This is a genomic window from Streptomyces tyrfis (genome assembly GCF_037034285.1).
GTDB lineage: Bacteria > Actinomycetota > Actinomycetes > Streptomycetales > Streptomycetaceae > Streptomyces.
The window spans coordinates 1-57,671 of record NZ_JBAGJZ010000039.1 but is presented as its reverse complement, the minus strand read 5'-3'; the positions used below and the strand labels follow the sequence as shown (position 1 = coordinate 57,671).

Below are 57,671 nucleotides of genomic sequence, written 5' to 3'. Positions count from 1 at the left end.
CGGTGTCGCTGCTGGCGGCCCGGGCCGTCACCGGGCTGCGGCCCGCCGCCGCGCTGGCCGCGGCCGGGGCCCCCGAACCGGGCGAGCCGGGGCGGGTGCGCACGGTCGCCGGGCTGCTGCTGGCCGTCGCGGGAGTCGGCTCGGCCGGGGCGGCGACGGCGCAGAGCGGGCAGGCGGCGGCCGTGGCCGCGTCGGGCGCCGCGACCTCGTTGATCGTCGCGGTGGCGCTGCTGGGTCCGTGGATCGCCCGGGTGGCGCTGCGGGTGCTCGGCGGGCCGGTGCGCCGGCTGGGCGGGGTCTCCGGGTTCCTGGCCGCCCGGTCCGCGGCCGCGCACCACCGGCGGCTGGGCGCGGCGATCACCCCGATCGTGCTGCTCGTCGCCTTCGTCTGCGTGCAGCTCTCGGCGGGCGCGACGCTGGAGCGGGCCGCCGGCCGGCAGGCCGCCGACGCGCTCCGGGCGGACCTGGTGGTGACGGGCCCGGACGCCGGGCTTCCGGCCGATGCGGCCCGGGTCGTGCGCGAGGCGCCCGGGGTGACGGCGGCGACCGGGGTGCTGCGTTCCTCCGTGGTCCTCGCCCGCCGTGAGCTGGGCGACCCGGTGCTGGACCGGCTCCCGGTCCTCGGGGTGACGGCCGATCAGCTGTCCGGCACGCTCGATCCGCGCGTCACGGCCGGTGACCTCGCGGACCTGACCGGCCGGGGCACGGTCGCGGTCGGCCGGGACCGGGCGGACGGCCTGGGCGTCGGCGTCGGTGATCAGGTGCAGCTCCGTCTCGGCGACGGCACGAAGGTGCGGCTCCGGGTGGTGGCGCTCTACGAACGGGCCCTGGGTCTGGGCGAGTTCATGCTGCCGCACGCGACTCTGGCCGCCCACGTCGGAACGCCGCGCGACCAGCGGATCCTGGTGCGCACGGCGGACGGCGGAGCCTCCTCGGCCGCCGAGGTGCGGCGCGCGCTGGCCCCGTACGCGGGCGTACGCCTCCGTGCCGCGACGGCGGACGACGTACGGATCGCCCCGGCCACGTCACACCAGGGCGACGCGCTGATGGTCATCGGGGTCGGTGTGATCGGCGGTTTCGCACTGCTCGCGGTGGTCAGCACCCTGTCCCTGATCACGCTGGGCCGCGGCCCGGAGTTCCGCCTGCTGCGCATGGTCGGCGCGGGCCGTCGTCAGGTCCGCCGGATGCTGATCGCGGAGACCGGCCTGGTGGCGGTGGCCGGCCTGGTGATCGGCACCCTGGTCGCGGCGGTGCCCCTGCTGGCGTTCGCGCTGTCGACGACCGGTTCGCTGCCGTACCTCTCCCCCGCCCGGTACGGGGCGCTGGCCCTGGCCGTGGCGGTGGCGGCCGGACTCGGCACGATCCGGCCGGGCGCGGCCGGCGAACGCCGCGTCCTCGGGAAGCGGGGCGGCTGAGACCGTACGCCGGCTCGCCGGAACGAACGGCGCCCGGCCCCGAACGACGTACGGACGCGGTCGGTTTATTCGGGGCCGTGCGTGACGTCGGCCTTCGAGACCTGGTTGTGGTCTTGAAGGCCGACGACGTTGTCGTATGGGGTGGGTGCGGATGTCGATGCAGCCGAAGGGATCTGGGAGATCCCGGCGGAGACGGCGCGGGTGGCGCGGGCCGCGTTCCCGAAGGGAAGCCTGGCGATCCGGGTGCGGGACGGACTGGGGCCGTTGTTCGGAGACGAGGAGTTCGCGGACCTGTTCCCGGTGCGGGGCAGGCCGGCCTGGTCACCGGGCGGGCTGGCACTGGTGTCGGTGTTGCAGTTCGTGGAGGGGCTGACCGACCGGCAGGCCGCGGAGGCGGTGCGGGCCCGTATCGACTGGAAGTACGCGCTCGGGCTGGAACTGGATGATCCGGCTTCGACTTCTCGGTGCTGTCGGAGTTCCGTGACCGGCTGGCCGGGGCGGACGTGGGGCGCCGGGTGCTGGACGGCATCCTGGTCGCGGCCCGTGAGAAGCGGCTGCTCAAGAGCGCGGGGCGAGCTCGGACGGACTCCTCGCATGTGCTGTCGGCGGCGCGTGAACTGTGCTGGCTGGAGATGGTCGCCGAGACGCTGCGCGCGGCGCTCAACGCGCTCGCCCAGGCTGCCCCTGCCTGGTTGTCGGAGGTGGCCGAGCCGGAGTGGTTCAGGAACGAACGTCGCCACGACGGTGGCCACCGTCCAGGACCGGTCGATGGCCGAGACCATCCACCACCAGCTCGCGGCCCGTGGCCACTTGCCCCGGCGGCGGCACCAGCACCGCCTGGAGTGAACGGCTCTCCCAACGCGGCCATCCGGTGCTGCGGGTGGTGTTCTCGGTCAGTGACTGCCGCCCCTGCACGATGCGGCAGGCATGCATCAACGCACCCAACGTCAACGGCCCCGCGAACTGCGGCTACGTCGCCACGACGAGCATCACGCACGCCAAGCGGCCAGGGCCGAGCAACAGACCGATGCCTGAAAGGAACGCTCAAGGTCCGAGCGGGGGTCGAGGGCACCATCTCCCAGGCCGCCCAACGCTGCGGCCTGCGTAGATCCCGCTACCGCGGGCCGGCCAAGACCAGCCTCCAGCACCAGCTCACCGGCGCCGCGATCAACCTCGCCCGCATCGACGCCCACATCCTCCAGACGCCCCGGGCCCGCACCCGCACCAGCCACTTCGCAGCACTCCGCCCCGCCGAGCTCATCCTCGGCGGGGCGAAGTAACCCCAAGCCCCGAATAAAACAACAGCGTCCGACGTACGTTCGGGGCCGGGCATCCGGGCGGTCGGAGCTCCGGGCGGGGCCGGGCGGCTCCATCGGGCCCGCTGCGTCAGTCGGGTCGGACCCGGGCCGACGCAGGCCGGCTCAGATCAGATGACGCTGCCGGTCCAGTGCTTGACCGGTGCCTTGATGCCGGTACCGGTGCTGGTGAAGGAGAAGAGCGAGTCGATGCGCCGGCCGTCGGGGGAGGTTCCGCTGCGGTAGAGCACTCCGATGTCAGTCTTCCCGTCCTTGTCGTAGTCGCCGGACGTCAGCCCACTCACTTCCCAGTTGAAGGAACCCGTGTTGGTCCACACCTCGCGGGGAGCGGCGAGGTCGGTGCCGTTGCTGGTGAAGGTGAACAGCGCGCTGTTGGCCTTGCCGTCATCTCCCCTGCCGCGGTTGTAGAGGACCGCGACGTCGTCCTTGCCGTCGCCGTTGAAGTCACCGGAGGTGACCTTCGACGCATCCCAGTTGAAGGACCCCGTGCTCTCCCAGGTCTTGCGCGCGTTGTCGAAGCCGGTGCCGTTGCTCGCGAAGGTGAACAGCGCGGTGACGAACTTGCCGTCGGCCGACTTCCCGGAGTTGTAGAGGACCGCGACGTCGTCCTTGCCGTCCCCGTTGAAGTCGCCCGAGGTCACCTTCGACGCGTTCCAGTCGAAGGAACCCGGACTCGTCCAGGTTTTGCGCGGGTTGTCGAAACCGGTGCCGTTGCTGGTGAAGGTGTAGACGGAGGTGATGAACTTGCCGTCGGCCGACTTCCCGGAGTTGTAGAGGACGGCGATGTCGTCCTTGCCGTCCCCGTTGTAGTCGCCCGAGGTCACCTTCGAGGCGTCCCAGTTGAAGGAGCCGGTGCTGGTCCACGTCTTGCGCGGGCTACTGAAGCCGCTACCGGTGCTGGTGAACGTGTACAGCGAGGAGACCCGGCCGGCGTCGGAGGAACCTCCGTCGTAGAGGACCGCGACGTCGTCCTTGCCGTCGCCGTTGAAGTCTCCGGCGACCAGCTTGCTGGCGGCGTAGGTGAAGCCGCCGAGGGCGCTCCACACCTTCTTGGGCTCACCGAATCCCGTGCCGGTGCTGTAGAACGCGAAGAGCGATGCCCGGTTCTTGCCCTCCGGCGACGTGCCGTTGTCGTAGAAGGCGGCGATGTCCTCCTTGCCGTCCCCGTTGAAGTCCCCCGACACGACCTGGCTCTCCTGCGGCAGGGCACGGATCTGCCGGATCCACTCCCCGAGATCGTCCAGCCGGGTCTCCACGGCGCCGCTGCGGGTCTCCTCGGTGCCCAGGCAACCGGCCTGCCAGGACGCGCTGTGCACGGCGACGAGTTCGACCCCGCCGTCCTTCTCCCGCAGCGCCGGACCGCCCGCATCGCCCTTGCAGATGCTGCCTCCGTCCCGGTCCATCGCGACAGTGGTTGCATCGACCCGGGTCACGACGAAGGAACCCGCGTGCAGTCGGTCCGGAACCCAGGTGTCCTTGGTCCGGCCGTACCCCACGGCCTGGACCGTCTCGTCCACCACCGGCGCCGAGCCCGCCACGACCACGGGCGCCACATCGGTCACCGGCTGGGCCAGCTTCGCCATCACCAGGTCCCGGTCCGCCCGCGGCACCAACTCGGTGACCTCGACCACCTTCCCGCCCGTTCCGGAAAGGTCGGTACGGCCGATCGTCGCCATGGTCTTCTCGGCGGGCGCCCCGGCGGGCACCGGGAACGCGGGCTGACCTTCGGCCGCGAAACAACTGCTCGCCGTCAGGATCCACTGCGCGTCCACGAGCGACCCGGTGCAGGCACGCTCCCCGCCGATGTCGAGCTTCGCGGTGAACGTGTACGTGTTGTCGGCGACCGCGTCACCGATCACGGCCTGCGCCGGGGCGGTCAGTGTGAGCGCACCCGCCGCGCCGGCGGCGGCGATCAGTGCGACGGCCCGCGCACGGCGGGATGGACTGAACTCCACGTGTGTATTCCTTACTCAGGGACGTCTGTTTGATGGCATGAGAGCGGCCGGTCGGAGGCGGGCCCGGCCGGAAACGGGCCAGGCAACCTTCCGCAGCGTGCCCGCCGCCGGCAGCCGCCCTCTGGGAACTGGCAAGGGATGTGCGTGGGCCTCGACCCGACCTGGCAGCGGCACGCACCGGTCCCGACACGGCTCGGGGCATGACTCACTCTGCCAACGGCTTTCGGCGAGCGAACGGACGGCGTGACGATCGCCTACCGAACATGAGACGAACGCACGTCTGCCGAAGGGCCGGGAAACAACAGAGGGCAGACTGGTGCCGACCCGCCGGATCATCGACGGAAGCGCAAAGCACTACTTGGAGGTACGGATCTCCACGAGTGCGAAATTACGCTGCTCCGGGTCAGTGCTCTCGCCCACTGATGTCCAAATGTTCTTTTCGATGTCGAAAGTCTTTCGTTCGTCATCGACGACCATGTCGACCTGTGTCGAGTAGTCATTTCCCTTGATCGTGAAGACTGCGGGAATCTCCAGCTCCAGATACCCACTATCCCCGGTGACCTTGAAACAGAAGGTCTGCTTGAACGAGCGGGACCAGACCTCCAGCAGCCCCGGATCCCCCGAACAATCCACGAGCATGATATGGCCGTCACCGCGCTTGAGGACGATTTTCCGCTCAGCCAGCACCTTATCGGCTCCTGGGTAACTGAAATCCTCCACCGCATACCCGGGAGACTCCTCGGCGACGGCAGCCATTGCGGGCGCCGCCTGATGCAGACCACTCAGAGACCACGCAGCAGCCGCAACGGCACATCCCACCACGAGCGCGCGAGTGATTATCTTCATCCATATTCCCTTGATAACTCGGAGCCGCCGTTTCCGGCCGTCCGTCACCACGGTCGAGGCGCGCGGCCACATACGCATGGCGCGCGCGGCGTGACCCGATGCCAGGCAGGGTGACGAACGCCCCGGTGAGCCGCTTCCTCCGACGATCGAGGCGTCAAAGAGAGCGAGGGCGCGCACACGGGGAAGTCACTCTTCGTTCACCAACCTTGCACGACGTGATCATTGAAATCACCAACGCACCCACATGTCCACCACCACAAATCGGACACCATGTCGATACCAGACATAATCTCCACCGGGAAACGCCCAGCTCATAAAGGTTGCATGCGTCAACATAACGAAACGATAAATAATCGGAATTAAATATTCCGATTTCGCCGTAGTGGCTCCAGAAATCCATATCCCCCTTACGAACCTCAATATTTTGTGTGAAGATCCCTCTGGTTCGCGCATGAAGCGCCAGGGGGGCGGCATCAAATGTCTTCGAAGCACCTGGGCAGATTTTCCAGACGGGGCTTCCTGTGTGTCGGGGGCTCCGGCTCCTTTTCGCCGCACCGACGGCCACATGAAGGTGTTTGCCCGGACTTCCGGGTAGGCGGTTTCCCCGTTCGCATCGCCGGCATCGGGCGCTAGGGGACCGGTTTCCGTCCGCCCCGCGTCTCGTCCGGGGGCCGTCGCCCCACGCCGCGGCCCTGGCGAGGCATGTCCACACGGCCCGTACGGAGAAGCGCACGACGGACACCTCATCGTGCGGGTCGGTGTGCCGCCCGAAAGCCCCCCGCCAGGCACTGATCACGAAGGGAATATCTTGGACACCATCTTCTGGAGCAGGCGGCGGGTTCTCGGCACCCTCGCGGCCGCCACGGCCGTAGCCGCCACCTCGAGCCTGGTCCTCAATCCGGCGGCGGCGTTCGCGGACACCCCACCGGCCGGCGGGGACGACGACGGCGATCCGTTCAACCTGCCCGACACCGACCGGGCGAAGGTCGTCAAGGCGTGGCTCCTGGGCGGCAGTGCGGTCCGCGCCGCGGCGGAAGCGGCCCTGACCGGCTCCGACGCCGATGTCCAGACCTTCCTGAACGACCAACTGCCGAGCGCCGCCGCGGAGGACAACCGTACTGCGGTCATGACCTCTCTGGCGGGAGGCGGCAAGGGGACACGACGTGAGGCCTCTGCCGCGATCGATGGCGGCGACGCCGCCATCGCCGAATACCTGGCCGATGGCTTCAAGTCCGCCTTCATGGAAGATCTCCGCGTTGCCACCGCGACCGTGATGGCCACCGGTGGCAAGGGCGTACGCCGGGACGGCAGCTCCGCGCTGGATGCGAACACGGAGGATTCCCTGGCGGAGTTCCTCATCGAAGGCCAGTACAGCGCCCGTCTGGAAGACATGCGCGTCGAAGTGGCCAAGGCCATGGTGGAGGCGGGCCCGGAGGTTAAGAAGTACGCCTCTCGCGCCCTGTCCGGCAGCGCCGCCGATGTCGAGTGGTTCCTCGAAATCGGCCAGCACATCGCCCGCGCCCGCGACCAGGAATCAGCGACGATCGAGGAACTCGTCGCGGTCGTCGAGCGGGAGGGCCTGAAGGCCGACGCGAAGACGAAGCAGGCCGAGGAGGCTGCCGCCCGCGCCGTGGAGGCCGCCGGAAAGGCCAAGGAAGCGGCGGAGAAGGCTGCGGCCGAAGCGACGGCGGCGCAGAACGACGTGGTCAAGTCCGGCAAGGCCGCCCGCAAGGCGTCCAAGGCCGCGCAGGGGGCGGCCGACTCCGCACGGGTCGCCATCTCCGCCTCTCACGCGGCTGTTCAGGCCTCGCGTCGTGCCGCCTACGCAGCCACCGCGGCCAGCCAGGCCGCGGCCTCCGCCGGCTCCGCCGCGGCACGGGCGTACGGCGCGGCCATCGCCGCCTCGAAGGACGCGTCCAAGGCGTCCGCCGCGAAAAACGCCGCCGTCGCCGCCCGCAATGCCGCGGCCAAGGCCCGTAGCGCGGCGAAGGCCGCCGACTATGCGGCCGGCGCCTCGGTCCAGGCCGCGAGCGCCGGCTCCGCCGCCGCCTCCGCGGCCCGTAACGCAGCCGCCGCCGCAAACGCCTCCGCAGCGGCCGCCACCGCCGCGGGCAAGGCCCAGGCCGAGGCAGCGGAGGCCAGGCGGCAGGCGCAGATCGCGAGCACCAACGCCCAGATAGCCACCAACGCCGCCGGAACCGCGCAGGCGCTCGCGAACACGGCGGCGGCGGCCGCCCGCACCGCACGCGATGCGGCCAACAGCGCCGCCGGACATGCTGAGAAGTCCGCGGAAGCCGCCGATTGGGCGGTCAAATATGCGGGCCAGGCGATCGATTACGCGAAGAAGTCGACCGAATTCGCCGATGAGGCCACCAAAGCGGCGAACAACGCGACCGACGCCGTCAACCAAGCCATCGAGGTGGAGAAGCAGGCGCGGGAAGCCGAGTGGCAACGCCTGGACGAGGAAACGAAGCAGGCCATGGAGGAGGCCCGCCTGCTCGCTCAGATCGAGGAACAGGAGAGGGCCGAGCTCAACGAGAAGCGTACCCAGGCGGAGCTGACGGAACAGGCCACGCAGGACCTCATCGCCCAGGCGGAGGCGGCGCTCAGGGCCGGTGACACCGACCTCGCCTCCACCGTCGGACGCAAGGCCGCCATCGCCATGATGAACTCCCGCGGCACCTGGTCACGTGAAGCCTCACGATTCGCCCTCTGCGGCACGGATGCCGACGTCCACGCCTGGATCGACGCCGACCGGCAGCTCGCTCAGAAGCAGGACGACAGAGAGACTGTTCTCTATCTGGCGCAGACCTCCGCTCCGGACGTCGCCGAAGCCGCGGTCGCTGCGCTGGCGAGCGACGATCCGGACACCGGTGAGAAATTCCTCACGACGGGCCTCATCGAGGCCGCGGCGACGGACAACCGGGTATCCGTCGCCCGCGTCCTGGCGGACAGCCCTGGCAAGGCCGTCAAGCAGGCTGCGAACGAGGCGCTGAACGCCGGCACCGCCGAGGCCCTCAACAAGTTCTTCACGACCCTGTACGCGGACGCTCAGCAGGAGGACGACGCCGTCGCCACGGCCACCCTCCTCGGGTCGGCGGGCCCGTACACGAAAGCCCATGCCCAGGCCGCGCTGGAAGGCCCCGCATGGATGCGTCGCAACTTCATCGCCTCCGTGCAGCACAAGACGGCGCAGCTCGACCATGACTCCGCCGCGCATATCGCCGCCGTGCAGGGTGCGATCGCGGCCGCCGCGAAGGTCGCGAACAAGGCGCAGGAAGACGCGGCTCGCGCGCAGGAGACCGCCGCGAACGCCCGTAACGCCGCCGCCGATGCGGCGAAGTGGGCCGAAAAGGCGCAGGAGGCGTTCAAGCGGGCCGCCACTTACGCACAGCAGGCCACGACCAACGCGGACGCCGCCGAGCAGTCGGCCAAGAACGCGCAGGCCTCTGCGGACAAGGCGAAGCAGGCCGCCGCCGTCGCTCAAAAGGCCTCGCGGTCGGCGAACTACTCCGCCAACCGTGCCATGGCCTCCGCCCGCAACGCGGTGGCGTCGGCCAACTCGGCCCAGGCATCCGCCGCTTCGGCCCGTGCCTCGGCCATCCAGGCCGGCAAGGACGCGCAGACGGCGGCCGCGGCCGCGAGCCAGGCACACCAGATCGCCGTGGTCAAGCGCAAGGAGGAGATTGCGGCGGCGGCCAGAAAGGCAGCCGAGGCGGCGCGCAAGGCCAGGGAGTCCGGGGTCGCCCCGGCCGACACACCCGACAACGACACCGTCCAGAGCGATCCCGCCTGGTGGCAGGATCCGAAGTGGTGGGCGAAAGCCACCGACGTCGCCAGTATCGTGACGGGGTTCTGTGCTGCCGGCACAGGCCTCGCCGGACTCTTCTTCCCCCTCGCCGCACCGGTCCTGGAGCCGCTGGCCGCAGGCTTCGCCTACACCTCCATGGCCCTCTCGGGGATCAGCGCCGCGTTCACGGGCATCGCCTACGGCTGGACGAGCAGTGAGTTCAAGAAGTCTCTCGGAACAGCCGCGCTGGGTCTGATCACCTTCGGCCAGTCGACCTGGATCGGTTCACTCGGCAAGCTGGGAGGGCGCGCCGTCTCGCCCGTGGCCACCAAGCTCACGGAGTTCGGTCACGACATCCTGTCACCGATCATCGGTGTACTGGGATCCCTCTGATTCCGGGGGCCTCTGATACGGGGATACGTCCGATCCGGGGCCCCTCCGATCCGAGTGTCGGATTCCTGAAGCACTCCGAGGGCCGGTGGCGCCATGCCGTCGGCCCTCGGGCGCCGCCTCCCGCGTGTCACGGCGACGCGGGAGGCAGCGGGGCCGCCTCGCGGCGGGCCGCGGCGGCCAGGGCGGCGAGCACGGGGGCGATCAGCGGGTGGCCCTCCGCCCCGTGGCGTACCGCGGCGAAGACGCGGCGGGTGGGCGCGCTGCCCCGCACGGGTCGTACCACCACGCCCGTCAGTTCCATGCCGCGCAGCGCCGAGCGCGGCACCAGCGCCACCCCGGCGCCCGCCCCGGCGAGGGAGACGACGGCGCGGAAGTCGTCCGAGGAGTGCTCCATCCTCGGCTGGAACCCGGCGAACTCGCAGGACAGGACCACCACGTCGTGGCACGGGTTGCCGGGGTACGGACCGATCCACGGGTCCTTCTCCAGTTCGGCGATCGCCACCGCGTCCTGTCCGGCCAGCCGGTGGCCCACCGGCAGCACCGCGTCGAACGGCTCCGAGTACAGCGGGACCCGGGTCAGCCGCCGGTCGTCCTCCCCGGGCGCGCCCCGGTATTCGACGGCGACCGCCACGTCCACCTGCCGGTCCAGCACCATCGGCACGCTCGCGTCGCCCTCGGCGTCCTGGACGCGGACCCGGATGCCGGGCGCGGTGCGGGCCAGCTCCGCGATGGCGGGGGCGAGGACCAGGCCGATGCCGGTGGCGAACGCGGCGACGGTGACCGTGCCGGCCTGCCCGGCGTTGTACGCGGCGAGTTCCGCCTCGGCGCGTTCCAGCTGGGCCAGCACCGCGTTGGCGTGGGTCAGCAGGATCTCCCCCGCGGGGGTGAGCCGGGCGCCGCGCGCGTTGCGCTCGACGAGGCGGTGCCCGGTCTCCTGCTCCAGCGCGGCCAGTTGCTGCGAGACCGCGGAGGGGGTGAGGTACAGCGCGGCGGCCGCGGCGGTCACCGTGCGGTGGTCCGCCACCGCACGGAGAACGCGCAGCCGCCGTGCATCGATCATGTTCCTCATTGTCCCAGGTCACGAAGAAGGTCCTGACCCGGGCGGAGCGGGGACTACTCCCCCAGCGCGGCCCGCGCGTCGACGAACGCGTCCACGGCCCGGTTCACGTCCTCGGTGGAGTGCGCGGCGGAGAGCTGGACCCGGATGCGGGCGGCGCCCTGCGGGACGACCGGGTACGAGAACCCGATCACGTACACGCCGCGCTCCAGGAGCAGTTCCGCCATCCGGCCCGCCTTCGCCGCGTCCCCGATCATGACTGGGGCGATGGCGTGGTCGCCGGGCAGGATGTCGAAGCCCTCCTCGGCCATCCGGGTGCGGAAGAGCTTGGTGTTGGCGTCGAGGCGCTCGCGCAGGTCGCCGGCGCCCTCCAGCAGGTCGAGGACCTTGAGCGAGGCCGCCGCGATGACCGGGGCGAGGGAGTTGGAGAAGAGGTACGGGCGCGAGCGCTGGCGCAGCAGGGCGACGATCTCGGCGCGGGCCGCGACGTAGCCGCCGGACGCGCCGCCCAGCGCCTTGCCCAGGGTGCCGGTGATGATGTCGACGCGGTCCATCACGTCGTGCAGCTCGGGCGTGCCCCGGCCGCCGGGGCCGACGAAGCCGACGGCGTGCGAGTCGTCGACCATGACCATGGCGTCGTGGCGTTCGGCCAGGTCGCAGATCTCGCGCAGCGGGGCGACGTACCCGTCCATGGAGAAGACGCCGTCGGTGACGATGAGCCGGCGCCGGGCCCCGGAGGCCTCCTTGAGCTGCTTCTCCAGGTCGGCCATGTCGCGGTTGGCGTAGCGGAACCGGCGGGCCTTGGACAGCCGGATGCCGTCGATGATGGAGGCGTGGTTGAGGGCGTCGGAGATGACCGCGTCCTCCGGGCCGAGGAGGGTCTCGAAGACGCCTCCGTTGGCGTCGAAGCAGGAGGAGTAGAGAATCGTGTCCTCCTGGCCGAGGAACGCGGAGAGCCGTCGCTCCAGTTCCTTGTGCACCTCCTGGGTGCCGCAGATGAAGCGGACCGAGGCCATGCCGTAGCCCCAGCGGTCCAGGGCCTCGTGGGCGGCGGCGATCACCTCGGGGTGATCCGCGAGGCCGAGGTAGTTGTTGGCGCAGAAGTTGAGGACCTCGCCGGGGCGGCCGCCCGCGGTGACGGCGACGCTCGCGGACTGCGGGGTGCCGATCACGCGCTCGGGCTTGTGCAGTCCGGCGGCCTGGATCTCGTCGAGGGTGGTGCGGACGTCGTCGCGTACGGAGTCGAACATGAGGGGTGTCTCCCAGCTGGTTGCGAGGGCTCGCGGGGTGCGGGTGCGGGGTGTCGGGCGTCGGGGGGACAGGGTCGGCGGCGGGGCCGGATCAGGAGGTCCAGTCGAGGATGATCTTGCCGCCGCGGCCGCTCGCCGCGTCGTCGAAGGCCGCCTCGAAGTCCCGGTAGCCGTATCGGCCGGTGATCACGGGGGCGAGGTCGAGGCCGCCCTCCAGCAGCACGGACATGGCGTACCAGGTCTCGTACATCTCGCGGCCGTAGATGCCCTTGATGGTGATCATCGAGGTGACGACCCGGGACCAGTCGACGGGGAACTCCTCGGACGGCAGTCCGAGCATGGCGATCCGGCCGCCGTGGGTCATGTTGGCGATCATGTCGCGCATGGCCTCGGGACGGCCGGACATCTCCAGGCCGATGTCGAAGCCCTCGCGCAGTCCGAGCCGCCGCTGCCCGTCCGCGATGGTCTCCTCCGCCACGTTCAGGGCGAGGCTGACGCCCACCTTGCGGGCCAGCTCCAGCCGGGCCTCGCTGACGTCGGTGATGACGACGTTGCGGGCGCCGGCGTGCCGGGCGACCGCGGCGGCCATGATGCCGATCGGTCCGGCGCCGGTGATCAGCACGTCCTCGCCGACCAGCGGGAAGGAGAGCGCGGTGTGCACGGCGTTGCCGAACGGGTCGAAGATGGCGGCCACGTCCAGGTCGACGGGGACCCGGTGCACCCAGACGTTGGACGCGGGCAGGGCGACGTACTCCGCGAACGCCCCGTCCCGGCCGACGCCGAGCCCGAGCGTGGAACGGCACAGATGGCGGCGCCCGGCCAGACAGTTGCGGCACTTCCCGCAGACCAGATGGCCCTCGCCGCTGACCAGGTCGCCGACCTTGATGTCGACGACGTCGGCGCCGGTCTCCGCGACCTCGCCGACGAACTCGTGACCGAGGACGAGCGGGGTGCGGACGGCCTGCTGGGCCCAGCCGTCGTAGTTGCGGATGTGCAGGTCGGTACCGCAGATGCCGGTGCGGAGCACCTTGATCAGTACGTCCGAGGGGCCGATCTCCGGCTCCGGCACGTCCATCAGCCAGAGTCCGGGCTCGGCCTTCTGCTTCACGAGTGCCTTCACGGCGGTGGCTCCCTGCGCTCTACGGCGTTGAATGCCCCGGGCCGGGGCGTCGTGGGGAGGACGCCCACGGCCCGGGGACGATCGAATCGAATGGAGAGGTACGGGCGCGGCAGTGCGTCGGCCGGCCGCCACGCACCATCCTCCGCCGTCATCGGGAGAATCTGCCGCACCCCGCGCCCGAGGTCCATCGAGGATTTCTTAAGCGCGCCCGCAGCTCCGCTTCACGCCCCGCCGGGCCGAGTCGGCGTACGGCCCGACGACGGGGCGGGGCGCTGCGTGGTGACGGGGCGGGGCGGGGCGTGGTGTTCGGGCGGCGAGGCGGCGTGGTGTTCGGGCAGGGCGCTGCGTGGTGACGGAGCGGCGCACGGCGTGGTGTTCGGGGAGCGCGCGGCAATGGTGGCGACGCGTCGGCGCGCGGGACGGCGGACGCGGGGCCATCTCGTGTGACGTCGTGCGCCCGCGCCACCTGCCCCGCCGGTTCCCGCCTCGTCGGGGGCGGACAGGACGTCCGACCGGGCGCCAGCGGTCCGGGGCGCGTCGGCCGGGACGCGTCCGGCCGAAGGCCCGGCACGGCCGGCGGTTCCGGATCGCCTGACGACCGCGGAGTCACGCCGGACGGTTCACGGTCCCGCCCCTTCCACCGGCTCCTCGGCCCCGCCGCGGGTCTCGCGCCGTTCCGCCCCCGCCGCGACCCGTCATGGACTCGGACATCTCGACGAAGGCCCGTACGAGAGGCCGTTCGTCTCCTCGGCGCGTGGCCATGAGGACCCGGCTCACCGTCGGAGGCCCGTCGAGTTCGAGCCGGCGGGCGCCGGCGGGGAGCAACGTCGTGACGCTGCGGGGGGCGAGGGTGATGCCGAGCCCCGCCGCGACGAGCAGGATGATGGTGTGCCAGTCCGAGCACTCCTGCGCCACCCTGACGTCGGCGCCGGTGTCCCGCAGCGGCCGCGTGTTCACGTCGAAGGCGTGTGACCCCGCCGAACGGGGGAACAGGATCAACGGCTCGGCGGCCAGCGCCGCCGCCGCCACGCGGTCGCGCCTCGCGGCGGGATGCTCGGCGGGGACGACGGCGACGAACGGTTCCACCGCCAGCGGGAGCAGGTCGACGTCGTCGCGCTCCTCGGCGTCCCGCACGATCCCGATGTCGGCCGTGCCTCGGTCGAGGGCCGCCAGGACGTCGACGGTGAAGCCGTCCTGAAGCCTGACCTGCACGTCCGGGCGGCGGCGGGAGAACTCTCGGAGCCGTTCGCTGACGATCGTGGCCGCGGAGGTGATGAAGGCGATGTCCAGGCGCCCGGCCTCGCCGCGGCCGACCCGGCCGGCCTCGTCGAGGTCGGCGGCCAGGCGGACCAGCAGTTCCCTGGCCCGTGGCTGGAACGCCGTTCCGGCGTCCGTGAGGCGGACGCTTCGGGAGGTCCGCCGGAGAAGCTCGACGCCGACGAGCTTCTCGAGCTGTCTGATCTGCTGGGACAGGGCCGGCTGGGCGATGTGCAGCCGCCGGGCGGCACGCCCGAAGTGGAGTTCCTCGGCCACGGTCAGGAAGTACCGCAGATGGCGGAGCTCGATGCGCTGATCCATAGCTCCAGGTTATTGATCGGCCCCATGCCAGGTATTGGACATATGGGTGACCGAGGCCGGAGGCTGGCCGCGAACCGTACCGGAGCCACATCAGAAGGAAGCCCGCCCATGTCCCCTGCCTCTGCCCCGGTGACGGTCTCCTCGATCGCCTCACAGAGCGACGCCGACGCGTTCCGCGCGCTGAACGAGGAATGGATCTCGCAGCTGTTCACCCTGGAGGAGGAGGACCGGGCCGTTCTCGCCGATCCGTTCGGCCGCGTCGTGGGGCCGGGTGGTGACGTGCTCCTGGCGAAGGAGCCGGACAGCGGCACGGTCGTCGGGTGCGTCGCGCTGCTGGCTCATCCGGACGCCGTGTTCGAGCTCGCGAAGATGACCGTGGCCTCCGCCGCGCGGGGCCGCGGCATCGGCCGCCGACTCGTCGCGGCGGCCGTCGGCCGTTACCGCGCGCTCGGCGGGTCCCGCCTCTTTCTCGGCACGAACAGCGCACTCGCCCCCGCCCTCCGCCTCTACGAGGAGACCGGGTTCGTCCGGATCCCCCGCGACCGCCTCCCGGTGACCGACTACTACGCCCGCGCCGACGTCCTCATGGAGCTCGGCTGACGTCTCGGCGACGCGCTTCAGCGTCCCCGTACAGGCGACCGCTCGCGTCAGCGCGCTCCGTAGCGCGTTCCGACGCGGCGTACCTCCTGCACCGCCCCGGGCTGCTCCAGCAGCATCATCCCGACCTCACGGCCTTCGTGATGGACGCGCAACCGGGCCGTCGACGATCAGCCGAAGTTCCTTCCACGGGTACCGCCACAGCAGTGCGGACCGTTCCCGCATCTGCAATCCGCTGGTGGTGACCCGCAGTTCGTACTGCGGCCCCTCGTGGAGCGAGGGCGGTGCGTGCTCCGCGTACGGGGGCCGGATGGTATAGGTGGCGACCGCCTTCTCCTCGGGTTCCAGGACCTCGTCGCGGACGCCGGTCCGACGGGCGATCCGCGCCCCGGCCCACCAGCCGAGCCCCGCCACCACCAGGGCAGCCCCCGTCACGGCCCACCACGGCAGCTCTCCGCGACTCTGTAGCCGACGACCGCCGCCACCGCGGAGAACGCCGTCGTCCCGGCGCCGATCAGCTCCGCGCGTCGGATCCGACTGTTCCGCCCCTCGCCCAACCCCCGCTCCCCTCACTCGCGCTGCACGCACGACAACCCGCCGGACCAGTGCGGGCGTCACAGGCGTCGCGGGCACCACAGCCCCGGACCCCCGTCGCACCGACAGCGTTCCTCCACACTACAGCGCACCATGCACGCCCGTTCGAGACACTTCCGCAGCGGGACGCCTTCGCCGGGCCGACGCCGAACCGGCCCCCGAACAGCAGGAATTGGACGACTGTTAACCGCGCCGCGACCTGCTGATCGCCGCACGACACGGGCACGGGCGGTCGAATAGGTCTGGACCACTCGGGAGACTCCCCGACCAGGCGGCTCAATTAACACGCTCTTGATGAATGGTCTACACCTTTGACGGTAGGGTGAGCGCCCCCGGCGGTCATCTGATGCCGCCACATGCACAGCCATGGGGGATTTATGACGACCCATCACTTACCTCAGCCTCCCTCCGACCGCGAGTTGCACTGGTACTTCGGCCCGCAGCGGCGCTGGGTGCTGATCGCCACCTCGCTCGCCTTCGTCCTCACCGCGGCGACCATGCTGACGTTCTCCCTGCGCACCCCGGCCCTGTGGGCGTTTCTCGCGGTGCTCGCCCTGAACGTCGTCGCTCTCGCGCTCTCCTCGGTCAACAGCCTGCGGATGCGCAGGCTGACCCGGCATTCGCACGACGTGCTCGTCCGCGCCTGGGACCCTCCCCGGCTGCCCACCGTCGACCTCTACCTGCCGACCTGCGGGGAGCCCCTCGACGTCCTGGACAACGCCTACCGCGCGGTCGCCGCCGTCGACTGGCCGGGCGCGCTGACCGTGTGGGTGCTGGACGACGCGGACCGCGCGGAGGTGGCCGGACTGGCCGCCGTGTACGGCTACCGCTATGTCGTACGGCCCGACCGCGGGCATCTCAAGAAGGCCGGGAACCTCAACCACGCGCTCACCCTCAGCAGCGCGGAGTACATCGCCATCCTGGACGCCGACTTCGCGCCCCGGCCGGACTTCCTGCGCCATCTGGCGCCGTATCTGGCCGATCCGGGCGTGGGCATCGTGCAGAGCCCCCAGTGCTTCGACACCGATGAGTCGATGAGCTGGATCCAGCGCGCCGCCGGGTCGGCCCAGGAGTGGTTCTTCCGATGGATCCAGCCGTCCCGGGACGCCAGTGACGCGGCGATCTGCTGCGGCAGCAACGCGGTCTACCGGCGCGACGCCATCGACCTGGCCGGCGGCTTCGCCAGGCTCGACCACAGCGAGGACCTGTACACCGGGCTCGCGCTGCACGAGCACGGCTTCCGCACCGTGTACGTGCCGGTGCTGGTGGCGAAGGGCACCTCGCCGGACAATCTCGCCTCGTTCGTCAATCAGCAGTACCGCTGGGCCATGGGCAACCTGCATCTGCTGGGCACCCCCGTGCTGGGACGGATGCGGGCGCCGTGGCGGATGCGGCTGTGCTTCTACGAGGGCGTCGTCGGCTATCTGACGACGGCGGTGAACACCTTCGCGGCCCCGCTCCCGCCGCTGGTGATGCTGTTCTGCTACCCGGACGACGTCCGGCCCTGGCATGTGCTGCCGCTGCTGGCGCCCCTCTGGCTCTGGCACGTGCTGCTGCCGCGCGTCAGCCGGACCCGGTGGCGGGTGGAGGTGATCCGGGCCAACGTGCTGACGAGCGTCGCCGCCGGGGCCGCCTTCCTGCACACGCTGCGCGGTCGCAGCGCGGCATGGGTGCCCACCGGGGCGTCGGGCGGTTCCAAGGGGGCGATGGCCCGCCGGGTCGTGCTCGTCTCGCTGGCCTGGCTCTGCTGCACCACGGGGGCGGCGGCCGTCGGACTGGCCGCGGCGGTGGCGCGCAACGGCTGGGCGCCCAACTGGGGCCTGGGCCTCTATCTGCTGGCCCAATGCCAGATCAACGTGCCCCTGATCAGGGATCTGTTCGCCGAACTGCGCCCCGTGGGCGGGGAGAAGCGCGAGGCCGCCGGAACACGACGGCCGGCGCCCGGAGGCCCTGGTGGAGTCGGGGACCCCGAAGGTCCTGGGACCTCCGTACAGCCCACGCGGCCCACGCGGCCCATGCAGCCCATGCAGCCCGTACGGCCCGTGCGGCCCATGGCTCCCCGGCGCTGGCCCGAGGCGCTGGCCGCGACCAGCACCCTCCTGCTGGTCGCCCTGCTGGCGTCCGGCTGGGTCGATCCCATGCTCCCCTGGTCGAGTTGAAAGGCGCATCGCACCGATGTCCATCCTCGTGTCTCCCGGCGTCCGCCGCGGGAGCACCGCACCTCCCGCAACACCTCCTGTCCCTCCCGTTCCTCCCGCGCCACCGTCCGACGGCCCGGCGCCCGGGGCCGAACCCGCCGCCGGACCGGATCCGCGCCGTTCCGCGTTCCGCCCCGACATCGAGGGGCTGCGCGCGGTCGCGGTGCTCGGCGTCCTCGCCTTCCACGCTGCCGTCCCCGGACTGGCCGGCGGTTTCGTCGGGGTCGACGTCTTCTTCGTCGTCTCCGGGTACCTGATCACCGGGCTCCTGGTGCGCGAGGCGGTCACCACCGGGCGCATCCGGCTCGGCGAGTTCTTCTCCCGCCGGGCGCGGCGGCTGCTGCCCTCCGCCGCCGTGGTGCTGGGCGCGGTGGCGCTGGCCGGAGCCTGGCTCACCGTCCCGCTGCGCCGCACCGATCTGGAGCACGACGTCGTGGCGGCGGCGCTGTCCCTCGCCAACTGGCGGTTCGTCCAGCAGCGCACCGACTATCTCGCGGCCGGGCAGGACCAGAGCCCGCTGCTGCACTTCTGGTCGCTGGCGGTGGAGGAGCAGTTCTACGTCGCCTGGGCGCCGCTGTTCGCCCTCTGCGGGTACGCCGCCGCGCGGGCGGTACGCAGGGGCCGGGCGGTACGGGCCGCGGCGACGGCCGTCACCGTCCTGCTCACGCTCGCCTCCTTCGCCCTGTCGTCGTACTGGACGAGCGGCTCCGCGCCGATGGCGTACCTCGGAACCCCGTCCCGGGTCTGGCAGTTCGGCGTCGGGGCGCTGCTGGCCCTGCTGCCCTGGCACCTGCTGCGCGGCCCCCGGCCGCTGCGCCTGCTGTGCGGGTGGGGCGGCGCGGCGGCGCTGGTGTGGTGCATGACCCGGTACGACGCGTCGACGCCGTACCCGGGAACCGCGGCGCTGGTCCCGACGCTCGCGACGGCGGCGGTCATCCTGGCCGGCACCCCGGGCCGACGGCCCCGAGGGGCGGGGGCGGACGCCCCGGGCCGACGGCCCCGGAAAACACGGTCCCGCGTCCCGGGCCGGCCGTCCGGGGAGACGCCGGACGCGTACGGAGTCGGCCGGTTGCTGTCGGCTCGGGCGCCCCGGGCGCTCGGGCGGCTCTCGTACACCCTCTATCTGTGGCACTGGCCCGTGCTGGTGCTGGCGGAGGCCCGGTTCGGGGTGCTCGGCTGGCCGGCCAGAACGGCCCTGGTCCTGGGGTCGGCGCTGCCCGCGCTGGCCACCGCGCGCTGGGTCGAACGCCCGCTGCGCCGCAACAGGACGGTGGTCGAACTCCCCCGGCGCGGTCTGTCGGTGGGCGTCGCGGCCGTCGTCGTGCCGGTCGTCCTGGCCCTGGTGACAGGGACGACGGCGCTGCGCCTGCTGGGCCCGGCCGCGCCGGTGGACGTGAAGGGCCTGCCGCCGGGCGCGGCCGAGGGCCCGCATCTGCTGGCGCGGAACGGTACGCCGTTCCGGGACGGCCCGGTGGTGCCCAGCCCCGTGCAGGCGCGGAAGGACTTCCCGCCGGACGGGGCCTGCGAGGTCGCGCCGGAGGTGACGCGCAGCCCCCGCTGCCTCTTCGGCACGACGGACGGCGCGACGGACGGGACGGCCGACGGCACGACGGACGAGACGGCCGACGGCTCCGTCGACGGCGCGGCCGACGGCTCCGTCGACGGCGCGGACCGGATCGTGCTGCTCGGCGACTCGCACGCGGGCCAGTGGTTCTCCCCCGTGCTCGCGCTGGCGGCCGAACGCGGGTGGGCGTTGCAGGAGTTGGTGAAGCAGGGCTGCCCGTTGCCGGAGATCTCCGTGGTGAGCCCGCAGTTGGGGCGGGCCTACCGGGAGTGCGACACCTGGCGGGCGGACGCCCTGGACCGGCTGCGGCAGGGGCCGAAGCCCCGGCTGATCGTGATCGCCTCGCTCAACCACTACACCGATGACGAACGGCTCCTCGCCCAGGGCTGGGAGAAGACGCTGAAGCCGTTGCGCGCGCTCGGCGCCCCGATCGTGTATCTGGAGGACCCTCCCGTTCCCGGCACGGACATTCCCGCGTGCGTGTCCGGCCACCCCGACGACCCGGCGGCCTGCTCCTTCGACCGGAACGCCGCCCTGCGGCCCGACCCGCTGGCGCGGCGGATCGCGGCCGGGCGGCTTCCCGGGGTGCGGGCGGTCTCGGTGAATCCGGTCCTGTGCCCGGCGAAGGACGGGAAGGACGAGAAGGACACGGTCTGCCCCGCGGTGCTGGACCGGATCCTGCTGTACCGGGACGACGCGCATCTGACCAATGTCGCCGCGGTGGTCCTGACGTCTCGGCTGGAACGCCTCCTCATGGACGCCGGAGCCCTGCCCGCCCGGCCCATGCTCCCCACCGGAACCGGCGCGGAGACCGGCACCGGCGCCCCCACCGGCGCCGCCGACGCCGGCCCGGACCCCGGCGCCGCGGGGTGGCGGCGGGTCCTGCACGACGACTTCGACGGACCCGCGGGCAGCCGTCCGTCCGCCGAGCGCTGGACGTACGACGTCGGCACCTGCTACCCGGGCTGTCCGGCCCCGCAGTGGGGCACCGGGGAGGTCGAGACCATGACCGACTCGACCGACAACGTCCGTCTGGACGGGCGGGGTTCACTGGAGATCGTCCCGACGCTGCGCGACGGCCGATGGTATTCCGGCCGGATCGAGTCGCGGCGGGCGGACTTCGTCGCGCCGCCCGGCGGGGCGCTGCGGATCGAGGCGTCGATCGCGCTGCCGGACGTCGGGGGCCACGCTGCGGCCGGGTACTGGCCGGCGTTCTGGACCCTGGGGGCGAAGCTCCGCGACGGGTACACCGGATGGCCGGCCGTCGGCGAACTCGACATCATGGAGTCCGTCAACGGGCGCGACACCGTCTCCGGCACCATGCACTGCGGCATGCTCGACAGCGGCCCGTGCGAGGAGCCCGGGGGGCTCACCTCGGGGCCGCAACCGTGCCCCGGCTGCCGTACGGCGTTCCATGCGTACGCGGTCGAGGTCGACCGGCGGCCCGGCGCCGAGGAGGTGCGCTGGTCGCTGGACGGACGGGTGTTCCACCGGGTGGCGAAGTCCCGGATGGACGCGGCGACATGGGACCGGGCCGTCAACCGGGGGATGTTCCTGGTGCTGAACGTCGCCATGGGCGGGATGCTGCCGACCGTCGACGGCGCGACGGTCGGCCCGGACACCGAGCCCGGGCATCCCATGCGCGTCCGGCACGTCACCGTCTCGGTCCGCGAGGCACCGGCCCGGCCCTGACCGCCGCCCGGGGCACCGCCCGCCCTCCCCCGCTCCCCGGGGGCGCCGCCCGCACCGTCTCCCGTGCGGCGCCCCCGGGCCCCGGTCCCGGCCCCCCGTTCCGCCCGCTACTGCCGTGTCCCGCAGCCCGGACAGAACGCCGATCCCTGGGGCACGCTGGCGTGGCACGAGGCGCACTGCGGGCTCTGGGCGAGGCGGTGTCCGCATCCGGGACAGAACGCGCCGCCCCGGGTCTCCGTGTGGCACTGCGGGCAGACCAGCTGGCGCGGCGCGTTCACGTCGTAGCCCTGCCCGGCCGTCTGACCGGCCGCGTACGCCCGGTCGGAGACGAAGTCGTTGAGCCCGCGCCGACGGGCCGCCTCCGCCTCGGCGGCGGTGTCGGGGGCGCACTGCAGGCAGAGCCCCTGCTCGGCGTTCCAGCAGCGGGAACAGTCGTAGGAGGTGCAGCGCGGGCAGCGGTTGAAGTGCCCCCGGGCGTTGTCGATGGCGCGCTGGAACGCGGCGTCGCGCGCCCCGCCCCACGTCGCCCCGGCGAGCCCGTCCGCCGCGTTGTTGATGGTGTTGGCGCTGCCGCCCAGCAGACCCCAGGCCACGCTGACCCCCTTGCCGATCCAGCCTGCCGCCTGCCCCGATCTGAAGGGCTCGAACGGCGAGCGCCAGGTGTCGGAGCAGCGCTGGCACCTGAACTCGAACTGGAAGCCGGCCCCGGTGCCGTGCTGCTGGGACAGGTCGTTGTAGTTGCTGCTGAAGTAGATCTCGTCGGTCACGTCCGCGCCCCCTGGGTCGTGGGTCATCTCATTCGATCAGTTGTGCTCGGTGGTAATGATGGCAACGAACCATCACGCCGGTACGCATAGTGCGCCATGGTTCGGCAATACCCTCCCGGATCTTCCACCCCGGCCCGCGCCGGCGGCACCTCGGGTCCCCCCTCCGGGGCCCGGAGCCCTCCGCCCACGGCGACCGGGGCGCCGCGTCGGCCCGATCCGTCTCCTGGCTGCGGGAGCCCGGCGCGGAGGGGCTGCGGCGGCTGCCGGCCGCCGGGCACACCGCCGACCGGATCGGGGCGCGGCTCCGCGCGGCGTCGGACTCCCCTCTTCCGCAGGCGCTGACCACGTTGGTCGCGGACGTGGCCCGCCGCCGCGGCCGGGTCCGCCCGGCGTCGGCGGTCCCCGACCTGATCAGCGAGGGCCCGGATCAGGGCCGCCCGGCCCTCCTCGCCGTCCTCGGAGTCGGCGACCTCGATGGCGTACGTGCGCAGCAGGCGTGCCGGCCGAACCGGCCGGGCGTCTGCTCCTGGAGGAGATGGGCGGCGCGGAGCCGGTCCAGGGCCCGACGCGCCCGTGCCGGAGGAAGACCCGTCAGTCCGGCGGCCGCGGGCCGGGCGATGTCCGGGCGCCGGGGGCCTGGGCGAGTTGGCGGAACACCCGGGCGGTGTCCGGGTCGAGGGCGCGGTAGGAGGAAGCGAGGACGGTGCGTACGTCGGTGGTGCTCTCGCCGGTGCCCAGGGCGTCGAGGGCGGCGGGCACCCGCCCCGGGTCGACGCCCAGGGTGTCGAGGAACACGCGGATCAGCACATGGGGGTCCGTCGGTTCACCCGAGGGCGTGAAGCCGCGCAGGTCGGCGAAGAGCTGTCCATCGGGGAACTGATGCGCCGGCCGTGGGCCCGACGCAGCGCGAGCCAGGTCTTGCCGACGCCGGCGGTACCGCAGATCACCGACAGCGGCATGGCGGTGCGCGGCCCGGTCCGGGCCGCGAGCATCTTGTCCAGGACGGCGATCTCCTCGTACCGACCGACGAAGTGTGCCGGCGGCGCCGGGAGTTGCCGGGGCACCGGCGCCGAAGCGGCCACACCTGCCGGTGTGCCTGCCGGGGCGCTCGGTGATGCGCCTGCCGGTGCGCCCGGCGGGGAAGTCTCGGGTGAGGAGGTCTCCGATGGGAACAGCGCCGGGTCGTCGGCCAGGATCCGCTGGTGGAGACCGCGCAGCCGCGGTCCCGGGTCGGCCCCCAGTTCGCGGGCCAGGCGCTGCCGTACGTCCTGGTAGTGGGCGAGGGCGTCGGCGGCGCGGCCGGTTCGGTACAGGGCGAGCATGAGCCGACCGGCCAGCCGTTCGCCCATCGGGTGTTCGCCCGCGCGCAGGGTGGGTTCGGGCAGCAGTTCGCCGTGCCGCCCGGTGCGCAGGCGGATGTCGACGTGGTCCAGTTCCGCCGAGAACCGTTCACGCTCCAGCGCCTGGCGCAGGTCGGAGAACCACGGGACGTCCACGGTGGCGAACGGTTCGCCGCGCCACAACCCGAACGCCCGTCGCATCAGCGCCGCCGCCCGCTCGTCCTCGGCCGCCCGGGCGCGCGCGATCAGGTCCCGGAACAGGTGGAGGTCCACCGAGAGCGGATCGGCCTCCAGCACATACCCTCCGGGACGCCGCGAGATGGCCGCCACCGCCCCCGGCGCCCGGCGCAACCGGGACAGGTACCCGTACAGCGTTCCCCTGACCCGCTGCGGCGCCCGGTCGCCCCACACCCGTTCGACGAGCGCGTCCACCGGAACCGTCCGGTCGACGTCCACCAGGAGGGCGGCCAGCACACACCGCTGCCGCTGGTGCCCCACGTCCGCCGAACGGCCCCAGCCGCACCTCGATCGGGCCGAGCAGGCCGAACTCCACCGCCATCCCGCCACCCCCTCCGCGTGCACGTCGGCCACGCGGCGACGAGGCCCACCAGGCGCTTCACGGTCGTCCCAGGGATACGTCCCCGGTCACACACACCCGGGGACGGGACGAGAAGTGGACCACGGGACGAGCGGGGAGCAGGAGACGGGCCACGGGATACGGGAGGCTGCGCGCCGGAGGGTGAGGGGCACGCCCGGGACCCCGGGCGCGCCCCTCACCGACCCCCGTCGGCCCGCCTCCCCGCGGTCAGTCGGCGAGGACCTGCCCGCCCCACAGGCCGCCGGACAAGACGCACCGGTAGTCGTACACGTTGGACGCCTTCATGAAGAACGCCCTGCGTGCCTCGCACGCGGACTTCGTGGAGTAGTGCTCACCGGTCGACTGCCAGGTCGCGGTCGCACGGCTCTCGGCGACGGGGGCCGGGGCCGCCTGGGCGGCGGCGGGAACGGCGATGGCGGCGGCGGTGCCCAGCATGATCGACGTCGCGGCGAGGGTCAGCTTGCGGTACATGGTCGGTCCTTCCGTCGTAGGTTTCACCGAGCGGTGTGCCTCGTTCTGCGCACCACTGTGTACGGCCGGGTTGCGACGAACCTTGGGCAAACCTTGAATCGGCTGGTGGGACCGCGTTTCAGTACGGCAGGTCGAGTTCGGCGAGGACCGTCTCGCCGAGCGACGGAACCCAGTCCAGCGCCTCCCACCGACAGGCCGGCGCCTCGACCTGGATCAGCCCGCGCCCGCCCTCGGAACCACCGTCCACGTCCGGGACTCCAAGGTCGAGCAGGCCCCGGCTCGCGCTCTCCCCCGCCGCGTGGACCGGTTTCATCGCGCACGCGGCGAACGGCTGACCACACGGCACGACAGTCCGAACGGCACGCGTCGCGCGCCGGGGTCGATCCGGTGCGCGGCGCGGCGTTCGTCAGGGTCGTCGTCGTGGTCGAGGGCGGGGATCACGCATCACGCGTCGCGCCTCACGAGAGGGCCAGCTCCGTGACGTTTCCGGCCTCCAGGACCCAGGTCGCGCCGAGGCCGCCCTCCTTGACCCGCGCCTCGCCGTTGCCCTTGAGAACGCCGATGCGCTTGCCGGACAGGGCGATCTGGATGGCGTGGGTGTACTCGTGGACCCAGTTGGCGCTCAGGCCGCCCTCCTTCACGTACGCGTCGCCGGTGTCCTTGAGGACGCCGATGCGGTCGCCGGAGAGTTCGAGCTGAATGACGTCGCCGGCCTCCCGCACCCAGGTGGCGCTGAGACCGCCCTCCTTCACCCAGGCCGCGCCGTTGGCGGTGAGGACGCCGATGCGCTTGCCGGACAGGTCGATGCCGATGACGTCGTCGGACTCCTTGACCCAGGTGGCGCTGAGACCGCCCTCCTTCACATACGCCCCGCCGTTGCCCTTCACCACACCGATCCGGTTGCCCGACAGCTCCAGTTCCTTGACCTTGTCCGCCTCCTTGACCCAGGTCGCGCTGAGACCGCCCTCCTTCACGTACGCCTCGCCGTTGTCCTTCACCACACCGATGCGGTTGCCGGACAGGGCGATCTGCTTGACGTCGTCGGCCACCTTGACCCACGTCGCGCTGAGACCGCCCTCCTTCACCCAGGCGATCCCGTCGCCGGTGAGGACGCCGATGCGGTTCCCGGACAGGGTGACCTGCTTGACGTGGTCGTGCTCCAGAACCCAGGTCGCGCTGAGGCCGCCCTCCTTCACATAGGCGTCGCCGTTGGACCGCAGGGTGCCGATGCGGTTTCCGCCGTCGCCGGAGACCGTGCCCGGCACCGCGTAAGCCGTGGCGGCGGCTCCGGCCGGACCGGCCAGGGCGAGAACGGCGGTCGCCACGCAGAGAGGCTTGAGGTTCATCCGAGTAACTCCTTTACGGAGAGCGACCCTTGGTGCCGTTCGCGACACCCGGGGGGATCGTTCGATCCGATGACGCTCAACGACCGGAGATGCTCCACGTACGTAGGCCATTCGGGTGATGACGGAGCACTGGGCGGCTCTTTGCCCCACAACTCACTCCGGATGACGCGGCCTTGAACACCATCCTTCGGAATCCGACCCCGCCCGGGGCCTCCCCTTCCCCCATCCGGCTTGCCACGCAAGGGGGTTGCCGGGCTTGATAGCGTCGCTCCCGCGATCGCGGACCCGCTCCCCGCCGGGGTCGCCCCGCCCCCGTACCGCCCCCTCGAACAGGACGGCCGACGGAGCGGGTGGCACCGACAGTGCGGGGAGGTTGGCGGATCGACGAAGAGGGCCGGCACATGAGCCTCGCGCAGTTGCACTACACCTCTGCCGCTGCGGGCGACGCCGGGGGCGGCGCACGGTTCACGGCGGTCAGCGCGGGACTGCCCACGCGGGTGCTGGCCGACGCCGAACGGCTCCTCGCGTACGAGCCGCCGGCCGGGACCCCTGATCACCCCACCGCCGACGAACTCCGTTCGCTACCCGAGTCGTTCAGCTTCAGCTCGCTCTCGGACGGCGGTCACCTGCTGAGCCGTGCGGTGCCGCTGGGCGGGCCCGGAGGCGTCGGCTTCCACGCGCACGCGGTGCATCTCCCCGCCGGCGCGCGGCTGCCCGGCGACGCGCTGCCGATCACCGCATGGCGGTCACCGGGCTGGTCCGCCGCACCGCCGGAGGGCGGCGCGTCCGGCCGGACCGCCGTCGGCCTGCCCGCGTCCACCGCCTTCGGCCCCGAGGCGCTGAACGACTTCGCGGTCTCTCGCGGCCCCTGGCTGGCAGCGGTCTTCGCCGATCTGCGCCGGGTGTGCGAGGAGCCCCTGTCGTCGCGGGTGGTCCTCGTGGAACGACGGAGCGGCGATGTCGCCCGGTGGATCGCGCTCGCCGGGGCCGCGCTCCCGGCGGACCACGCGCACCGGCTGACGTTCACCACGTACACCCGCGATCCGGCGCGCTCCCCGCACCAGGTCGTCGGCGTACTGCCGCAGGGCGCGCCGCTCCCGGACGCCGCCGCCGACGGTCTCCCGCTACGGGCTCACTCGTGCGCCGGGGTGCGCCCCGAGGGGGCGGTCGACGACGTCTGGGCCGAGACCTGCGCCCGGATCTGGCGCGCCCGGTCCCCGGAGCTGTTCCGGGCGGCGGCGGAACTGCCCGGCGCGCCGTTCTCCGCCGGGCCGCTCGCCGTCACGGCGCTCTGCGCGGGCGTACCGCTGGGGCCCGGCGGGCGCGCCGCTGCCGCCGCCTGGGCCGCCGAACGGCCGTACGCGCTCGACGGGGAGCGCACACGCCTGCTGACGGATGCGCTCACCGCGCCGGGGCTCGACCGGACGCCCGATGAACTCTCATGCCTCGCCCGTCTGTTGACTGCACTCGACGACCGCTCACCCGTCACGGCCCCCGCACCGGCCTCCGCTCCCGCCCCTGCATCGGCCTCCGCTCCCGCCTCCGCGTCGTCCTCCATTCCGGCCTCCGCTCCCGCCTCCGCCACGGCCCGCCTCGGGGCTCTGCTGGTGACCGAGGCGGTGCGCGGCGGCGATGTCACCCTGGCCCCGCCCGCCCGCTCCGTCTTCGCCGGGCCGGACGGGGCACGCGTCGCCGCCGAGCTCCTCGCGACTCTGGGCGAGGACCTGCGTGCCGAACTGACCTACGGCTCCCGGCACATGCCCCACGGGCCGCAGCACCTGACCGGAACCCCCGGTCATGTCGTGGGCCGTACCGTTCAGTTGCTGCGGATCGCCCGGCTGTTGGACGTGGACTGCGCGGAGCTGCTCCCCGAGGCGGCACGCCACCTGGCGCGGTCGCTGCTGGACGAGGGGGCGGGCGACTACGCGGGGGTGCTGCTCGACCTGCTGGACGAGCAGTTCGACGTCCGTACCGCGCTGCTGGGCGAGTTGGACCGGATCGCCCCGGACGCTCCGGCGGCGGCGGAACGGCTGCTGGCCGGGGTCGCCCTGCCGTTCACCGGGGCGCAGACGCTGCCGCATCTGCGGATGTGCGCCGCCGCGCCGTCCGCCAGGGCGGACGCCGGTGACGACCGGGTGAAGGCGCTGAACGCGGTGCTCCGCGCCGGCGGCCTGTCGCCGTTCACCGAACCGCTGGTGCTACGGACCGGGATGGGACTGGTGTGGGGCGCCGGGACTCCGGACGCGGCCGAGGCCCGGGAGCTGCTGAGCGCGGCCACCTCCGACGCACACCGCGCGGTCGGCACCTGGCCCGCGCTCGTCGCCGCCGCGCTCGCCGCCCCCGCCGACGACCGGGCGGCCCCCGAGCTCGCCCATGAACTGCTGCTGGGCTTCCCGCAGGAGATCGACGCGCGGGAACGCGGCGCCCTGACGCTCCTGGAGTTCGCCCGGGAGCTGGGGTCGGGGACGGCGGGCACCGGCTGGGCGGAACGGGCCCGCGCCCTGCGCGCCGGGGCCGAACCGGTGGAACCGGGCGTGCTCGACCAGGCGTACGACGCCCTGGCCCAGCGGCTGCTGGCCCCGGACCGCCCCGAGGCCGAGCTGTACGCGTTCGTCCACACCGGAGACGCGGACCTCTTCGCCGCCTACGGGCGGGCCGCCCGCCGGGACCCGGTCCTGACCCGCCTCCGGGCCGACCCGGCGTATGCGGCGGACTGCTTCACCGTATGGAGTTCCCACCCGCACGCGGGCGCCGCCTGGACCGAGACCCGGACGGCGCTGCTGGAGGAGGTGCTGAGGCCGGTGGTCCGGTCCCTGCCGGCCGACGGGCTGACGGCGGCCGAGGAGGCCGCCGCACGCCTGGGCAGCACCCGCACCGCGGAGGCGTTCCGCGCCTGGAACCGGCCGAGCGGCCTGGGCAGACGCCTCGGCGGCAGACTGGCGGCGCGGGTGCGCCGCTCGTAGCGGCGAGCGCGGCGGCCGTTGCGAGCGGCGGTGGCGACCGGACCGCCACCGCGACGACGCCGGGCGCGACCTTCAGGACGACGGTGACGTACTCGGCGTCCGTCCTCATCTTCTTCGGGCAGGAGGCGGGCAGCTGGACCTCGCTCTGCCGGGGGCTCACCCAGCCGGTCCCGCCGTCGGTGAACGGGCCGGCGCCCTTCAGGGGTTCGTTCAGGGTGTTGGCGGGCTGGACGTCAAGGGTGTACTGGCCGCGCGAGCCGCCGCCCTTTTCCGTCTCCCGTCCGACGAAGCAGATGGTCGAGAACACCGGGTCCGCCCGTTTGTCCTTGTCGTCCTCGCCGTGTCCAAACCCCTCCACGACCAGCTTGCCGCCCTTGCGGTCCTAGAGCAGGCCCGCCGTCTCCCCCGTGAGCATTCCCAGGCACAGGTTCTTCGCCCGGAGGTCCTTCAGCGGACCGGGCCACAACCGGCGGACGGTCATGACGACCGCCGCGACCACGAGCACGGCCGGAAGCACCAGGTATTTTCTGTTCATGAACATCCTTGTGCGCGGGCGAGGTTCGCAGCACTCTCACGTACCACCGCGACGCTGTTGCGGACCGCCGTGTCGCGGTCGACGGTGCCGTGCTTTCCCGCCTGCGAAGGCGCGCTCAGCGTCACGGTTATGTACGGCGCGGTCGACCCCATGCGGCGGGCACACCCTGCCGGCAACTGGGCCACCGCCTCCGTGGCGGTCGCCCAACCTGTCGCTCCGCCGCCGAGGGGCACGGAACCCTTCCGCGCCCCCGCCACACTCCGGGTGTCCTCGATGATCAGCGAGTAGATCCCACGCGTGGTGCCGCCGCCCGGGTTGGCGCGCGACACCAGGCACATCTTGAACACGGCCAGGTCGCCCTCACCCTTCTTGTCCTTCTCGTAGGCACTGACCTCGCCCCCCTTGCCGTCGTCGATCAGTTCGGCCGTCGCCTCGCTCAGCGACCCGAAGCACAGGCTCCGCGCGGGCCGCCCTTCCTCGTCCTGGAGCCACAGCGCCAGCGCCAAGGAGACTGCTGCGACAGCGATCAGCGCGGCGGGCAGGAGGAGCCATTTCTTGTTCACTGCCGCTCGCCCATCTTCAGGTCAGAGTCCTTGATGCCGTGCTGGTACCACTCCTCCGCCAGGCGCTGGAGGTTGTCCTCGAACTCGCCCGGACTCGCGTCCAGTTCTTTTGTTTCGAGCCCCCTGCGCCGCGCCATTCTCTCCAGAAGGTCGTCCATCTCCCTCTGGCCGTTGTCGAAGTGGTCGACCAAGGACTCCCGGGTCTTCTTATCGACCTCGGCGTTGGCGCCCTCCAGATACTCGGCGGTTCCGACATCGACTATGCGCTGAATGGCATCGCCGACAACCGGGATCGGAGTAACAGGCGCTCCAAGGATGTGGTACCTCATCATCTTGTCCCAGTTGTTGCGGTCCTTCTCCGACTGCCCCATGTCGTAGAGCACGTCTCCACGCACGCCGTCCAGGTGACCAAGCACCGAGGAGGACTGCTTGACCCAAGCGTGGAGTTCCGGATCGCTCTTGCGATAGGACTCCGCGGGAAACTGCTCCAGGCGCTCAGCAATCAGCGTGGCCTGGGACCGGTGGATCACGCCGAACGCCTCACCGTCCTCGGACGTGGCCCGGATGACGCGCACCAGGTCACCACGATCGACATCGAGGTCACTGTACGAGGTCGGGCCGTTGAGGCTCTTGCCCAAGATCTGATGCACGTCAGCTGAATAGTCGCCGATCATGTAACCCATCGACGTGCGCAAGGCGGCCGGCATGTTGTCCTGGACGCCCTTCGTCTGGCCACCGAAATAGTCAAGCGCCTTCTCGAAGATCGCCGACTGGCTGCCATCGTGGTGGGCGGGAGCCTGGGCGAGCGGGCCTCCCGGTTCTCGGCCAGTGGCAGCTGCCTCCAGGGCCGCACCGAATTCGGCGCGGGCCGAGGTGGCTCGGCTCTCAACTGGTATCTCATTCTCGACGTCGGAGCCGGGCCAGTGCCGATCCTCCATGAAGTACTTGAGGTTATCCGTGGTGTGCGGATCGAAGTAGTGGGTGGCGGCGGCAGGATTTTGGCCCATCGCGTTCAGCAGTCCCTTCATCGGGTCCTCCTGAGTGCCTTGCCAGTTCTTCATCACGCCGTCATACGCGTCCTTGTGGTGCGTCTCCCATTCGCGGATGGAGTCTCCGACCTTGGTCAGGAAGGCTTCGCTGTAGACCGGGTCGCCCTCGTCCTTCGCGAACCGGCTGCTCTTGGGGTCCTCCGGGTCGAACGCCTTGTCGCCTACGTCGACGGCCATCAACTGAGTGAGATCATTCCAGCCCTCGACACCGCCCTTGAGTGCCCCGGGGTGTCGGTCGGGCAGGCCGTTGCCGTCGCGAGCCAAGGCGATGAGCCTGTCGCTCCAGGCCGAGGTGATGCCGCCAGGCGAACCAATCGGAGACTCGGGGCCGGTAGCGGTGGCGAGGGTGGCGGATAGACCCCGGTAGAGGCGGGCTTCGGCAGCGGACACCCTGCCGTCGCTGCCGCCGCCCTCCAGGCTGGCGGCGAGCTTCAGGAGCGCCTCCTGACTCTCCTGGTCCTCACCGCCACGGTAATTGAGGTTCTGCATGAGCTCTGCGGCGAACACCGGTGAGTCCTGCCCCTGTTCGACGAGTTTGAGCAGCCGCTCGCGCTCCCTGTCGTCGAGAACATCCCATCGGCCATAGAGCCTGGCGGCCTCACGGCCGTTCTCCTTCTGCCGCTTCTCCTCGGCACGCATCTTCTTCGCGTCCGCGACACCGCTGAGGCTGGCACTGCCGAAGTCGTTGGGATGGTACTGGATCAGCGCGCGCAGGCCCCAGGCGCAGAGCTCGTCGGCTTCGTTGGCACGCTTCAGGATGCCTTCGAGCTTGCCGCGCAGCGCGTCGAACTGCGCTTCGGTGGCGATGGGATCGGTGTTGTCGGCGGACCGGCGGTCGGGGTGGACGCGGTGGCTGAGGACGCCGTCGGGGTAGATGGTGATGCCCGGCGGCGGGTTCTCGTAGGCGTCCTTGAGGTCGCTCTGGGCGGCCTTGAGGAGGGCGTGGGCGTCCTTGAGGAGGTCGCGCACGGACGTGGCCTCGATGACGGCGTCGCTGAACTCCTTGGCCGTCTTGGTGACGAACTCCTTGGTGACGGTGGCGTTCTCACCCTTCCAGGTGGACTTGTCGGCCTTGGTCTTCATGGCCTTCGCATCGGTCTGAAGCGCCGTCAGCTTCGTGATCATCTCGGTCCACTGGGTGACCGCGGTGTCGAGCGGGCCGAGCCGGGCGTTGAGGAGCTGCTCGAAGGTGGGCATGGCGGCGGCTCCTTACCGGAAGTACTTGTCGATCTGGGAGGCGGGCACGGACGCGTCGGCCCCGGGGGCGACGGGCCCCATGATGCGCAGCTGCGCTCCGATCCACTCGTCTTCGGCCTTGTTCGAGGACTTCGTGTAGTCGAGGTGGTTGGAGATGTGCGCGCACGCCTGGAGGAGGGTCTTCACCTGCGTCTCCCAGGTCTTGTTCACCTCGGAGAGCGCCGCGCCGCTGTCGAAGCCGTCGCTCTTCAGGCTCGATCCGGCGGCCTCACTCGCCGCGTTGGCGTGCTTGCCGCCCGATTCGAGGCCGTTGAAGAGCCCGTAGGCGGCATGACCGATGTCCCCCAACTCGTCGTCCACGACGACGTAGTCCGCCGACCCCTTCCCCGACGCCGACCCCCCGCCGCCACCGCCGCCGCTGCCCGCCTGGTTCAGCCTCATGGCGACAGCGGCCTTCTCCGCCCGCCACTCGTCCTCGAACGACACCGTCTGATAACCCCCGTGGTACATGATCAAAAGACTGCTTCACGCCACGCTATCGAACGAACAAGCCATGTACCATCGACCGCTTGCCACGGGTGCGAACCCCGCACATGGCACCCCGCACGTGGAAGCCCGGACATGGAAGCCGAGAACACGGCCGGGGCACCCGGGAATGCCGGACGCCGCCCGGGAGCGACGGGGGACTTCGCGACCCGGGCCGAATGTGCCCGACGGGCCGCCACCACGACACCGGCCTGTACGCCCACGCCGGGCGTACAGGCCGGTGTCCGGGGCCGCGCCGGGCCCCGGACTCACGCGTCACACGTCATGCACCAAGCCTCACGCGTCACGCGTCACGCGTCACGCACCAAGCGTCAGGCGTCAGGCATCAGGCATCAGGCATCAGGCATCAGGCGTCAGGCGTCAGGCGCAGCGAGATCGAGTTGATGCAGTAGCGCTGGTCGGTCGGGGTCGGGTAGCCCTCCCCCTCGAAGACGTGGCCCAGATGCGATCCGCAGCGGGCGCAGCGGACCTCGGTGCGGACCATGCCGTGGCTGCGGTCCTCGATCAGCTCGACCGCGTCCGTGTCCTTGGGGTCGTAGAACGACGGCCAGCCGCAGTGCGACTCGAACTTGGTGTCCGAGCGGAACAGCTCCGCGCCGCACGCGCGGCAGGAGTAGACGCCCTCGGTCTTGGTGTCGGTGTACTCACCGACGAAGGCGGGTTCGGTGCCGGCCTGACGCAGGACCGCGTACTCGGCGGGGGTCAGCTCCGCCCGCCACTGCTCGTCCGGCTTCTCGATGTCGTACGACACGTCGCTCCCTCAGCTCGACAGGTGGTCCAGGATGCGCGGGCCGAGGTCCGTGACGTCGCCCGCCCCCATGGTGAGAACGAGGTCGCCGGGCTTCGCCATTCCCGCGACGACGCCGGGCACCGCGGCCTTGTCGTGGGCCGGGGTGACGTCGGCGCCCGCCGCCCGTGCCGCGTCGATGATCAGCTCGCTGGTGATGCCGGGGATCGGGTCCTCGCGGGCCGGGTAGATGTCCAGGACCACGGAGGCGTCGGCCAGGGCGAGGGCCTGTCCCATCTCCGTGCCCAGCTCCTGGGTGCGGGAGAAGAGGTGGGGCTGGAACACGACCAGCAGACGGGCGTCGGACGCGGCGCCGCGCATCGCTTCGAGGTCCGCGGTCATCTCCGTGGGGTGGTGCGCGTACGAGTCGATCACCTGCACGCCCGCGGCCTCGCCCTTGAGCTGGAGGCGGCGCTTGACCCCGGTGTACGCGCCGAGCGCGGAGGCGAGGTTGTGGGCCGGGAGGCCGAGCGCGACGCCGGCGGCGAGGGCCGCGACCGCGTTGAGCGCGTAGTGGCGGCCGGGCACGGAGACGGCGAAGGTGAGGAACTTCCCGTTCAGGAGGACCGTGACCTCGCTGGTCAGGCCGCGCGGGCTGATCTTGTGGACGCGTACGTCGGCGGACTCGGCCTCGCCGTAGGTGACGACGTTCAGCCCGGAGCGGCCTCGGACCCGCCCGGTCAGCTCGACGGCTCCGGGCTGGTCGGCGGAGATCACCAGGGTGCCGCCGGGGACGATCTTTCCGGCGAACGTCTCGAAGGACTCGTAGATCTCGTCCATGGAGGGGTAGTTCGCGTGGTGGTCCAGCTCGACGTTGAGGACGATCGCGACCTCGGGGTCGTACTTCTGGAAGCTGCGGTCGCTCTCGTCCGCCTCGGCCACGAAGATCTCGCCCTCGCCGTGCGCCGCGTTGGTGCCGGGGCCGGCGAGGTCGCCGCCGATGGCGTACGAGGGGTCGAGGCCCAGCTCGGTCAGGGCGACGGCCAGCATGGACGTGGTGGTCGTCTTGCCGTGCGTACCGGCCACGGCGATGGCGCGCAGGCCGCCCATGAGGGAGGCCAGCGCGTCGGCGCGGTGCACGACCGGGACGGACAGCTCGGCGGCGCGCACCAGCTCCGGGTTGTCGGGGCGGATGGCGCTGGAGACGACCACGCACGAGGCGTCGTCCGCCAGGTTCCCGGCGGCGTGCCCGATGTGGACGGTCGCACCCAGCGCCCGGAGCGCCTCGGCCGTGGCCGACTCCTTGGCGTCACTGCCCGCGACCTTCGCGCCGCGCTGGGTGAGGATCTTCGCGATGCCCGACATTCCGGCGCCGCCGATGCCGATGAAGTGCGGGCGTTCCATGGCGGCAGGGATACCGGGTGCCATGCGTGTGTCTCCCCAGGGGTCGGTCCGGGCCGCCCGGGCCGGCCGGTGCGGCCGGCCCGGGGGCGAGTGCCCGCCCAGCCTAAGCGGTGCGCCCGCGCAGGCGGTGCGCGACGGACCCATGCGCGACGCACCCGTGTACGGCGGGCCCAGGCGCGACGCACCCGTGTACGGCGGGCCCAGGCGCGACGCACCCGTGTACGGCGGGCCCAGGCGCGACGCACCCGTGTACGGCGGGCCCAGGCGCGACGCACCCGTGCGCGACGGACCCACGCGCGGGAGGCCCGCCCACGAGCGACCCCGGGCCGGTGCGCTATCCCGTGCGCCCCGGGCCGGCGCGCGGTCCCTGACCGGTGCGCGGCCCCGTGCGGGTGTGCGGGGCCTATTCGCTGTGCGCGAAGAGCTTGAGGACCGGCACGCCGACCTTGTGGCGGGCGCGCGAGGCCCAGTCGCGGTGGAAGAACTCCTCCACGTAGTGCGGCGCGGTCAGCACGATGACCTCGTCCGCCCCCGCCTCCTCGACCACGGACTTCAGCTCGTCCAGCGGATGGTCCTCGACCACCTGTCCGACCGCCTCGGATCCCGCCTGCCGCAGGGCCTCCAGCGACACTTCGAGTGCCAGTTCGGCGGGCTTCCTGGCGTTCTTGCCCTCGGGCTCCTCGCCCTCCCGGGCGGCCTCCTTCAGCTCGCCCATCGCCAGGTCGTCGATGGCGCGCAGGAGCACGTCGGCCTGGTCCCCACGCGGCTGTATGAGCACGACGAAGGAGGTCGGCTCGTCACCGTGCAAGGTGGTGACGAATTCGACGTCCTCGGAAGTGAGGGCCTTCTCGATCATCAAAACGCTCGTGAACACCACGGGTGCCCTTCTGCTTCAGTAACCGTCGCCGGTCTCTGCTGAAACCATCCTTCCCCGTGCTCCCACGGGGTCTGCGAGAGTAATTGTGCCCACCGGAAGCTAAACGGAACGATGAGTTCCGCCATGTGTCCGCCTCCTACGCCGCCGAGTGGGCCGTGTGCGGGCCCCGACGGTACCGGGTGAACAGAAACCCGGACTCCTCCAGGACCGACGCCAAGGCGAATCGTTCCGGCACGGCCATCGCCGGGCCGCCCGCGATCCGCTGGGCGTCCCCGGCGGTCAGCATCGGGGAGACGGTCAGGCAGAGCTCGTCCAGCACCCCGGCGGCCACGAACTGCCCCAGCAGCCTGGGCCCGCCCTCGGTCAGCTGGCGCCGGAGGCCCCGGTCCGCCAGCTCCCGTACGACCCTGGCGGGGTCCACCCGGGAGCCCTCCCCCGCGATCACCACCTCGGCTCCCGCGTCGCGCGCCGCCGTGATCCGGCCGGGCGGGGCCCCGGCGCCGGTGAGCACCAGCGTCGGGACCAGCGGCGAGACGAAGAGCGGCAGCGAGAAGTCCAGGTCCAGGCTGCCGCTCACCACCGCGATGGCCGGGGCGGGACCCTGTCCGGCGGCGGCCCGGCGGGCGGCGAACGCCTCACGGGCCCTGGCGGGCCGGTAACCCTCCTGACGTACCGTCTCCGCGCCCGCCACCACCACGTCGGCCAGGCCCCGCAGGGTGCCGAAGATCCGCATGTCGCTCGCGCAGGAGATCGGCTGCGAACGTCCGTCGTGCTGGGCGGCGCCGTCGAGCGTCGAGACCATGTTGGCGCGCAGCCAGGGACCGTCCGCTTCGGGGTAGGCATAGGCGTCGGCCAGGGCGTCCAGGCTCCACTCCCCCTCGTCGTCGGTCGATGTCAGGTCGGTCACAGGGAACAGGCGTCGCATGTCCGGCAGTCTTCCACGGCCCGTAGAGTGGGGGGTTGTGTCGTCCTCCACCGCAGCGCCGGGGCAGAGCCCCATAGCCGAAACGTCTCCGCTGTCCCTGTGCGCCCTTGAGCCGCACGTCCCCGCCGACCGCCTGGTCGCCGAGATGGTGCCGCCGCCGCGCTTCGACTCCGTACGTTTCGACACGTACGTGCCGGACCCGAGGCAGCCGAGCCAGCGCGAGGCCGTCGAGGTGCTGAGCGGCTTCGCCACCGGGCTCGGCGGGGCGCACGCCACCGGCTCCGGGAAGCGGACGCGGTGGCTGTTCGGCCGGAAGACGGCCGCGGCCGGCGCCCCTCTCGGGGTCTACCTCGACGGCGGCTACGGCGTCGGGAAGACCCATCTGCTGGCCTCCCTCTGGCACGCCACGCCCGCCGCGCCCGCGCTGAAGGCGTTCGGCACCTTCGTCGAGCTGACGAACCTGGTCGGCGCACTGGGCTTCCAGCAGACGGTGAAGACGCTGAGCGGACACCGGCTGCTGTGCATCGACGAGTTCGAACTGGACGACCCGGGTGACACCGTCCTGGTGTCGTCGCTGCTCAGCAGGCTGGTGGAGGAGGGGGTCGCGCTCGCGGCGACCTCCAACACGCTGCCGGGCAAGCTCGGTGAGGGCCGGTTCGCCGCCGCCGATTTCATGCGGGAGATCCAGGGCCTGTCCTCGCACTTCCGCCCGCTGCGGATCGACGGCGAGGACTACCGCCACCGCGGCCTGCCCGAGGCCCCGGCGCCGTTCTCCGCGGAGCAGGTCACCCGGGCCGCGTACGCGACCGAGGGCGCCAGCCTGGACGACTTCCCGTCGCTGCTCGCGCACCTCGCCCGGGTCCACCCGAGCCGCTACGGCGCGCTGACGGACGGGCTGCGGGCGGTCTGCCTCACCGAGGTCCAGGCGGTGCCGGACCAGGCCACCGCGCTGCGACTGGTCGTGCTCGCGGACCGGCTGTACGACCGTGAGGTGCCGGTGCTCGCCTCCGGGGCGCCGTTCGACAAGCTGTTCAGTGACGAGATGCTGAACGGCGGGTACCGGAAGAAGTACTTCCGGGCGATCTCCCGGCTCACGGCGCTGGCGCGCGACGCGAAGGGGCTGGTGACGCAGTAGGTTCGGGGGCGTGCTCCCCGTCACCGGGGCGTGCCGTACGGGCCGCCCGGCGGGCATCCCCCGTACGCACCGCACACCGTCCACCCGCCGCGCGCGGCTCCACCTCCGCGCGCGCCCTCCGAAGGGATCCGGCATGGCTACCACGCGTCAGGCGCACACGGTCTGGGAAGGCGACCTGCTCCAGGGCAAGGGCGTCGTCACCTTCGACTCCTCCGGCATCGGCGACTACGAGGTGTCGTGGCCGTCGCGCGCGGAGCGGCCGAACGGGAGGACCAGCCCCGAGGAGCTCATCGCGGCCGCGCACTCCAGCTGCTTCTCGATGGCGCTGTCCCACGGGCTGGCGCAGGCGGGCACCCCGCCGACCCGGCTGACCACCCAGGCCCAGGTCACCTTCCAGCCGGGCACCGGCATCACCGGCATCCACCTCGTCGTCCAGGGCCAGGTGCCGGGGCTGGACGAGGCGGGCTTCGTCAAGGCGGCCGAGGACGCCAAGGCCAACTGCCCGGTCAGCCAGGCGCTCACGGGGACGACGATCACGCTCTCGGCGTCGCTGGCCTGACCCGCACGGGCGGACGCGCGCGGGAACGTGACGCGCACGAGGCTCGGCGACCCGCGGCTTCCGTGACACGCACGAGGCTCGGCGACACCCGCACGAGTCCGGGACGCCCATGAGTCACGGCCCCCCGCACGAGTCCGGGACACGCCTGGGGCTCGGTGACCCGCATGGTTCCCGCGCGCGAACGCGCGTGGTACACACATGCGGGTCACTTCTCCTGTCCGCCAGCAGGGAGTCGCCCCATGTCTTCACCGGAGTCACGACAACTCGCCACCCGACGACAGGTCCTGGCCGGCAGCGGCGCGGCCGTCGCCTCGATCGCCTTCGCCGGGGCGTTCTCCGAACTCTTCACCGACGCCGCCGAAGCCCGGGGCCTCGGCGGCCGCCACCCGCACGACGGCCTCCGCCGACGCGGCGGCCACAGCGGACGCGACGGCTACGGGCCGCTGGTCCCCGACCCCGACGGTCTGCTCGACCTCCCCCGGGGCTTCCGCTACCGGGTGCTGTCCCGGGAGGGCGACCGGCTGCGCTCCGGCGAGGGCCGGGTCCCCGGTCATCACGACGGCATGGCCGCCTTCGCGGGCCGGCACGGTCACGTCGTGCTCGTGCGCAACCACGAGAACCGCGCCGACGCGGCGATCCCGGTCCCCATCGTGCCGGGGCTCGCCTACGACCCGATGGGCAAGGGCGGCTGCACGGCCCTGGAGCTGGACGGCCGCGGCGACGTGCTGGGCGAACGCGTCGCCATCGCCGGTACGGCGGTGAACTGCGCGGGCGGCCGCACCCCGTGGAACACCTGGCTGACCTGCGAGGAGACCGAGGACAGGGCCGGCGACAACGGCTATACCAAGGACCACGGCTTCGTCTTCGAGGTGGACGGCGCCGATCCGCGCCGCACCGGGGCGGTGCCGCTGACCGCGATGGGCCGCTTCCAGCACGAGGCGATCGCGATCGACCCGGGCACCGGGGTCGTGTACGAGACCGAGGACGCGTTCGACCGGCCCTTCGGGCTCTTCTACCGCTTCCTGCCGGAGAAACCGCTCGGCGGGACCGGGTCGTTGCGGGCCGGCGGCAGGCTGGAGGCCATGCGGGTGCCGGGCGTCCCCGACCTCTCCGCGGTCCAGGAGACCGGCGCGAGCTTCGAGGGCATCGAGTGGGCGCCGGTACCGGACCCGTCGGCCGCCGCCACCCCCATCCGGTTCCAGGACTTCGGCCCGAAGGGCATCACCCACGCCCAGAAGCTGGAGGGCTGCTACTGGAGCGGCTCCTCCGTCTGCTTCGTCTCCAGCTTCGCCCGCGGGTCACAGGGCTCGGCGGCCGACCACTACGGCCAGGTGTGGCGGTACGAACCGAAGCGCCGACGCCTCACCCTGGTCATCGTGTTCGGCCCCGGCACCGACGTCCAGCTCCCCGGCGAGTCGCCCGACAACATCTGCCTGGCCCCGGACGGCGGGCTGATGGTCTGCGAGGACGGCGACGGCGCCCAGCACGTGTTCGGCCTGACCCGCGGCGGCGAGGTGTACGCGATGGCGCGCGGCCGGCAGAACATCGGGACGGCGGAGAAACCGGAATGGGGCGAGTTCGCCGGGGTCACGTTCACCCCGGACGGCAGGACGATGTACGTCAACTGCTACACCCCGGGAACGACGTTCGCGGTAACGGGCCCCTGGCACTGAACCGCTGAGCACGGGCGGGGCGCGGCCGGGTGATTCCCACGCCCGGCTCCCGCCCCCGGCGACGCCATAGGCGATCCCCGATCAGATCGTCGGATACCTTCCGCAAGTGATCGACTATGCACGAAAACTGATGGGCCCGATCGCTCTGGGGGCGGCCGGTGTCGTCCTCGGCATCGCTCTGACCGGCTGCGGCGGTTCCGGTTCGTCGCCCGCCGAACGTTCCCCGGCGGCGGCCGCCTCCGTTCCCGCGCACCCGCCGTCGGCTCCCGCCGCCGCGGTGTCGCCGCCGCCCACGCTGGCTCCGGGTCCCGGCGGGCTGACCCCGGTCTTCGCCCGCGGGGCTCGGAGCGGCGAGAAGGTGGTGGCGCTGACGTTCGACGCCGACATGACCGCCGCCGAGGGGCGGCGCGCGGCGGCGGGCGAGCGTTTCGACAACCCCGGGCTGATCGCGCTGCTGCGGCGGTCGAAGGTGCCCGCGACGGTGTTCATGACGGGACGCTGGGCCGAGGAGTACCCGGCGCAGGCCCGGTCCATCGGGAGTGATCCACTGTTCGAGGTCGCCAACCACTCCTACAGTCACTACGCCTTCGCGTCGCCCTGCTACGGGCTGCCCGCCCTGGCGCGGGGCGAGATGCGGGCGGACGTGGCACGGGCCTTCGCCGCGTTCCGGAAGGCCGGGGTGCGCCATGTGGTGCCGTACTTCCGTTTCCCCGGCGGCTGTTACGACGACGCCTCGCGGCGCGCGCTCGCCCCGGAGAAGGTGACGGCGGTCCAGTGGGACGTGGTCGGCGGGGACGCGTTCGCGTCGGACGCGGGCGCGGTCGCCCGGCAGGTGCTGGACGGGGTGAAGCCGGGCTCCCTCGTCGTCATGCACTGCACCCGCAGCGCGGCGCCGGTCACCGAGGAGGCGGTGCGCACGGTGGTTCCGAGGCTGCGCGAGCGCGGATACCGCTTCGTGAAGGTCTCCGACCTGATGCGCGGCTGAGCGGGGGCGGACGGGGCGCGGACGGGCTAGGTGTGTCTGACAAATCCCGCCTGGCGCGCGACGCCCGGCACGCGCCCCGCCCTGCGGGCGGACGGCGCTATTTGTCAGACACGGCCCAGCAGGGACGCAGGGGCGGAGGAGGGCGCGGGCGAGCCGGCCGCTCCCTGTCGGTCGTCGGCCGACGGCCCGCCCCGCCCGGGGCCCGTGGGGCGGCCGCGCCCGCTCCGGTCAGTTGGACGAAGCCCGTTCCTGCTTCAGCTCGCTGGGCCGGATGATCACGAAGCCCTCGCCGTCCAGCCGCAGCTGGACGGCCTCGCCGGACCCGCCGCGCACCATCGAACCGAAGCTCTGCGAGCGGTGCAGCGACGTGTTCAGGGCGGCGCTCCAGCCGACCACCGCGTCGGTGTCGACGAACACCGGCTGCTGGGGCGTGACGGGGATCACGATGGGGTGGCCGTGGCATATCAGGCCGAGCTTGCCGTATCCGGTGAAGGTGCTGTTGAAGAGGCCGCCGCCGACCATCCCGGCGCCCTTCACGGTCTTAATCTCATAGGCGAGCGTGGGATCGAAGCAGAGCACGTTGCGGCCGTTGACGGTGAGGACGTCGCCCTGGTCCATCTCGACGATGAAGCAGTTCTCCGCCTCATGGGCGAACCAGGCCTCGCCCTGGCCGCGCACCGTCATCAGCGGCAGCCCCTCGCCGGTGACGGCCCGCTTCAGCAGGCCGCCGATGCCCTGGCCCTTGCGTTCGAACTGCAGATCGCCGCGGAAGGCGATCATCGCTCCCTGACGGGCGTACATCTCGCCGTTGACGGCGTATTTGACGGACTTGGCGTTCTGCAGGGTCATGCCGGGGGCCGTGGCCTGCTGGGCCAGGTTCTCGCTGGAAAAGAGATCGCTCTTCATACGGTGCATCCTCGCCCGTAGGGGCTCTTTGCGCCAAGAAGAGTGTGCTTCACGCCAGGAAGAGTGCGTGCGGACGGCTGGCAGACTGGGGTGGGTGAGCAACGACAACACCTCTGCGTCCCCGGCCCCGGCCCCGGCTCCTGGACCGGGCCCCGAGCCGACCGTCCCGGTCCCGGCGTCCCGTCCCGCCCCGGCGGACAGCCCGTTCGAGAACGGGCGGACGAACCGTGACGAGGCGCCGCAGTACGTCCTGCCGCTGGTCGTGCGCATCGAGAAGGCGGCTCCCCCGGCCCGTGCCGACGCGCTGCGGACCGCCGCCCGGGCGGTGCTGACGATGCTCTCCGACGAGCGCTCGACCGGTGAGGGCGAGTGGGCGCGGGCGGTACGGGACTGGCAGGACGCCCGGATCCGCAAGGTGGTGCGGCGGGCCCGGGGCGCGGAGTGGCGCAGGGCGGCCGAGCTGCCCGGCGTCACGGTCACGGGCGAGAGCGCCGAGGTCCGGGTCTTCCCGCCGCTGCCCCTGGACGGCTGGCCGAAGGAGCTGGCGAAGCTCCAGGTGTCGGGAACGGACCTGGACGACCCCGGACCGCCGGCCGCGCCCGATCTCGCGGGACCCGTGCTGTGGCTCAACCCCGAGCTGGACATGTCGGCGGGGAAGGCGATGGCGCAGGCCGGCCACGGCGCGCAGCTCGCCTGGTGGGAGCTGCCGGAGGCGGAACGCCAGGCGTGGCGGGAGGCGGGCTTCCCGCTCTCCGTCGCCACGGCCGGCGCGGAACGCTGGCGGGAACTCGTGGCGAGCGGGCTCCCGGTGGTCCGCGACGCCGGATTCACCGAGATCGCCCCGGGTTCGTGCACGGTGGTCGCCGATCACCCGGCGCTGCGCCGCCGAGCGGAACCGATGCGCCGCTGAGCGAGGTCGGTACGCGGCTGAGCTGAACCGGAGCCGTTGCGCGACCGAACCAAGCCGGAACGCGGATGGACGGAGCCGACCGGAGCGGAGGCGATGGTCCCGCTTCCCGGGCCGGGAACCTCAGATCATCCTCTGAACGTCCCCGTCCTCGGATTCGTCACCGCCCGCAGGGGCCATCACCCCTGCACGGGGAGAACCCGAGGAGAAGAAGGAGGGGGCGGCATGAGGCTGGGGACGGGGATCGGCTGGCGGCCGGAGATCGCGGAGATCGTCGAGGCGCTGCCGGGGATCGACTGGGTGGAGACGGTCGCCGAGAACATCTGCGCCGATCATCTGCCCGATTCGCTGCTGCGGCTGAGGGAACGCGGGGTCACCGTCGTCCCGCACGGCGTCTCGCTGGGCCTGGGCGGGGCCGAGCGCCCCGACGCCGGCCGGCTCGCGGGTCTCGCGGCCCGTGCCGAACTCCTCGGCACGCCCCTGGTCACGGAGCACATCGCGTTCGTACGGGCCGGCGGGCCGCGCACCGCGTCGCCGGGCCTGGAGGCGGGCCATCTGCTTCCGGTGCCCCGGACCTGGGACGCGCTGGACGTGCTGTGCGAGAACGTGCGGATCGCGCAGGACTCGCTGCCGGTGCCGCTGGCGCTGGAGAACATCGCGGCGCTGCTGTCCTGGCCCGGCGAGGAGCTGACGGAGGGCCAGTTCCTGGCGGAGCTGGTGGAGCGCACCGGGGTCGGGCTGCTGATCGACGTCGCCAACCTGCACACCAATCACGTCAACCGCGGGGAGGACCCCGCCGCCGCGCTCGACGAACTGCCGGTGGAGGCCATCGCGTACGTGCATGTGGCGGGCGGGGTCGAGAAGGAGGGCGTCTGGCACGACACCCACGCCCACCCGGTCACCGCGCCGGTGCTCGACGTCCTCGCGGAGCTCCGTTCCCGGGTCGATCCGCCCGGCGTCCTGCTGGAACGCGACGACGACTTCCCGCCCGCCGGGGAACTGGCGGCCGAACTGGCCGCGATCCGCGCCACGCTGGCCCGCTCCGCGGCCGCCGGGGGCGGCGGGCGGCGCTCCGCCGGCGGAGCGCCGTTGCCGCGCCCGGTCCCGGACGCGGCCCTGGCCTCCGGCGCGGGCGCTGGGGCGCGTGCCGGGGAGGATGTCTTCCGCGCGGGCGTGCGCCGGGCGGGCGGCGCGAGATCGGCCACGGAGGAGGCGCGCGACGGTCTCGCGGCGGCGCAGACCGCGCTGCTCTCCGCGCTCGTCGCGGGCGCCCCCGCCCCGCCGGGTTTCGACGAGCGGCGGCTCGGGGTCCAGACCCGAGCGCTGGCCGTCAAACGGGCCGGGGTGGTCGCCAAGGTGGCGCCGGAGCTGCCGGAGATCCTGGGCGCCGACTACCGCCCGGCGTTCCTCGCGTACGCCGGGAGCCGCCCCATGTCCGGCGGGTACCGGCGGGACGCGCTGGACTTCGCCGAGGAGCTGCTGAGCACCGGCCGCCCCGCCGACGCCGCGGCACGACGCCGGCTCACCCACTGGTGGCGGGACCGGGCGGGCGCGCGTCCGCCGCGCCGCGCCACCCTGCTGCTGCGCGCCGCCCGCGCGGCCCTCCTCGGATGACCCCCGGCGGAGACGCGGCGGCCCTCGGCGGATGACCACCCGGCGGAGACCGGGCCCGAGGGAGGCGACGGAGCCCCGAGGGAGGGGACGGGACGAGGGGCAGGAGACACGGGGAGCGGTGAAGACGGCACTGGGCCCGGCCCCTCGCAGGGGCCGGGCTCAGTGTGCTCCCGTACGCGCCCGCGCGCCCGCGCCCGAAGGGGCGAGGGGGGCGGGGGCCGACGGGACAGGGCGATTCACTCGCCCCGCGGGTCCCGGGGGCGCCGCGGGACGGACCCGCGGCGGTCCCGGAGCCGAACCCGGTGTCGCTGGAACGACGGGCAGCGCGTGACGCGCCGGCGCCCGCCGTCTGATCTTCCGGGCTGGGGTGGTCGGGGCCCGCTCGCTACGCGAGCCCGGCCACCAGGTCTGCGACCGACTTCCGGCGCCCGGTGAAGAACGGGATCTCCTCGCGGACGTGCATCCGCGCCTCGGAGCCCCGCAGGTGGCGCATGAGGTCGACGATGCGGTGCAGTTCGTCGGCCTCGAAGGCGAGGACCCACTCGTAGTCGCCCAGCGAGAAGGAGGCGACGGTGTTGGCCCGGACGTCCGGGTAGCCGCGGGCCATCCTGCCGTGGTCCGCGAGCATCCGGCGGCGGTCCTCGTCCGGCAGCAGATACCAGTCGTAGGAGCGCACGAAGGGATAGACGCTGACGTAGTCGCGCGGCGTCTCGTCGGCCAGGAACGCCGGGATGTGCGACTTGTTGAACTCGGCGGGGCGGTGCAGCGCCATGTTCGACCAGACCGGCTCCAGCGCCCGGCCCAGCTTGGTGCGCCGGAAGAGGTTGTACGCCTCCTGGAGCTCGTCCGAGGTCTCGGCGTGCCACCAGATCATGAGATCGGCGTCGGCCCGCAGACCGGACAGGTCGTAGGTGCCGCGGATGGTGATGTCCTTGGCCGCGAGCTGGTCGAACAGCTCCTGGACCTCGTCGGCGTAACCGGCACGGTCCTCGGGCAGGACGTCGCGCAGCTTGAAGACGGACCACAGCGTGTAGCGGATGACCTCGTTGAGGTCCTTGGCCTTCTTGCCGGCGTTGGGAATCTTCTCGGGCGCACTCATACGGCTATTGTCCCGCGTCGTTTCCCGTGCCCTGAACCAGGGTGGGCGTGGCGATGATCTCTTCCTCCGCCCCGCGCCCGAACCCGCCCGCGACCTCGCGCGCCAGCTCGTCCGCGGCGCGGTGGGCGCTCGCGACGCACGCCGGGATGCCGACCCCGTCGTAGACCGCTCCGCACACCCGCAGCGCCGGCAGCGCGGCGATCTCCTCGCGGATCCGGGCGACCCGGGCGAGGTGGCCCACCGGGTACTGGGGCAGTCCGCCGATCCACCGGGTGACGACGGTGTCCACCGGCTTCGCGGCCAGGCCCGTCGCCGCGGCGAGATCGCGCAGCGACACGTCGACCAGCTCGCCGTCCTCGCGGTGCAGATGGTCCTCCTCGCCGTACCGGCCGACGGAGGTGCGCAGCACGAAGAGGTCGGGGGCGGCGTCGTCGACCCACTTCCACTTGCGGGTGGAGAAGGTGGACGCCTTGATGGTGCGGCCGTCCACCGGCGGGACGAGGAAGCCGGAGCGTCCGTCGAGGGCGTCGGCGCCGGCCACGTCGGAGCGGCGGAACGCCAGGGTGACGAGCGCCATGGAGGCGTACTCGACCCCGGCGAGCTCGGCGGAGGCCTTCGGCGACTCGGCGGCGAGCAGGGTGGAAGCGGCCCAGGCGGGGGCGGCCAGCACCACGCCGTCGGCGGCGATCACCCGGGCCTCGGTGCGGACGTCCCAGCCGGTGGCGGTACGGGTCAGGCCGAGGACGGGGGTGCCGGTCAGGATGTCCCCGCCGGCCGCGCGCACCGCGGCGGCGACCGCCTCCGGCAGCGTGCCGATGCCGCCCTCGATGCCCTGGAAGACCGGGCCGGTGCGCGGCCGGGCCGCCGCCCGTTCCTGGATGCGCCGGACGCCGTCGAGCAGCGAACCGCCCTCCCGGACCACCTCGAACAGCTGCGGCACGGCGGCCCGCATCGAGATCCGGTAGGCGTCGCCCGCGTACACCCCGCCCAGCAGCGGTTCCACCAGCCGGTCGACGACCTCGCGGCCGAGCCGGTCGGCGACGTACGCGCCGACCGCGACGTCGTCGCCGACGGCGGTCGGGGTGAGGTCGCGTTCCTGCGCGATGCGGGCGAGGCCCTCCGGGGAGATGACGTCACCGAGGGCCGCCGGGTCGCCCGGCACGCCCATCACATGCCCCTTGGGCATGGGCCGCAGGGCGTCGCGCGTCCACACCGACGCGGCCGTGGTGGCGGGCGGCTGGAGGCGGTCGCCGAGCCCGACGGCGCGGGCCAGGTCCACCGCCTCCGGGCGGGTGGCGAGCATCGACTCGGCGCCCAGGTCGACCCGGGCGCCCGCGATCCCGCCGGTCATGAGCTTGCCGCCGAGCCGGTCGGCGGCCTCCAGCAGGGTCACCCGCAGCCCTGCCCCGAGAAGCCGGTGGGCGGCGGCGAGACCGGCGATGCCGCCGCCTATGACGACGACGTGCCCCGTACCCGTACCTGTGTGCGCGCGGTTGAGTGAACGCTCCATGCCCCCACTCTCTCAGACCCTGTTCGAGGCTCGAACGTGACCGCTTCGAAACCGGGAACCGGCAACCCGCGGGCGGGCCCGCACGTCGAACCTGCGACGTCGACGGGGCGTCGACGACCCGTTCCGGGGGGAGCAGTCATGCAGACAGCCCGACCGCAGCACCGCTCGACCGCGAGACGCGCCCGGCGCCGTCCGGCCTCGCGCCCGCGCCGTTCACGCACCGCCCTGGCCGCCGGGCTCCTGGCCGGTCTCCTCGCGCTGAGCGGCTGCGGTGCCGGCAGCGGTACGAGCGAGAAGCGCGCCGCCGACAGCGGAAACGCCGCCGCCGCGGGCCAACGGGGCGCCGCGGACGCCCCGGAGGGCCGGGCGGCGGACGGCTCGGGCGGTTCCCCGGCGGACCGCGAGAAGCCGGCCGGCCTGCCCGCGGGCGCCCATGTCATCCGTACCGCCACGCTCTCCGTCGAGGTGAGGGACGTGCCGAAGGCGGCCGCCGCGGCCCGCGCGGCGGCGAAGGCGGCGGGCGGCCTGGTGGCCGACGAGCAGACCGAGCGGGCCGACCGGACGCACGAGACCTCGCACATCGTGCTGCGCGTCCCGCAGGACGCCTACGAGACGGTCCTGAAGGACCTCGCGGGCACCGGGCGGCTGCTGTCGCGCACCTCCTCCGCGAAGGACGTCACCGACCAGGTGGTCGACGTGGAGAGCCGGATCGCCTCCCAGCGGGCGAGCGTGGCACGGGTGCGCAAGCTGATGGACCGGGCCGACGCGCTCGCCGACGTGGTCACGCTGGAGGGCGAGCTGAGCAGCCGTCAGGCGGCGTTGGAGTCGCTGCTGGCCCAACAGGCGTCGCTGAGGGACCGCACCTCGCTGGCGACGGTCACGCTGAACCTGTCCGAACCGGCGGGGGCGCCGGAGGCGAAGGGCGGGGACGACGGCCCCGGGTTCCTGGACGCGCTGCGCGGCGGCTGGCGGGCGTTCGTCTCGGTGCTGCGCTGGGGCGCCGTGGTGCTGGGCGCCACGGCGCCGTTCCTCGCCTCGGCGGCCGTGCTCGCGGTGCTGGCGCGGCTGGTCCGCGACCGGCTGCGCCGACGGCGGGCGACGAGGACACCGGCGCCGTCGCGTCCCGCGCCGAGGCCCCCGGCGTCGTAGCGTGGTCCCCGGAACGGCGTCGAAGGGACCGGGAATGACGGAGCGACTGGTGGTCATCGGCGGCGACGCGGCGGGCATGTCCGCCGCGTCCCAGGCCCGCCGGCTCAAGGGCCCCGGCGAACTGGACATCGTCGCCTTCGAGCGGGGCCACTTCTCCTCGTACTCCGCCTGCGGCATCCCGTACTGGGTCGGCGGCGACGTGACGGAACGGGACGACCTCATCGCCCGTACCCCGAAGGAGCACCGGGCCCGCGACATCGATCTGCGGATGCGCACCGAGATCACGGAGATCGACGTCGCCGGGCAGCGGGTGCGGGCGCTGGATCTGGAGACCTCCGAGACGTACTGGACGGGTTTCGACAAGCTGGTCATCGCGACGGGCGCCCGGCCGGTGCGCCCGGCGCTGCCCGGCATCGACGCGCCCGGGGTGCACGGGGTGCAGACGCTGGACGACGGGCAGGCGCTGCTGGAGTCGCTGGACCGGGTGCCGGCGGGCCGCCGACGGGCAGTCGTCGTCGGCGCGGGCTACATCGGCGTCGAGATGGCGGAGGCGATGCTGAAGCACGGCTTCGAGGTGACCGTGCTCAACCGCGGCGAGCAGCCGATGGCGACGCTCGATCCCGACATGGGGCGGCTGGTCCACGAGGCCATGGACGGCCTGGGCATCACCACGGTCAACGGGGCCGAGGTGACGGCCGTGCGCACCGGGCCGGACGGCCGGGCCGACGCGGTCGTCGCGGGCGGCGCGCTCCATCCGGCGGACGTGGTGGTGCTCGGCATCGGAGTGGCGCCCGAGACGACGCTGGCGCGGGCGGTGGGTCTGCCGCTGGGCCCGCACGGCGGTCTGCTGACCGATCTGTCGATGCGGGTCGTCGGGCACGAGAACATCTGGGCGGGCGGCGACTGCGTCGAGGTGCTCGACCTGGTGGCGGGCCGCACCCGGCACATCGCGCTGGGCACCCACGCCAACAAGCACGGCCAGGTCATCGGGTCCAACGTCGCGGGCGGCTACGGGACGTTCCCCGGGGTGGTGGGCACGGCGGTGAGCAAGGTGTGCGACCTGGAGATCGCCCGCACCGGGCTGCGGGAGAAGGACGCCCGCGCGGTGGGGCTGCGCTATGTCACGGCGACGATCGAGTCGACGGGGCGGGCGGGCTACTACCCGGGGGCGCGGCCCATGACGGTGAAGATGCTCGCGGAGTACCGCACCGGGCGGCTGCTCGGCGTGCAGATCGTGGGCCGGGAGGGGGCGGCCAAGCGGGTCGACGTGGCGGCCGTGGCGCTCACCGCGGGGATGACGGTGGACCGGATGACCGCCCTGGACCTCGGCTACGCCCCGCCGTTCTCACCGGTCTGGGACCCGGTGCTGGTGGCCGCCCGCAAGACGGTGACGGCCCTACGGCGGGCGGGCACCGCCTGAGCGGGCGCCCGGGGGCCGGTTCGTACCGTCCCCCGGGCGCCCGCCGGGACGTCTCCCTCAGCGCGCAGTCCGCTCGTGCACGTACGCCACGAGCCGGGTCAGGGCGTCCGGGTCCATCGACGGCATCACGCCGTGCCCCAGGTTGAAGACGTGGCCCTCCAGTCCGGCGGCGGCGTCCAGCACCTCCTGGGCCTTCTCCTCCACCGTCGCGGTCGGCGCGAACAGCACCGCGGGGTCGAGGTTGCCCTGCAGCGCCTTGCCGGGGCCGACGCGGCGCGCGGCCTCGTCGAGCGGGACGCGCCAGTCGACTCCGACGACGTCCGCGCCGGCCTCGCCCATCAGGCCGAGGAGCTCGCCCGTGCCGACGCCGAAGTGGATGCGCGGGACCTGGTACGGGGCGACGGCCTCGAAGACCTTCGCGGAGGCGGGGAGCACCGAGCGCCGGTAGTCGGCCGGGGACAGCGCGCCGACCCAGGAGTCGAAGAGCTGGACGGCGGAGGCGCCGGCCTCGATCTGCACCTTGAGGAAGGCGCCGGTGATGTCGGCCAGCCGGTCGACCAGATCCGCCCACAGCTCCGGCTCGCCGTACATCATGGCCTTGGTGTGCTCGTGGTTGCGGGACGGGCCGCCCTCCACGAGGTAGCTGGCGAGCGTGAACGGCGCCCCGGCGAAGCCGATCAGGGGGGTCGCGCCCAGCTCGGCGGTGAGCAGGCCGACCGCCTCGGTGATGTAGGGGACGTCGTCGGGGGTGAGGTCGCGCAGCCGGGCCAGGTCGGCGCGGGTGCGGAACGGCTCGGCGACGACCGGGCCGACGCCGGGCTTGATGTCGAGGTCGATCCCGATGGCCTTGAGCGGCACGACGATGTCGCTGAAGTAGATCGCGGCATCCACCTCGTGCCGGCGGACCGGCTGCATGGTGATCTCGGCGACGAGCTCCGGCATCATGCAGGAGTCGAGCATCGGGATGCCCTCGCGCGCCTTCAGGTACTCCGGCAGCGAACGTCCCGCCTGACGCATGAACCACACCGGGGTGTGCGGCACCGGCTCGCGGCGGCACGCCCTGAGGAACGCCGAGTCATGGGCGGGGGAGGTCTTCGGCTGCTGGCCCGTGGGGCGATCGTTGGCACTCACATCCGGAATCTTCGCATGGAGCCGCAAGCCGCCGGGCCCGCCCGGGTGTCTCTCCCTGCGCGCGGCTCCGGTTCCGCCTACTCTTCCCCGCATGGCTCCGGCTCAGGAACAGTTCTCCGACCGACCCGATGGCGCTGACGGCAAGGACAGCGCGGAGGGCGGTTCCGTGCCGCCCGCGTTCCGGTCGGCGGTGGACGCGTTGCAAGCGGCGCGGCTGCGACCCGAACTGGAGGTCGAGGCGACACGGCCGCCGCAGCGGCTCGCGCCGCACGCGTACGCCCTGGAGGCGGCGGTCGTCCAGGACGAGGAGGATCTCGCCGACGGCCGGCTCGTGCTGCTCCACGACCCGGCCGGGCACGAGTCCTGGCACGGAGCCTTCCGTCTGGTGACGCTGGTGCGCGCGGAGCTGGAACCGGAGATGGCGTCCGATCCGCTGCTGCCGGAGGTGTGCTGGTCGTGGCTGACCGGGGCGCTGGAGGCGCGCGGGCTGTCGTACGGGGAGGCGGGCGGCACGGTGACCCTGGCGGGGTCGCACTACTTCGGGACGCTGGGCGCGCGGCGGCCGGCGACCCAGATCGAGATCCGGGCCTCCTGGACGCCGCGCGAGGGCCGGGGCGGGGCCCCGGACACCGCGGCGCACCTGATGGCGTGGGGGGATCTGCTGTGCCAGATCGCCGGGCTGCCGCCCTCCGGGCCGTCCGACGCGGCGGTGGTCACGCTTCCGCAGCGGCGCGGCCCGCACGTCCCCTGACACGCCTCCCCTGACACGCCTCCCCCGCCCCGCTCTCCCCGTCCCACGGACGCGTCCCACCGGGTGCCCGGCCCCATGGCGGGACCGCCGGAGCCTTGGCCTGCCCATAACATTGAGTGACAGACAAAGCGGAATTACTGGCATTTTTTTCGTACAATCGATCGCGCGTCCGATTTGCCCGAATTATTACTCAGCAAATCGCGATCTTCCTCTAAAGGAGGACGGGTCTGCTGCCGAAGAGGTCAATGACCCTTCAAGCACGGTTCGCCCCGGCTTCATCCCCGAGCCGGCCCGTCCCGCCACTTCCCAGGAGGCCTGGTGTCCGTTCTCCTAGAGCAGCCCGCAAGCCTGGTCGCCTACCGCCCGAACAAGCCGACGGCCATGGTCGTCGTGGCCGACCCGCGCGTCCGTTCCACCGTCACCCGCCATCTGTGGGCACTCGGAGTACGTGACGTCATCGAGGCGTCGTCCATCGCGGAGGCCCGTCCCCGCGTCGGCAACCCGCGCGACATCTGCGTAGCCGACGTCCACCTGCCCGACGGTTCCGGGCTGACCCTGCTGTCCGAGACCCGGGCCGCCGGCTGGCCGAACGGCCTCGCCCTCTCCGCCGCCGACGACATCGGCGCGGTGCGCAACGCCCTCGCGGGCGGCGTGAAGGGCTACGTCGTCACCGGCACCCGGACCAACATCGGCCACCCCACCCGCCCCGGCGCCGCGCCCATCGGCGCCAACGCCGCCCGTATGCACCGCCGTCCCCCCGGCGCCCCGAGCCACCCGGGCGGCTACCGCGAGCTGTCCGGCCGCGAGGTCGAGGTCCTCCGGCTGGTCGCCGAGGGCCAGTCCAACAAGGCCATCGGCGTCTCCATGGGCCTGTCCGCCCTGACCGTCAAGAGCCACCTGGCCCGGATCGCCCGCAAGCTCGGCACCGGCGACCGCGCCGGAATGGTCGCCGTCGCCCTGCGGACGGGCATCATCCACTGACCGCCCGCGCCCCGGCGGCTCCGCGCGTCCGCCGGGCCCGGCTGGTTTGCATGCATCGGCGCCGGTCGACGGAACGTTCCGTCGACGGGCGCCGTACATACACGGATACCCTTGACACGTGACCGACGCCCAAGAGACCGCAGCAGACACATCACTGCGAACCACCGGGGGCGCTCCCCCGGACGACGTCGCCCCGGCGCCGATCCCCTTGCTCGAACCTCGCGAGGGCATTCCCCCGGTGGTGGCCTCCGACGACGCCCTCGCCCGGGTGGTGGCCGCGTTCGCCGCGGGTTCCGGCCCGGTGGCCGTGGACGCCGAGCGCGCCTCCGGCTACCGCTACGGCCAGCGCGCCTATCTGGTGCAGCTGCGCCGGGCCGGCGCGGGCAGCGCGCTGATCGACCCGGTGGGCTGCCCCGACCTGTCGGGCCTGGGAACCGCACTGGGCGGCAGCGAGTGGATCCTGCACGCCGCCACCCAGGACCTGCCCTGCCTGCGGGAGATAGGGATGACCCCCACCGGGCTGTTCGACACCGAGCTGGCCGGGCGGCTGGCCGGTTTCCCCCGGGTCGGCCTCGGCGCCATGGTCGAGAACGTGCTCGGCTTCTCCCTGGAGAAGGGTCATTCGGCCGTCGACTGGTCCACCCGCCCGCTCCCCGAGCCCTGGCTGCGCTACGCGGCGCTCGACGTGGAGCTGCTGATCGACCTCCGCGACGCGCTGGAGGAGGAGCTCGACCGGCAGGGCAAGCTGGAGTGGGCCAGGGAGGAGTTCGACGCGATCGCCTCGGCGCCGCCCGCTCCCCCGCGCAAGGACCCGTGGCGCCGCACCTCCGGCATGCACAAGATCCGCCGCCGCCGTCAGCTGGCGGTGGTCCGGGAGCTGTGGACCGCCCGCGACCAGGTGGCCCGGCGCCGGGACATCTCGCCCGGCAAGGTGCTGAGCGACGCCGCGATCATCGAGGCCGCGATGGCGCTGCCGCCGAACACGCACGCGCTGACCGCCCTGTCCGGCTTCGGCCACCGCATGGGGCGCCGCCAGCTGGAGCAGTGGCAGGCGGCCGTCGACCGCGCCAAGGCCCTGCCGGACTCCGAGCTGCCGCAGCCCGGCCAGGCCGTCGCCGGTCCGCCGCCGCCCCGCGCCTGGGCGGACAAGGACCCGGCCGCGGCGGCCCGGCTCTCCGCCGCCCGCACGGCGGTCTCGGAGCTCGCGGAACGGCTGCACCTGCCGCAGGAGAACCTGATCACGCCCGACACGGTGCGCCGGATCTGCTGGGAGCCGCCCCGGAACCCGTCGTCGGACACGGTCGAGGCCGCGCTCACCGGCTACGGCGCACGACGCTGGCAGATCGAACTGGTGACCCCGCTGCTGGTGCGCGCGCTCTCCTGAGAACCCGCCGACGGAGGGTCGTATTCACGCCAGGTTGCACGGGCGCCGAGCCCTCCCCCGATCGTGCCCCGGCGCCCCTGAGCCATGGTCCCGGCCCCGCCGGGCCATGGCTCTCCGCATGTCCCGGGGTTTCCCGGCGGGCGCCCCGCGGTTCCAGGGCCTCCCGGGTTCCCGGGCCGCGCCCCGGCCGCCCGCGTGTGACCTTCGCCGCTCCGGACACAGGGGGTGGGCAGTCTGGTTACCCGCAAGTAGCATGAGGGGACGGCGTGCCCTCGGGCATGCCGCGCAGCAGTGCCATCCCGCACCCTGGAGGAGAGCCACCGTGCCTCGTACCGTCAGGGACGTCGTCTTCGTCGACGGCGTCCGCACCCCGTTCGGCAAAGCGGGCCCCAAGGGCATCTACCACGAGACCCGCGCCGACGACCTCGTCGTGAAGGCCATCCGGGAGCTGCTGCGCCGCAACCCGGCCCTGGACCCCGCGAAGATCGACGAGGTCGCCATCGCCGCGACCACCCAGATCGGCGACCAGGGTCTGACGCTGGGCCGTACCGCCGGGATCCTGGCCGGTCTGCCGCAGTCCGTCCCCGGCTACTCCATCGACCGCATGTGCGCGGGCGCCCTCACCGCCGTCACCACGACGGCCGGTTCCATCGCCTTCGGCGCGTACGACGTGGTCGTGGCCGGCGGCGTCGAGCACATGGGCCGCCACCCGATGGGCGAGGGCGTCGACCCGAACCCGCGGTTCGTGTCGGAGAAGCTGGTCGACGAGTCCGCGCTGTTCATGGGCATGACCGCGGAGAACCTGCACGACCGCTTCCCGCAGATCACCAAGGCGCGCGCCGACGAGTACGCGGTCCGCTCGCAGGAGAAGGCCGCCAAGGCGTACGCGGACGGAAAGATCCAGCAGGACCTGGTGCCGATCTCGGTGCGCCGCACCGACCCGGAGGGCGGAGAGACGGGCTGGGGCCTGGTCACCGCCGACGAGCCGATGCGCCCGGGCACCACGCTGGAGAACCTGGCGAACCTCAAGACCCCGTTCCGGGTGCACGGCCGGGTCACCGCAGGAAACGCGGCCGGTCTGAACGACGGCGCCACCGCCGCCATCGTCGCGAGCGAGGACTTCGCCCGGGAGAACGGCCTGCCGGTCCGGATGCGCCTGGTCTCGTACGCCTTCGCGGGCGTCGAGCCGGAGGTCATGGGCTACGGCCCGATCCCGGCGACCGAGAAGGCCCTCGCCCAGGCCGGGCTGTCGATCGACGACATCGGTCTGTTCGAGATCAACGAGGCGTTCGCCGTGCAGGTGCTCGCCTTCCTGGAGCACTACGGCATCGCCGACGACGACGCGCGCGTCAACCAGTACGGCGGCGCCATCGCCTACGGCCACCCGCTGGCCTCCTCCGGCGTCCGGCTGATGACGCAGCTGGCCCGCCAGTTCGAGGAGCAGCCGGAGGTCCGCTACGGCCTCACCACCATGTGCGTCGGCTTCGGCATGGGCGCCACGGTCATCTGGGAGAACCCGCACCACGAGGACGCCGGAGGCAGCAAGTGAGCACCACCGCCGAGCTTTTGAAGGGTGCGGCCGGGCTGTTCCCGGACGAGGTCGTCACCCGGGCGCACGTACGCCACCTGGACCTCCCGGCCGGGGCGGGCCGCTTCGCGCTCATCACACTGGACAACGGCCTGGACCACACCAAGCCGACCACCTTCGGGCCGCAGTCGCTGGCGAACCTGAACGCCGCGATCGACCAGGTCGAGAAGGAGGCCGCCGAGGGCGGGATCGTCGGCGTCGGCATCACCGGCAAGCCGTTCATCTTCGCGGTCGGCGCCGACCTCAAGGGCGTCGAGCTGCTGAAGAACCGCTCCGACGCGCTGGCCATCGGCAAGGGCGGGCACGACGTCTTCCGCCGCCTGGCCTCTCTCGCGGTCCCGACGTTCGCGTACTACAACGGCGCGGCGATGGGCGGCGGCGTCGAGGTCGGTCTGCACTGCGCGTACCGCACCGTCTCCAAGGCGCTGCCCGCCTTCTCGCTGCCCGAGGTCTTCCTCGGGCTGGTTCCCGGCTGGGGCGGCTGCACCCTGCTGCCGAACCTGATCGGCGCCGACCGGGCGGTCTCGGTGATCATCGAGAACGCGCTGAACCAGAACCGCCAGCTCAAGGGCGAGCAGGTCTTCGAGCTCGGGATCGCCGACGCGCTCTTCGAGGGCGCGGACTTCCTGGAGCGGTCGCTGGTGTGGACCGCCGACGTGCTCAACGGCACAGTCACGGTGGAGCGACCCGAGATCGACCGCGGGGACGCCTGGGACCAGGCCGTCGCCCGGGGCCGGGCGATCGCCGACTCCAAGGTTCACGGGGCGGCCCCGGCCGCCTACCGCGCGCTGGACATCGTCGCGGCGGCCAAGGACGGCGACCTCGGGGCCGGTTTCGACGCCGAGGACCAGGCCCTCGCGGACCTGATCATGAGCGGCGAGCTGCGGGCCGGGCTCTACGCGTTCAACCTGGTCCAGAAGCGCGCCAAGCGCCCGGCGGGGGCCCCGGACAAGAGCCTGGCGCGTCCGGTGACCAAGGTCGGCGTCGTCGGCGCCGGTCTGATGGCCTCCCAGCTGGCCCTGCTGTTCCTGCGCCGCCTGGAGGTGCCGGTCGTGCTGACCGACATCGACCAGGAGCGGGTCGACCGGGGCGTGGGCTACGTCCACGCCGAGATCGACAAGCTGCTCGGCAAGGGCCGGATCAACCAGGACAAGGCCAACCGGCTCAAGGCCCTGGTCACGGGCGTGCTGGACAAGGCGGAGGGCTTCTCGGACGCCGACTTCGTCATCGAGGCCGTCTTCGAGGAGATGGGCGTCAAGCAGCAGGTGTTCGCGGAGGTCGAGGCGGTCGTCCCGGCGCACGCGATCCTCGCCACCAACACCTCCTCCCTCTCGGTCACCGAGATGGCGTCGAAGCTCGAACACCCGGAGCGGGTCGTCGGCTTCCACTTCTTCAACCCGGTCGCGGTGCTGCCGCTGCTGGAGATCGTCCGGGGCGAGCAGACCGACGACGCCTCCCTGGCCACGGCGTTCGGCGTGGCGAAGAAGCTGAAGAAGAGCGCGGTGCTGGTGAAGGACGCCCCGGCGTTCGTCGTCAACCGCATCCTGACCCGCTTCATGGGCGAGATCCAGAACGTCATCGACGAGGGCACCCCGGTCGGGACGGCGGAGAAGGCGGTCGAGCCGCTCGGCCTGCCGATGTCCCCGCTGGTGCTGCTGGAGCTGGTCGGCCCGGCGATCGGCCTGCACGTCTCCGAGACCCTGAACCGCGCCTTCCCGGACCGGTTCACCGTCTCCGAGAACCTCGCGGCGGTCGTGAGGGCGGGCAAGCGCGGCTTCTACGTGTACGACTCCGGGAAGCCGGAGCTGGACCCGGAGGTCGCGGCGCTCCTCGAGCAGGGCGACGTCGTCCTGACCGAGCAGCAGGTCCGCGACCGGGTCCTGGACGCGGTGGCGCAGGAGATCGGTCTGATGCTGGACGAGGGCGTCGTCGCCGAGGCCCAGGACATCGACCTCTGCCTGATCACCGGCGCCGGCTGGCCCTTCCACCTGGGCGGCATCACGCCGTACCTGGACCGCGAGGGCGTCTCGGAGCGGGTGAACGGCAAGCGGTTCCTGGCCCCGGGCACGGCGGACGTGCCGGCCTGACGCCACCGCCGCCGCCGGACGGAGGGCCGCCGCTCCACGGGCCGCCCTCCGTCCGGCGGCTCACGGGCGTTGCGGGGGCGTGTGCGGGGGGCCGGGGGCGGGGCCCGCCCCCCCCACCC

Annotated in this window: 45 protein-coding genes and 1 pseudogene (1 of these 46 running past the window's edge); 21 read left to right on the top strand and 25 right to left on the bottom strand. The window is 72.5% G+C overall.

Annotated features, from left to right (window positions below):
* The 3 genes and pseudogenes from WA762_RS26075 to WA762_RS26060 form a co-directional block, all read left to right on the top strand.
* Window positions 1-1,415, top strand: the 3' portion of a protein-coding gene (locus tag WA762_RS26075) for an ABC transporter permease (protein WP_443080676.1). It extends 1,189 nt beyond the left edge of the window; the window shows 1,415 of its 2,604 coding nt (coding positions 1,190-2,604); its start codon lies beyond the left edge, outside the window; the stop codon is at window positions 1,413-1,415.
* Window positions 1,416-1,556: 141 nt separating this feature from the next.
* Window positions 1,557-1,808: pseudogene (locus WA762_RS26070) on the top strand (transposase); the annotation flags it as partial.
* Between the two features lie 449 nt (window positions 1,809-2,257).
* Window positions 2,258-2,695 (top strand): transposase, encoded by a 438-nt coding sequence (locus WA762_RS26060; RefSeq protein WP_443080674.1) that lies wholly within the window; start codon window positions 2,258-2,260, stop codon window positions 2,693-2,695.
* Between the two features lie 146 nt (window positions 2,696-2,841).
* On the opposite strand, the gene WA762_RS26055 is transcribed toward WA762_RS26060, so the two are convergent.
* Together WA762_RS26055 and WA762_RS26050 are read right to left on the bottom strand one after the other, a co-directional pair.
* Window positions 2,842-4,686: an FG-GAP-like repeat-containing protein gene (locus WA762_RS26055; protein ID WP_335938829.1), complete on the bottom strand. Its 1,845-nt coding sequence runs from the start codon at window positions 4,684-4,686 to the stop codon at window positions 2,842-2,844.
* A 354-nt stretch (window positions 4,687-5,040) separates the two neighbouring features.
* Window positions 5,041-5,532 carry a hypothetical protein gene (locus tag WA762_RS26050; protein WP_443080673.1) on the bottom strand — a complete coding sequence of 164 codons (492 nt, stop codon included), beginning with the start codon at window positions 5,530-5,532 and terminating at the stop codon, window positions 5,041-5,043.
* Window positions 5,533-6,340: 808 nt separating this feature from the next.
* Between WA762_RS26050 and WA762_RS26045 the strand changes: the two genes are divergently transcribed.
* Window positions 6,341-9,715 (top strand): ALF repeat-containing protein, encoded by a 3,375-nt coding sequence (locus tag WA762_RS26045; RefSeq protein WP_335938828.1) that lies wholly within the window; start codon window positions 6,341-6,343, stop codon window positions 9,713-9,715.
* A gap of 127 nt (window positions 9,716-9,842) precedes the next feature.
* Here the strand turns inward: WA762_RS26045 and WA762_RS26040 are convergent, their stop codons facing one another.
* The 4 genes from WA762_RS26040 to WA762_RS26025 all read right to left on the bottom strand — a co-directional run bounded on the left by WA762_RS26040 (window position 9,843) and on the right by WA762_RS26025 (window position 14,720).
* A complete protein-coding gene (locus WA762_RS26040; RefSeq protein ID WP_335938827.1) occupies window positions 9,843-10,775 on the bottom strand; it encodes a LysR family transcriptional regulator in 933 nt (310 codons plus the stop codon).
* Between the two features lie 53 nt (window positions 10,776-10,828).
* Entirely contained in the window at window positions 10,829-12,022 is a 1,194-nt protein-coding gene (locus WA762_RS26035; protein ID WP_335938826.1) for a glycine C-acetyltransferase, read from the bottom strand.
* 91 nt (window positions 12,023-12,113) lie between these two features.
* Complete coding sequence (tdh, locus tag WA762_RS26030; RefSeq protein ID WP_335938825.1) at window positions 12,114-13,142, bottom strand: L-threonine 3-dehydrogenase; 1,029 nt, start codon at window positions 13,140-13,142, stop codon at window positions 12,114-12,116.
* A gap of 606 nt (window positions 13,143-13,748) precedes the next feature.
* Window positions 13,749-14,720 carry a LysR family transcriptional regulator gene (locus WA762_RS26025; RefSeq protein ID WP_335938824.1) on the bottom strand — a complete coding sequence of 324 codons (972 nt, stop codon included), beginning with the start codon at window positions 14,718-14,720 and terminating at the stop codon, window positions 13,749-13,751.
* Between the two features lie 108 nt (window positions 14,721-14,828).
* Between WA762_RS26025 and WA762_RS26020 the strand changes: the two genes are divergently transcribed.
* Window positions 14,829-15,320 (top strand): GNAT family N-acetyltransferase, encoded by a 492-nt coding sequence (locus WA762_RS26020; protein ID WP_335938823.1) that lies wholly within the window; start codon window positions 14,829-14,831, stop codon window positions 15,318-15,320.
* Window positions 15,321-15,446: 126 nt separating this feature from the next.
* Here WA762_RS26020 and WA762_RS26015 read toward each other — a convergent pair whose 3' ends face one another.
* Entirely contained in the window at window positions 15,447-15,752 is a 306-nt protein-coding gene (locus WA762_RS26015; RefSeq protein ID WP_335938822.1) for a hypothetical protein, read from the bottom strand.
* 536 nt (window positions 15,753-16,288) lie between these two features.
* Here WA762_RS26015 and WA762_RS26010 point away from each other — a divergent pair.
* On the top strand, window positions 16,289-18,070 hold the full coding sequence (locus WA762_RS26010) for a glycosyltransferase family 2 protein (RefSeq protein ID WP_335938821.1): 1,782 nt from the start codon (window positions 16,289-16,291) through the stop codon (window positions 18,068-18,070).
* A 16-nt stretch (window positions 18,071-18,086) separates the two neighbouring features.
* Window positions 18,087-21,365: an acyltransferase family protein gene (locus WA762_RS26005; RefSeq protein ID WP_335938820.1), complete on the top strand. Its 3,279-nt coding sequence runs from the start codon at window positions 18,087-18,089 to the stop codon at window positions 21,363-21,365.
* 107 nt (window positions 21,366-21,472) lie between these two features.
* On the opposite strand, the gene WA762_RS26000 is transcribed toward WA762_RS26005, so the two are convergent.
* The 6 genes from WA762_RS26000 to WA762_RS25975 form a co-directional block, all read right to left on the bottom strand.
* Window positions 21,473-22,159 (bottom strand): double zinc ribbon domain-containing protein, encoded by a 687-nt coding sequence (locus WA762_RS26000; protein WP_335938819.1) that lies wholly within the window; start codon window positions 22,157-22,159, stop codon window positions 21,473-21,475.
* Between the two features lie 564 nt (window positions 22,160-22,723).
* Window positions 22,724-22,939 carry a hypothetical protein gene (locus tag WA762_RS25995; RefSeq protein WP_335938818.1) on the bottom strand — a complete coding sequence of 72 codons (216 nt, stop codon included), beginning with the start codon at window positions 22,937-22,939 and terminating at the stop codon, window positions 22,724-22,726.
* On the bottom strand, window positions 22,933-24,063 hold the full coding sequence (locus tag WA762_RS25990) for an AfsR/SARP family transcriptional regulator (protein WP_335938817.1): 1,131 nt from the start codon (window positions 24,061-24,063) through the stop codon (window positions 22,933-22,935). The genes WA762_RS25995 and WA762_RS25990 overlap by 7 nt, the downstream gene beginning before the upstream one ends.
* 214 nt (window positions 24,064-24,277) lie before the next feature.
* Window positions 24,278-24,541, bottom strand: a complete 264-nt coding sequence (locus tag WA762_RS25985; protein WP_335938816.1) for a hypothetical protein — start codon at window positions 24,539-24,541, stop codon at window positions 24,278-24,280.
* A 118-nt stretch (window positions 24,542-24,659) separates the two neighbouring features.
* A complete protein-coding gene (locus WA762_RS25980) occupies window positions 24,660-24,788 on the bottom strand; it encodes a hypothetical protein (protein ID WP_335938815.1) in 129 nt (42 codons plus the stop codon).
* A gap of 211 nt (window positions 24,789-24,999) precedes the next feature.
* Window positions 25,000-25,887 (bottom strand): peptidase S1, encoded by an 888-nt coding sequence (locus tag WA762_RS25975; RefSeq protein WP_335938814.1) that lies wholly within the window; start codon window positions 25,885-25,887, stop codon window positions 25,000-25,002.
* 401 nt (window positions 25,888-26,288) lie between these two features.
* Here WA762_RS25975 and WA762_RS25970 point away from each other — a divergent pair, with 401 nt between their 5' ends.
* Complete coding sequence (locus WA762_RS25970) at window positions 26,289-28,850, top strand: GTPase-associated protein 1-related protein (protein WP_335938813.1); 2,562 nt, start codon at window positions 26,289-26,291, stop codon at window positions 28,848-28,850.
* Between the two features lie 382 nt (window positions 28,851-29,232).
* Here the strand turns inward: WA762_RS25970 and WA762_RS25965 are convergent, their stop codons facing one another.
* The 8 genes from WA762_RS25965 to WA762_RS25930 form a co-directional block, all read right to left on the bottom strand.
* Window positions 29,233-29,385, bottom strand: a complete 153-nt coding sequence (locus tag WA762_RS25965) for a hypothetical protein (protein ID WP_335938812.1) — start codon at window positions 29,383-29,385, stop codon at window positions 29,233-29,235.
* Entirely contained in the window at window positions 29,382-29,948 is a 567-nt protein-coding gene (locus tag WA762_RS25960) for a hypothetical protein (RefSeq protein ID WP_335938811.1), read from the bottom strand. The genes WA762_RS25965 and WA762_RS25960 overlap by 4 nt, the downstream gene beginning before the upstream one ends.
* The gene (locus tag WA762_RS25955; protein ID WP_335938810.1) at window positions 29,945-32,194 is read right to left on the bottom strand and encodes a DUF6571 family protein; all 2,250 of its coding nucleotides are present in this window, start codon (window positions 32,192-32,194) and stop codon (window positions 29,945-29,947) included. The genes WA762_RS25960 and WA762_RS25955 overlap by 4 nt, the downstream gene beginning before the upstream one ends.
* A 12-nt stretch (window positions 32,195-32,206) precedes the next feature.
* Window positions 32,207-32,704 (bottom strand): hypothetical protein, encoded by a 498-nt coding sequence (locus WA762_RS25950; RefSeq protein WP_335938809.1) that lies wholly within the window; start codon window positions 32,702-32,704, stop codon window positions 32,207-32,209.
* A gap of 382 nt (window positions 32,705-33,086) precedes the next feature.
* Window positions 33,087-33,491 (bottom strand): peptide-methionine (R)-S-oxide reductase MsrB, encoded by a 405-nt coding sequence (gene msrB / locus WA762_RS25945; protein ID WP_335938808.1) that lies wholly within the window; start codon window positions 33,489-33,491, stop codon window positions 33,087-33,089.
* Window positions 33,492-33,500: 9 nt separating this feature from the next.
* Window positions 33,501-34,895 carry a UDP-N-acetylmuramate--L-alanine ligase gene (gene murC, locus WA762_RS25940; RefSeq protein ID WP_335938807.1) on the bottom strand — a complete coding sequence of 465 codons (1,395 nt, stop codon included), beginning with the start codon at window positions 34,893-34,895 and terminating at the stop codon, window positions 33,501-33,503.
* Window positions 34,896-35,274: 379 nt separating this feature from the next.
* Window positions 35,275-35,727: an indole-3-glycerol phosphate synthase gene (locus tag WA762_RS25935; protein ID WP_335938855.1), complete on the bottom strand. Its 453-nt coding sequence runs from the start codon at window positions 35,725-35,727 to the stop codon at window positions 35,275-35,277.
* A 157-nt stretch (window positions 35,728-35,884) separates the two neighbouring features.
* Window positions 35,885-36,673: a pyrimidine reductase family protein gene (locus WA762_RS25930; protein WP_335938806.1), complete on the bottom strand. Its 789-nt coding sequence runs from the start codon at window positions 36,671-36,673 to the stop codon at window positions 35,885-35,887.
* A 37-nt stretch (window positions 36,674-36,710) separates the two neighbouring features.
* Between WA762_RS25930 and zapE the strand changes: the two genes are divergently transcribed.
* The 4 genes from zapE to WA762_RS25910 all read left to right on the top strand — a co-directional run bounded on the left by zapE (window position 36,711) and on the right by WA762_RS25910 (window position 41,025).
* Window positions 36,711-37,808, top strand: coding sequence for a cell division protein ZapE (zapE, locus tag WA762_RS25925; protein ID WP_335938805.1), 1,098 nt, complete (start codon window positions 36,711-36,713; stop codon window positions 37,806-37,808).
* 133 nt (window positions 37,809-37,941) lie between these two features.
* On the top strand, window positions 37,942-38,367 hold the full coding sequence (locus WA762_RS25920; RefSeq protein WP_335938804.1) for an OsmC family protein: 426 nt from the start codon (window positions 37,942-37,944) through the stop codon (window positions 38,365-38,367).
* Between the two features lie 239 nt (window positions 38,368-38,606).
* A complete protein-coding gene (locus tag WA762_RS25915; protein ID WP_335938803.1) occupies window positions 38,607-40,040 on the top strand; it encodes an alkaline phosphatase PhoX in 1,434 nt (477 codons plus the stop codon).
* A 130-nt stretch (window positions 40,041-40,170) separates the two neighbouring features.
* Window positions 40,171-41,025, top strand: a complete 855-nt coding sequence (locus WA762_RS25910) for a polysaccharide deacetylase family protein (RefSeq protein WP_335938853.1) — start codon at window positions 40,171-40,173, stop codon at window positions 41,023-41,025.
* Between the two features lie 228 nt (window positions 41,026-41,253).
* Here the strand turns inward: WA762_RS25910 and WA762_RS25905 are convergent, their stop codons facing one another.
* On the bottom strand, window positions 41,254-41,931 hold the full coding sequence (locus tag WA762_RS25905; RefSeq protein ID WP_335938802.1) for an AIM24 family protein: 678 nt from the start codon (window positions 41,929-41,931) through the stop codon (window positions 41,254-41,256).
* A 94-nt stretch (window positions 41,932-42,025) separates the two neighbouring features.
* Here WA762_RS25905 and WA762_RS25900 point away from each other — a divergent pair, with 94 nt between their 5' ends.
* A complete protein-coding gene (locus tag WA762_RS25900) occupies window positions 42,026-42,841 on the top strand; it encodes a peptidyl-tRNA hydrolase (protein WP_335938801.1) in 816 nt (271 codons plus the stop codon).
* Between the two features lie 222 nt (window positions 42,842-43,063).
* Window positions 43,064-44,452, top strand: a complete 1,389-nt coding sequence (locus tag WA762_RS25895) for an MbnB/TglH/ChrH family RiPP precursor modification enzyme (RefSeq protein ID WP_335938800.1) — start codon at window positions 43,064-43,066, stop codon at window positions 44,450-44,452.
* 385 nt (window positions 44,453-44,837) lie between these two features.
* Here WA762_RS25895 and hemQ read toward each other — a convergent pair whose 3' ends face one another.
* Both hemQ and hemG read right to left on the bottom strand, forming a co-directional pair.
* Window positions 44,838-45,551: a hydrogen peroxide-dependent heme synthase gene (gene hemQ, locus WA762_RS25890; protein ID WP_335938799.1), complete on the bottom strand. Its 714-nt coding sequence runs from the start codon at window positions 45,549-45,551 to the stop codon at window positions 44,838-44,840.
* A 4-nt stretch (window positions 45,552-45,555) separates the two neighbouring features.
* A complete protein-coding gene (gene hemG / locus WA762_RS25885; RefSeq protein WP_335938798.1) occupies window positions 45,556-47,061 on the bottom strand; it encodes a protoporphyrinogen oxidase in 1,506 nt (501 codons plus the stop codon).
* A gap of 138 nt (window positions 47,062-47,199) precedes the next feature.
* Between hemG and WA762_RS25880 the strand changes: the two genes are divergently transcribed.
* Window positions 47,200-48,210 (top strand): DUF4349 domain-containing protein, encoded by a 1,011-nt coding sequence (locus WA762_RS25880; protein ID WP_335938796.1) that lies wholly within the window; start codon window positions 47,200-47,202, stop codon window positions 48,208-48,210.
* Window positions 48,211-48,244: 34 nt separating this feature from the next.
* Window positions 48,245-49,630, top strand: coding sequence for an FAD-dependent oxidoreductase (locus WA762_RS25875; RefSeq protein WP_335938795.1), 1,386 nt, complete (start codon window positions 48,245-48,247; stop codon window positions 49,628-49,630).
* A 57-nt stretch (window positions 49,631-49,687) separates the two neighbouring features.
* On the opposite strand, the gene hemE is transcribed toward WA762_RS25875, so the two are convergent.
* Complete coding sequence (gene hemE, locus WA762_RS25870) at window positions 49,688-50,761, bottom strand: uroporphyrinogen decarboxylase (RefSeq protein ID WP_335938794.1); 1,074 nt, start codon at window positions 50,759-50,761, stop codon at window positions 49,688-49,690.
* A 91-nt stretch (window positions 50,762-50,852) separates the two neighbouring features.
* Between hemE and WA762_RS25865 the strand changes: the two genes are divergently transcribed.
* From WA762_RS25865 to WA762_RS25845, 5 genes are all read left to right on the top strand, one after another.
* Entirely contained in the window at window positions 50,853-51,512 is a 660-nt protein-coding gene (locus WA762_RS25865; RefSeq protein WP_335938793.1) for a DUF3000 domain-containing protein, read from the top strand.
* A 318-nt stretch (window positions 51,513-51,830) separates the two neighbouring features.
* On the top strand, window positions 51,831-52,493 hold the full coding sequence (locus tag WA762_RS25860; RefSeq protein WP_335938792.1) for a helix-turn-helix transcriptional regulator: 663 nt from the start codon (window positions 51,831-51,833) through the stop codon (window positions 52,491-52,493).
* 118 nt (window positions 52,494-52,611) lie between these two features.
* Complete coding sequence (locus WA762_RS25855) at window positions 52,612-53,877, top strand: ribonuclease D (RefSeq protein WP_335938791.1); 1,266 nt, start codon at window positions 52,612-52,614, stop codon at window positions 53,875-53,877.
* A gap of 322 nt (window positions 53,878-54,199) precedes the next feature.
* The gene (locus WA762_RS25850; protein ID WP_335938790.1) at window positions 54,200-55,426 is read left to right on the top strand and encodes a thiolase family protein; all 1,227 of its coding nucleotides are present in this window, start codon (window positions 54,200-54,202) and stop codon (window positions 55,424-55,426) included.
* The gene (locus WA762_RS25845) at window positions 55,423-57,552 is read left to right on the top strand and encodes a 3-hydroxyacyl-CoA dehydrogenase NAD-binding domain-containing protein (protein ID WP_335938789.1); all 2,130 of its coding nucleotides are present in this window, start codon (window positions 55,423-55,425) and stop codon (window positions 57,550-57,552) included. Before WA762_RS25850 ends, WA762_RS25845 begins: the two co-directional genes overlap by 4 nt.
* Window positions 57,553-57,671 lie beyond the last annotated feature (119 nt).

What these genes read in the sequence shown, in the direction of transcription:
- WA762_RS25865 (WP_335938793.1), top strand. Translation starts at nt 50,853, where the DNA reads ATGGCTCCGGCTCAGGAACAGTTCTCCGACCGACCCGATGGCGCTGAC.
- WA762_RS26035 (WP_335938826.1), bottom strand. Translation starts at nt 12,022, where the DNA reads ATGTTCGACTCCGTACGCGACGACGTCCGCACCACCCTCGACGAGATC.
- WA762_RS25905 (WP_335938802.1), bottom strand. Translation starts at nt 41,931, where the DNA reads ATGAAGAGCGATCTCTTTTCCAGCGAGAACCTGGCCCAGCAGGCCACG.
- WA762_RS26020 (WP_335938823.1), top strand. Translation starts at nt 14,829, where the DNA reads ATGTCCCCTGCCTCTGCCCCGGTGACGGTCTCCTCGATCGCCTCACAG.
- WA762_RS26005 (WP_335938820.1), top strand. Translation starts at nt 18,087, where the DNA reads ATGTCCATCCTCGTGTCTCCCGGCGTCCGCCGCGGGAGCACCGCACCT.
- murC (WP_335938807.1), bottom strand. Translation starts at nt 34,895, where the DNA reads ATGGCACCCGGTATCCCTGCCGCCATGGAACGCCCGCACTTCATCGGC.
- WA762_RS25880 (WP_335938796.1), top strand. Translation starts at nt 47,200, where the DNA reads ATGCAGACAGCCCGACCGCAGCACCGCTCGACCGCGAGACGCGCCCGG.
- hemQ (WP_335938799.1), bottom strand. Translation starts at nt 45,551, where the DNA reads ATGAGTGCGCCCGAGAAGATTCCCAACGCCGGCAAGAAGGCCAAGGAC.
- WA762_RS25975 (WP_335938814.1), bottom strand. Translation starts at nt 25,887, where the DNA reads ATGAACCTCAAGCCTCTCTGCGTGGCGACCGCCGTTCTCGCCCTGGCC.
- WA762_RS26040 (WP_335938827.1), bottom strand. Translation starts at nt 10,775, where the DNA reads ATGATCGATGCACGGCGGCTGCGCGTTCTCCGTGCGGTGGCGGACCAC.
- WA762_RS25895 (WP_335938800.1), top strand. Translation starts at nt 43,064, where the DNA reads ATGAGGCTGGGGACGGGGATCGGCTGGCGGCCGGAGATCGCGGAGATC.
- WA762_RS25970 (WP_335938813.1), top strand. Translation starts at nt 26,289, where the DNA reads ATGAGCCTCGCGCAGTTGCACTACACCTCTGCCGCTGCGGGCGACGCC.
- WA762_RS25930 (WP_335938806.1), bottom strand. Translation starts at nt 36,673, where the DNA reads ATGCGACGCCTGTTCCCTGTGACCGACCTGACATCGACCGACGACGAG.
- WA762_RS25915 (WP_335938803.1), top strand. Translation starts at nt 38,607, where the DNA reads ATGTCTTCACCGGAGTCACGACAACTCGCCACCCGACGACAGGTCCTG.
- WA762_RS25875 (WP_335938795.1), top strand. Translation starts at nt 48,245, where the DNA reads ATGACGGAGCGACTGGTGGTCATCGGCGGCGACGCGGCGGGCATGTCC.
- WA762_RS25950 (WP_335938809.1), bottom strand. Translation starts at nt 32,704, where the DNA reads ATGTACCACGGGGGTTATCAGACGGTGTCGTTCGAGGACGAGTGGCGG.
- WA762_RS25920 (WP_335938804.1), top strand. Translation starts at nt 37,942, where the DNA reads ATGGCTACCACGCGTCAGGCGCACACGGTCTGGGAAGGCGACCTGCTC.
- WA762_RS25955 (WP_335938810.1), bottom strand. Translation starts at nt 32,194, where the DNA reads ATGCCCACCTTCGAGCAGCTCCTCAACGCCCGGCTCGGCCCGCTCGAC.
- hemG (WP_335938798.1), bottom strand. Translation starts at nt 47,061, where the DNA reads ATGGAGCGTTCACTCAACCGCGCGCACACAGGTACGGGTACGGGGCAC.
- WA762_RS25935 (WP_335938855.1), bottom strand. Translation starts at nt 35,727, where the DNA reads ATGATCGAGAAGGCCCTCACTTCCGAGGACGTCGAATTCGTCACCACC.
- WA762_RS26010 (WP_335938821.1), top strand. Translation starts at nt 16,289, where the DNA reads ATGACGACCCATCACTTACCTCAGCCTCCCTCCGACCGCGAGTTGCAC.
- WA762_RS26050 (WP_443080673.1), bottom strand. Translation starts at nt 5,532, where the DNA reads ATGAAGATAATCACTCGCGCGCTCGTGGTGGGATGTGCCGTTGCGGCT.
- WA762_RS25910 (WP_335938853.1), top strand. Translation starts at nt 40,171, where the DNA reads ATGGGCCCGATCGCTCTGGGGGCGGCCGGTGTCGTCCTCGGCATCGCT.
- WA762_RS25985 (WP_335938816.1), bottom strand. Translation starts at nt 24,541, where the DNA reads ATGTACCGCAAGCTGACCCTCGCCGCGACGTCGATCATGCTGGGCACC.
- WA762_RS26025 (WP_335938824.1), bottom strand. Translation starts at nt 14,720, where the DNA reads ATGGATCAGCGCATCGAGCTCCGCCATCTGCGGTACTTCCTGACCGTG.
- WA762_RS25965 (WP_335938812.1), bottom strand. Translation starts at nt 29,385, where the DNA reads ATGAACAGAAAATACCTGGTGCTTCCGGCCGTGCTCGTGGTCGCGGCG.
- WA762_RS26000 (WP_335938819.1), bottom strand. Translation starts at nt 22,159, where the DNA reads ATGACCCACGACCCAGGGGGCGCGGACGTGACCGACGAGATCTACTTC.